Source organism: Agromyces rhizosphaerae (assembly GCF_027925245.1).
Lineage (GTDB): Bacteria > Actinomycetota > Actinomycetes > Actinomycetales > Microbacteriaceae > Agromyces > Agromyces rhizosphaerae.
The window spans coordinates 1,706,813-1,763,734 of record NZ_BSDP01000001.1; the positions used below are offsets into that span (position 1 = coordinate 1,706,813).

Here is a 56,922-nt window from a genome sequence, read left to right on the forward strand (position 1 = left end):
GCTCGCCAACGAGCTCGCCGACCGCGGCCACCACGTCGACGTGTTCAGCCCGTGCGGGCCGGTCGAGGGCGCGCGGTACGGGCACGTGCACGTGCCGCTCGACGGGTCGATGCGCACCTTCCGCTTCGCGTTCGCCATGCGGCGCATGGACCTCTCGTCGTACGACGTGCTGCACGCGCACGGCGAGGACTACTGGATGTGGCGCCGGCGCGTGCCCGCGCACGTGCGCACGCTGCACGGCTCCTGCTTCGAGGAGGCGCTGCGCATCCGCGGGGCCAAGGAGAAGGCGCGCATGGTGCTGCTCGGCTGCACCGAGGTGCTCGCGAGCGTCGTCGCCGACCGCACGGTGCTCATCTCGCCGGCCACGCGCCGGTGGACGCCGTGGGTCGACACCGTGATCCCGAACGGGGTGGACGCGGAGGCGTTCGCGCCCGGCGGGACGAGGCGTGCCGCGCCGACCGTGCTGTTCGTCGGCACCTGGCGCGGACGCAAGCGCGGCGCCGAGCTCGCCCGGATCTTCGCCGACGAGGTGCGACCCCGGGTGCCCGACGCCGAGCTGCGCATGGTCACCCAGGATGCACCCGACGAGCTGCCCGACGGCGTCGTCGCGCTCGGGCGCCTGAGCGACGCGGAGCTCGCGGAGGAGTACCGGAGCGCCTGGGCCTTCTGCCTGCCCTCGACGTACGAGGGGTTCGGCATCCCCTACGCCGAGGCGATGACGGCGGGCCTGCCCGTGATCGCCACCCCCAACGTCGGATCGCGCTACGTGACCGATGAGGGCCGCTTCGGCGTGCTCGCCGAGCTCGACGGGCTCGGTGATGCGCTCGTCGGGGTGCTGACGGATGCCGGGCGGCGGGCCGAGCTCGCCGAGGCGTCGCTCGCGCGCGCCGTCGAGTTCGACCTGCGCGCCGTCGCCGACCACTACGAGCGGGTGTACCGGGCCGAGCAGCACGCCCGCCCCACGAAGGAGCAGACCACGTGACCACCCCCAGCGTCGCGGTCGTGATCGCCACGTACAACCGCCCCGACTACGTGCGGACCTGTCTGGAGCACCTCGACCGCCAGACCGTTCGGCCCGACCGCATCGTCGTCGTCGACGCGTCCCCCGACGAGCGCACGTGGGAGGTCGTCGCCGAGCGCCCCGAGGTGGAGTACCGGCGCAACGAACGCGGCATCGGGACCACGGCGACCTCCCGGGCGATCGGGGTGGAGGGCGTGCGCCAGGACGTGGTCGCGTTCATCGACGACGACGCCTTCGCCGAGCCGGAGTGGCTCGAGGAGCTGCTGAAGCCGTACGCCGACCCCGCCGTCGCCGCGGTCGGCGGTCGCGCGCGCAACGAGCAGCCCGGCGAGGAGGACGAGGGCATCGGGGAGATCGGGCTCCTGCTGCCGGACGGGCGGCTCACCGGCTGGTTCGCCGCCGACCCGGGCAGGGACGTCGACGTCGACCACATGCTCGGCGCCAACATGTCCGTGCGCATGAGCGTGGTGCGCGAGCTCGGGGGCATCCGCGACCTCTACCCGGGGACCTGCCTGCGCGAGGAGACCGACATCGCGCTCCGCATGCGCCGAGCCGGCTGGCGCATCGTGTACGCGCCGCGCTCGGTCGTGCTGCACGTCGCCGGCACCTACGCGCGAGGCCGCCGGTTCGACGCACGCTATCGGTACTACGGCGCGCGCAATCATGTCGTGCTGCTCGCCAGCACGCTCGGCACGTCGGACCCGCACTTCCGCAGGTACCTGCGCACCGCCGCGGCGGAGGCCGGGCACCAGGTGGTCAGCGGCCTCCGCGCGATCCGCGACCCGAAGCGCAGCGGCGCGAAGGCGAAGCTGCGCGGCGTGGTCGGCGGCGGGTGGCGCGCCGCCGTCGATGTCGTCGGGACCGCGGCGGGGCTCGCCGCCAGCGCCGCTCCCGGGGTGCGGGCGAAGCCCGCCGACGGGGCCGCGATATGAGGCTGCACGCGTACGTGCTCGCCGGCGATCCCGCCTGGATCGCGCAGAGCATCGGGTCGTACTACGGCATCGTCGACCGCATCGTCGTCTCCTACGACGCGGGAGGCGGCTCGTGGGGCGGCGCGCCGCTCTCGGTCGACGAGTCGCTGGCGCGGATGCGCGCCGCGGACCCCGACGGAAAGATGGTGTTCGCTCCCGGCGACCACTCGGACGCCTCCCGGCCCGTCATGACCGTCGAGACCGAGCACCGGCAGGCCGCACTCGACGCCGCCTCGGAGGGCGCCGACTGGGTCGTGCAGCTCGACACCGACGAGATCGTCCCGTCGACGGAGGTGCTCCTCGCGCAGCTCCGCGAGACCGAGCGACGCGCCGCCGGCGCGCTCGCGTTCCCGATGCGCAACTTCCACGCGCGCACGCCGTCGGGCGCCTTCCTCGAGCACTGCGGGCGATTCTGGACCACCCAGTCGGGCTACCCCGGCCCGGTGGTCGTGCGGGCGGGCACCCGGCTCACCCTCGCGCGCCAAGCCGCGGACACGCCCGTGCACCGGGTGGACGTCTCGCCGCGCAACACCGACCCCGCCCACCCGTTCGGCACGCCGGTGCACGCCGTGATCCCGCCCTCCGACGCGATCGTGCACATGAGCTGGGTGCGCACCGAGGCGCAGATGGCCGAGAAGCGCGTCGTCTCGGGGTACGCGCCCGAGCGCGACTGGGACCGCGACCTGCGGCGGTGGCGCCGTCGCGCCGCGCACCCGCTCGGCACGGCGCTCGTCGCCCCGTTCGCGAGGAACCCGTTCGGCCGGTTCCGGATCACGCGGCTTCCCGAGTTCGCCGAGGTCGAGCCGTGACGAGCCCGGCGGATGCCCCGGGCGCTGCTCCGCTCGTCGACGTCGTCGTCCCGACCAACCGGGTCAGCCCGTACCTCGGCGCGGCGCTGGCGTCGGTCGCGGCGCAGACCCACGCCCGGTGGGACCTGATCGTCGTCGACGACGGCTCCGGTCGAGGGGACGACCTGGCGCGGATCGTCGCGGGCGTGGCCGGCGCGCGGATCGTCCACCGCGAGAACGGCGGGGCGGCGGCGGCGCGGAACACCGGGATCGCCGCCGGCTCGGGCGAGATCGTCGCCTTCCTCGACGACGACGACGTCTGGCCGCCCGACCGGCTCGAGCGGCTCGTCGCGGCGCTGGGCGCGGATGCGGGTGCCCTCGGTGCGTTCGGCGACGGCATCGACATCGACGCCGAGGGGGTCGCATTCGACTCGTGGCATACGCCGCAGGCGACGAGCGACGAGTACCTGCGGGGCGACACGCCGATCCCGCGCATCACGACCCTCGCCGTGCGGCGCCGCGCGTTCGAGCTCGCGGGCACGTTCGATGAGGACTTCGGGCTCTCCCAGGACACGGAGTTCACGCTGCGGGTGCTGCGGCGCGGTCGCCTGGTGACCTCCGGGGCCGTCGTCGTCGAGTACCGGCGCCACGACCGCAACGCGACCGCCGCCGACTGGCGGCGGCGGCACGCCGCGGGTTCGCGCGCCGTGCGGGCGAACCTCGAGGACGCCGAGCGCCGTGGGGACGCGCACCACGTCGCCGCCCTGCGCCGGAACGCGCGCCTGCTCGACCGCGCCTACGCGTCGTGGTCGGCCGGCAGGGTCATCGGCCTGCTGCGGCAGCGCCGGGCGGGGGACGCGGGGGCGGACCTGTGGGACTCGCTGCGCCTGTCGCCGTGGGGCGTGCTCACGGGGTGGGCCTCGACGCTCGCGTCCAAGCTGGGGGCGCGCTCGCGGCGCTCGGGCGCCTAGGCCGACCGCAGCCGGCCCAGCACCGCGGCCATCGCCTCGACGCGCAGGGCCCACGCGGGCACGGGCCCGCTCGCGCCGTGCGGGAAGGGGCGCGCGGACGCGATCGCGGTGACGACGGCGTCGGCGAACGCCGCTCCGCTCGCGATGGCGATGCGCGGGTCGTCCGCGTCCCGGAACCCGGCCACGGGCGTCGAGACGACCGGGCGGCCCACGGCCTGGTACTCGTAGAGCTTGATCGGGTCGAGGCTGTCGGTGAACTCCGTCACGACGTGCGGCACCACGAGGGCGTCCGCGTGCTGGAGGTAGCCGACGACCTGGTCGGACGGCCGCGCCCCGAGCAGCACCGCGCCGGCCTGCTCGAGGCGCGCGGTCGTCTCCGGCCCGAGGAGGTTCGGGCCGACGAGCACGAGGGTGGCCCGGTCGCCGAGCTCGCGCGCGGTGGCCTCGCAGAGGTCGATGTCGATGCGGTGCGGATGCAGCGTGCCGAGGTACACCGCGGTCGAGCCCTCGGGCAGGTCGGCGGGGCGGTCGGCCGGGCGGCGGTAGGCGGCGACGTCGACCGCGTTCGGGATGAGGGTCACGTCGCGCGCGGCGCCCTTGCGCCTGGCGAGCTCGGGCGAGCACACCACGACCTCCCGGGCCGTGTCGAGCAGCCGCGCCTCGTTCTCCGCGGAGCGTGCGCGCTCGGCCGCCGGGCGGTCGGCGGAGAGCCAGTCGTCGGTGATGTCGTAGACGACGGGCCAGCCCGACGCGTCGGCGACGCCCACCGCGCCCGGGTCGTTGATCCAGAGCAGCGGTCGCTCCATGCCGAGCCTCGCCGCGGCGCGCAGCACGGCGTCGGCCACGCGCGCGTCGGCGCGGGGGTCGACGCGGCGGGGCAGCCACTTGACCGGGCGGTACGTCCAGAGCCGCCCGGGCGCGGGCTCGCCGACCTCGACCGTCCCGTGGCCGAGGTCGGGACGGCGGGCCGATCGCACGTCGTGGGTCGGGTCGGCGGGCGGTTCGACGAACAGCACGCGCAACTCCGGATCGGACCGCAGGAGCCCGGCCACGAGGTGCTGGTTGCGACGCCAGACGTCGTCCCAGCGCTCCAGGGACATCACCACGAGATCGGTCATCGCACGCTCCGGTAGACGGCCTCGGTGGCATCCACCTGGGCCCGCATCGAGAAGTCCCTGCGCTGGCGCTCCCGTTCCGCAGTGCCGAGCGCAGCGCGTCCCTCGGCGTCGCCGGCGAGCGAGCGCAGGGCGGATGCCGCGGCGCCGATGTCGTCCGGTGCGAACAGCGCGCGGGGGTCGAGTCCGTCGAGCATGTCGAGGTGCCCCGCCGCCCCGGCGGCCACGACGGGCAGCCCGCTCGCCATGGACTCGAGCACGGTGAGCCCGAAGTGCTCGAACGGACAGGACGCGACGAGCATGCCCGACCGGTCCATGAGTTCCGGCAGGTCGGTGCGGAAGCCCAGGAACTCGACGGCGTCGGCGATGCCGAGCGACGCGGCGAGCCGCTCGAGCGCGTCGCGTTCGGGGCCGGTGCCGGCCACCTGCATCCGCCACCCCTCGCTCGCGATGCCCGACTCGGCGAAGGCGCGGATGCCGACCTCGGTGTGCTTCTCGGGCTGGAGCCGCTGGGCCATGAGCACGATGCGCTCGCGGTCGGCGGCGTCGACGTCGGGCCGTGGGTCGAGGCCCGGGTGGACGACCGTGCTGTCGCCGTCCACGGCGTCGGCGACGACATCGCTGATCGCGAGCTGCGCGTCGATGACGCGACCGACCAGCGCGGCGATCGGCACCGGGCCGATGCTGCCGCGGGCCTTGGCGAAGTGGCGGGTCGCCACGACGACCGGTCGCCGCGGGCGCAGGACGAGGGCGAGGGCGGCGACCGCGCCGACGTCCGCGGCGGTCATGTGGGTGTTCACCACGTCGGCGCCCCGTGCGTGGCGCAGCAGCGCGCGCGTCACGTCGACCGTGCGCACCGCGGGCACGTGGGCGACGCCGGACCCTGCCAGCGCGCCACGCATGCGCGCGGTGTCGCCGCCGACGACCAGGACCCTGTGGCCGTCCGCCGCCTGGGCGCGGGCGAGGCGCAGCACGAACTGCTCGACGCCCGAGAACCCGTCGGAGCGGATGGCGTGCACGATGCGGAGCGGGCCGCGGGGGTGGGGCTCGGGTGCCGATCGGAGCTCGTCCACCAGCGCGAGGTACTCGCGCGCGATCGCGGGCCACGAGTAGCGCTCCGCGGTGGCGCGCGCCCGCGCGTGCCAGTCGGCCACCGTGCGGGGACCGCGCCAGTCGAGCGCATCGAGTCGCGCGGCGACGGAGGCGGGGTCGCGGTCGACCAGGTAGCCGTTCTCCCCGTCGACCAGGATGTCCGGAGCGAACCCCACGCGCGTCGAGACCACGGGGAGGCCGCAGGCGAGCGCCTCGAGCACCACGAGCGCGTTGGCCTCGTAGGCGCTCGGGAGTACGAGCGCATCGGCGGCCCACAGGAACGGGACCGGGTCGGGGTGCGTGCCGACGAACACGACGCGGTCGGCGACCCCGACGCGGCGGGCCCGCGCACGCGCGCGACGGATCATGTCGTCGGTGCCGCCCACCACGAGCAGCGTCACGCTCGGCGCTCCGCCGAGCGCCTCGATGGCGATCGGCAGGCCCTTGCGGTCGAACTCGTGGCCGACGAAGACCGCGACCGTGCGGTCGTCGGGGATGTCGACGGCGGCCCTGGCGCTCGCCCGCTCCTCGGCGGTCGGCGGACGGAAGCGCTCGACGTCGACCCCGTTCGGGATGACGCGGATGGGCGCCCGGACCCGGCCGTACTCCTCGACCAGCAGCTCCGACTCGCGCGAGGTGAGCGCGACGACGGCCCGGTGCCGTCGGCTCCGGTAGCGGATGCGGTCGCGCAGCGCCGTGTAGAGGTGCACGGGGTTCCGGAGCATCCGCCACGCGAAGTTGCCGCGTGCGCGCATCGCCTCCTGGAGCAGGCCGTGGTTCACGTAGACGTCGCCGGTCATGACGTCGTTGTGGCAGATCGAGATCGCGTCGGGCCTCGCGGCGAGGAAGCTCCGCGCCCGGCGCGTGCCGACCGTGCTGAACCACACGACGTTGCGCGCGCGCTCGAGGTGGGTCACGATCGCGGGCCCGCCACCGGAGCCCCCGAGCGGCCGGCCGGCGTCGGCGGACGTGTACCGCTCGACCTCGACGCCGGCGGCGCGGAACTCGCGCTCGAGATTGAACGCCACGCCCGCGACGCCGCTGCCGGGCTCGATCGTCGGTGCGATCTGCACGATCCGGGTCATCCGCCCGCCCGCCGTTCCGCCGCGAGCTCGTCGGCGAGGGCGAGGTAGCGCTGCGCGACCGCCGACCACGAGTGCCCTGCCACGCTCGCCCGAGCCCGGGTGCGCCACTCGGCCGGGTCCGCCTCGGCGAGCTGCGCGAGACGTGCGCCGATCTCGACCTCGTCGCGCGCGACGAGGAACCCGTTGCTGCCGTCCATGATGATCTCCGGTGCGTATCCGACGCGCGTGGCCACCACCGGAAGGCCGCTGGCGAGGGCCTCGAGCACCACGAGGGCATTGGCCTCGTAGGCGCTCGGTAGCACGAACATATCGGATGCGGCGAGGAACGGACGCGGGTCCAGGCGCGGACCCGTGAAGTGCACGCGCCGGGCGATGCCCGCTGCCTCGGCCTCGGCCTGCGCCTGCGCGATCAGCTCGCCGTTGCCCCCCACAACCAGCAGCAGCACGCCGGGCGCGTGCGGCAGCGCGCGGATCGCGTGCGAGAGGCCCTTGCGGGCGAACTCGTGGCCGATGAACAGCGCGACGCGCTCGTCGGCGCCGAGGCCGAGCGCCTCGCGGGCGGCGCGGCGCTCGTCCGCCGACGGCGGGTGGAAGCGCTCGAGGTCGACGCCGTTGGGGATCACCACCACGCGGGGTCGCACCCGCCGGTAGACCGCCCGGAGCTCGGCGGCGGCGGCGGCCGACAGCGCGACGACCGCCCGATGCGTGCGGCCGCGGTACCGGATGGCGTCGCGCGCGTAGCTGAAGACCTGGAACGGGTTGCGGAACACGCGCCACCCGGAGTGGCCTCGTGCGCGCATGTGGGTGAGCGCGAGGCCGTGGTTCACGTACACGTCGCCCACCATGGCGTTGTTGTGGCAGATCGCGACGGCGTCCGGACGCTCGGCGAGGAACGCGCGCGCCCGGCGCGTGCCGACGGTGCTGAACCACACGATGCGCCACCCGTGGGCGAACCGCCGGGCGAGCCGGCGCTTCGGCCACGGCGCGGCGGGCCGCCGGCGCGCGTCGTCGTAGGTGAACCGCTCGACCGTCGCGCCGAGCGCGCCCAGTTCCTGCTCGAGGTGCCAGGCGACCCCCGGGATTCCCGCCCCGGGGCCGATGCGCGGGACGATCTGGACGATCCGGGTCACGCGGCGTGCTCGCTCTGCGCGTCGCCCGGGTCGTCGCCCGCCGCGTTCCGAGGCGGCGGCGCGGACGGGAAGCGCGCCTCCACCCGCACCGGGCCGAGCCGGTACAGCGCGGCCCGCCTGCGGGCATCGAGGCCGCGCTCGCCGGGGAGGGCGATCGCACGGGCCATCGCTCCGAGCCACTGCCCGGTACGCGCCCACTGCCAGCCGGCCGCGCCGAAGTGCTTGCGCAGGTAGCGCTCCTGCGAGGCGTGGAAATGCGCCTCGCGGCGGGCGGAGTCGCTGCTCGTGCCGGCGCCGACGTGCAGCGCGCGCACCTCGGGCACGGCCGCGTGCCGCCAGCCGAGGCGGTGCGCGCGGAACGCCCAGTCGGTCTCCTCGGCGTAGAGGAAGAAGCGCTCGTCGAGCCCGCCCACCTGGTAGAGCGCCTCGGCGCGCAGCAGCAGCACGGACCCGATCACGAACCGCGGCCCGTCGGCGAGGCGGCCGAGGCCGAGCGCCTCGAGCCAGGTGCGGCCCGGCGACGGGAAGGGCCACTCGACGCGGGCGGCACGGCCGTTCGGGTCGACCTGCACCGGGCCGACGCTGGCGAGGTCCTCGTCCGCGCGCAGCGCGGCCTGCAGGGCGGCCACGTCGGCGGCGGAGACGACCGCGTCGGGGTTCAGCAGGAGCACGTCGGCGCCGGGCACCAACCGGTCGGCGAGTGCGGCGTTCACGCCGGCCGCGAACCCGCCGTTGCGGCCGGGATCGAGGTACCGCACGCCGAGCTCGTCGCAGAGCCGCGCGATCTCGGGCAGCGAGGAGTTGTCGACGACGGTGGCCGGCAGCCCCGCGACGGGTTCGAGCGCGCGCCGCAGCAGTTCGGTCGAGCCGTAGGCGACGACGATCACCTCGACGGGCGGAGCGGGGGCGGCGGATGCCTCGTGCAGGATCGATCGGTACAGGTCGAGGTAGTCGCGCCCGACGGCGTCCCAGCCGCACTCCGCGGCGCGCACGGCGCCCGCGGCGCGGAGCTCGTCGCCGCGTGGCCCCGCGGCCTCGACGAGCGCGTCCGCGAGCGCGGCGGCGTCGCCGGCCGGGACGACGAGGCCCGCCCCGCCGACCACGTCGGGCAGTGCTCCGGCGTCGCTCGACACGACCGGCACCCCGCAGGCCATCGCCTCGACGGCGACACGGCCGAACTGCTCGGTCCAGCTCGGCGTCGGGAGCGACGGCATCGTCACCGCGTCGAGCCCGGCGTAGAAGTCGACCACGTCGTCGGGGTCGACAGGCCCGACGAGTTCCACGCGTTCGGCGAGGTCGCCCGGGCCGGCGCGTTCGGCGAGGTCGGCCGCCATCGGGCCGGAGCCACCGATGCGCAGGTGGAGGCGGGGCTCGCGTGCGGCCGCCTCGAGCAGCACGCCGAGTCCCTTCTCCGGCACGAGCCGGCCGAGGAAGCCGACGATGATGGGGGCGTCGTCTCCGGTCGCCGCGGCGGTGCGCCCAGGGGCATCCGCCTGGCCCTCGGCCCGCCGGAAGCGATCGAGGTCGACGCCCAGCGGGATGACCCGGGCGCGGCCCGCGAAGCCCTTCTCCTGCACGATGCGCGCGGCCTCGGCGTTGCACGCCGAGATGCCCGACGCGGTGCGCAGGGCCCAGCGCTCGAGCCAGCGGAACGGCACGGGGTAGCGCTTGCGCAGGTTCTGCGCGGTGTACAGCACGACGGGCGCGCGCTGCCCGCGGAGCATCCGGAGCAGCAGGACCTCGGCCGTCGCGAGGGCGAACGGCTCCTCGTGCAGGTCGATCACGTCCCACCGCTCGCCGAGCGCGCGCCAGATCGGTCGCGGGTCGTAGGCGAAGAGCGCGGGGTGGCGACCGAGCGTGGCCACGCCGGTCACCGCCTCGCCCGGGTCGGGACGGAGCTCCACCTCGGTGCCGCCCGCGTGCCAGCGGCGGGCGCTGAGGAGGACGACGTCGACGCCGAGGTCCCCGAGGGCCCGCTCGCGCCCGCGCCACTCGTCCACGACGGCGCTGTGAGACACCCTCAGTACGCGCACCGCATCTCCTCGTAGACTCCTTGCGAGCAACCATATCCGCGGGAGGGCGGGGCCCGAACCCCCCCTGTGCAGGTCCGGATCGACGGGGGTGACATGGCCGGAGACACGTTCGACGTGCTCGTCGTCTGCACCGGCAACGTGCACCGGTCGCCGCTCGGAGCGATGCTGCTCGGCAGCTGGGCGAACCGGTACCTCCCCCCGTCGGCCTCGGGGAGCGTGCGGGTCGCCAGTGCGGGCACGCGAGCACCCGAGGGGGCCTCGATGGGACGCCGAGCGCGCGCGATCGCCGTCGCCCTCGGCGGCGACGGACGCGACCACCGCGCGACGCAGGTCACCGAGGCGCACCTGCGCGCGGCCGATCTCGTGCTCGTCGCCTCGTCGCGCCACCGGGAGCGGGTGATCCAACTCGTGCCGGCCACCCTGCGCACCGCGTTCACGATCCGCGAGGCGGGCCGGATCGCCGCGAACTTCCGGCTGCCCGCCGCACCCCGCTCGGTCGCGGAGCTGCGCGCGGTCGTCGCGGGTCTCGCGGCGAACCGCGCACTGGGCTCGGGAGACGACGACATCATCGACCCGCAGGGCGGCGGCGACGAGGACTACCTGCGGATGGCCGCGGAGGAGGTGCCCGCGCTCGCATCGCTGGCGGGACTGCTGCTGGGGATGCCGCAGGCCGAGGTGGCGGCGTACCGGAACGCGTCGTACGGGCCCGACCTGATCGCCGACCGTGGATCCGCCCCGCCCAGGGGCGGGTCGGGCAGGCGCCGCGCGTGAGCGTCGCACCGGCTCGGCCGGACGGCCCTCGGGCGGGGTCCCGACTGCGCGTGCTGCACCTCGACCACACGACGGCCCGAGGCGGTGCCGAGTACGCGCTGGTGCGGATGCTCGCTGCGAACCCGGCATGGACGCCGACGGTGCTGCTGGCGCCGACCGATGACCGGGGGAACGGCGTCTACGACGAGCTGCCCGCCCGCGTACCGGTCCGCGTCGCCGGGGTGCGCCAGCCCGCCGGCGTGAGTGCCGGCGGTGCGCTGCGGCAGGCGACGGCGCTCGCGCGGCTGGTCGCCCAGTCGCTGGCGACGAGACTGCAGCCCGCGTTCCGCACCGCCGACCTGGTCGACGCGAATACGGCGCGCGCCGCCGCTTACGGGGCGCTGGCGGCCCGGACGTCGGGCGTGCCGTTCGTGGTGCACCTGCGGGACATGACGACGCCCGAGGCGATCGGGCGTGCCGGGTACGCCCTGATGACCCGCGAGGTGCTGCCCCGCGCCGACGGGGTGATCGCGAACTCGCGGGCCACGCTCGAGTCGTCGCGGCCGTTCCTCCGCCGCGACGCCCGCACGGCCGTGATCCCGAGCGCCGCGGGCCTGCACCCGGGCTCGGCGTCCACGCCGACGGGCGATGGGCCGCTCACGATCGGGATGCTCGCCCGGATCGACCCCTGGAAGGGACAGGGGCAGCTGCTGCACGCGTTCGCCCGTGCGCTCGGCGACTCCGACGCGAGGCTCGTGCTGCCCGGCGATGCGCCGTTCGGCCACGAGGCGTACGCCCGGTACCTGCGGGCGCTCGCCGCGGACCTCGGCGTCGCCGACCGGGTGGAGTTCCCCGGCCACGTCTCCGACATCGCCGGCACGCTCGCCGGGTGGGACGTCGCCGTGCAGGCGTCGGTGCGCCCCGAGCCGCTCGGCCAGAATGTGCTGCAGTACCTCGCCGCCGGTCGCGCGGTCGTCGTCGCCGGCGAGGGAGGACCCGCGGAGTGGGTGACCGACGGCGTGAACGGGCTCGTCGTCGCCCCGCGCGACATCGACGCGCTCGCCGCCGCGCTCGGCCGGCTCGCGGTCGACGACGCGTTGCGCGCGCGGCTCGCCGCCGGGGCGGCGGCCACGCCCGGCCTGCTCGACGACGAGGCGGTCGCCGCCGCGCACGCGGAGTTCTACGCGGAGGTCGTGGCCGCTCGCGCCGGGACCGCGTCGACGGACGCCGCGGACTGACGGGAGTCGCCGACGAAGCCGAGCATCGCGTCGAGCACGGCATCGTCGCGCAGGATGCGCGTGTGGCCCGCGCCGTCGGCGGACAGGTGACGCGCTCGCGGGTGTGCGGCGAGCAGGCGCTCCGCCTCGCGGGAGGAGACGCGGCGGTCGCCCGGGTCGTGTGCGACCAGCAGGTCGACCGTGTCCGGCAGCGGGTGGTGGATGGCCGAGACGCGCGCGAACGGATCCGCTTCGCCGGCGAAGAGCCGGGCGACGAAGCGCTCGCGCATCGCGTCGAGCGTGCGGGCGTCGAGCCCGAGCGCGCCGCCGAACTCGCTGAACACGGCGTCGGCGTCGGCGGGCGACGAGACGGTCATGACCCGGCGGGTCGTGACGCCCTCCGCGATCGCGGTGAACACGCCCAGCGCGCCGAAGGAGTGCGCGATGATCGCGTCGAAGCGCCCGTAGCGGTGCTGCAGCTCGTGGATCGCGTCGACCCAGTCGATCACGTACGCGCCGCTGCCGTCGGACTCGCCGTGCGCGGGGGCGTCGAACGCGACGACGCGGAAGCCCTCGGCGCGGAGCTCGCGCACCATGGCGCCGAACTGGCTCGCCCGACCCTGCCAGCCGTGCACGAGCAGCACGACGTCGTCGCCCGAGCCCCACTCGTACGCGACCACGTCGGTGCCGCGCCCGTCGATGCCGCGGACGCGCACGGTCGATCGCCGCGCCTGGTCCATGATCGCGCGGTCGCGGTCGGCGAGCGGCATCCGTCGCCCCACGTGCAGGAAGAGGCGCAGGGCGAGAGCGGACCCGGCGGCCGGGGAGACGGCGGCGAGGGAGCGCGTGGCGGTGGCGATGGCGGTGAGGGCGGTCATGGCGACTCCTGAAACAATACGAACGATCGTCCAACTAACTATACGCACGATCGTACGGTAAGATGGGGGCATGACGCAAGGGGTCATCGACGGACGCCGCGCACGCGGCGACGAATCGCGCCGCGCCGCGCTCGCGCACGCGATGGACCTGGCGTCGGTCGAGGGGCTCGACGGGCTCTCGATCGCGCGCATCGCCGACGCGGCCGGCCAGAGCAAGAGCGGGGTGGCGGCGCTGTTCGGCTCGAAGGAGCGGCTGCAGCTCGCCGCGATCGACGCCGCCCAGGCGCTCTTCACCGACGAGGTCATCGCGCCCGCGCGTGCCGCGACCGAACGCGGGCTGGAGCGCGTCGTGGCACTGGTCGACGGATGGATCGCCTACTCGGAACGGCGCGTGTTCAGCGGCGGATGCTTCTTCTCCGCGGCATCCGTCGAGTTCGACTCGAAGCCCGGCGCCGTGCGCGACCGGGTGATGGCCGCGCTCGACGCGTGGGAGGGCTACCTCACCGTGTCGATCGGGTACGCCATGGAGCGCGGCGAGCTGCCCGGGCTCACCGACGCGGGCCAGCTCGCGTTCGAGATCACGGCGCTGCTGGATGCCGCGAACACGCGTTCGCTCCTGCGCGAGACGGACGTGCCCTACCGCCGTGCCGCGGTCGCCGTGGCCGATCGCCTGGTCGCCCTCGGCGCCGCACCCGCGACCGTCGCCCCGCTCCGGCGGTGACGCGCCCGGCCCGGAGACATCGGACCGGGCGCGCGGGGACGCCTACGGAGCCGGGTAGTCGACGATGAACGCCGGCGCGCCGGTGTTCGTGTCGTCCACCTGGCCGCCGACGCCGTTCACGACGTGGTCGATCGTGCCGGCGCTCAGGTTCACCGTCATGATGTGGTGCAGCCGCACGCCGTCGGCCTCGGGCACCGAGAAGCCGTTCTCGGTGACGATCGACGGGGTGTTCTGGTTGAACACGTACACGCCGGCGCCGAACAGCTCGTGGCTCGTGACGTCGTCGCCGACGGTGTACCCGGCGTAGCCGAGCGTGCCGTCGGGCTGCGTCCAGTCCGCCTGCGTCGGCGGGTCGTACGGCAGCTCGTTCTGGTAGAGCACCACGGTGCCGCCGTCGCCGTTCCAGAGCGCGTTGTACCGCTGGAAGTGCTCGACGAAGAGCCCGGTCGCCGTGACGTGGTCGCCCTCGACGACGATGCCGTTCAGGCCCGTGTTCGTGCGCCAGCGATCGGTGTCGCCGTTCACGCCCTCGGTGAAGCCCTCCACGCCGTGGTCGGCCCGCCAGACCCAGGCGTGGTCGATGAGCACGTGATCGCTGTGCACCTCGATGGCGGTGTCGACCCTGCCGATGTGCGGCCCGCCGACGCGCACGTACACGTCGCTGAGCGTCGTCGGGTTCGTCTCGGCCGCCCGCGCCGCGCTGCCCGCGCCGTGCTCGCCGTCCGCCTTGCCGACGCGCAGGAGCGCCGGCGAGAGCTCGGTGCCCGCGTCGAACGTGACGCCCGCGATGACCACGCCCGGCACGTCGGCGACCTGCATCGCGACCGCGCCGCCGGTGGCGGTCAGGGTGGCGTGACCCATGCCGAGCACGACGGTGTCGGCGCGCTTGACCCGGATGGTCTCGCCGATGTCGTACACGCCCGGCGTCAGCAGCAGGTTGCTGCCGCGCGCCAGGGCCGCGTTGATGTCCTGCACCGAGTCGTCAGGCGTCGCGATGAAGAAGTCCGTGATCGGCACGGTGCGGCCGGGGGTCTCGCCCTCGCCCCAGGTGATGCCGCGGGTGTCGCGCTGCGCGGCCGGCACGCGCACGGCGTAGTCGCCGGCCTCGTCGACGAACAGGTACGGCTTCTCGCGGCTGACCGGGGTCTCGTCGAGCGTCGTGTACGGCGGCTCGGGGAAGCCCGCCTCGTCGGGCGCGCCCTCCGTGCCGGCGAACACCTGGTTCCACACGGCGTTGCTCCACCCCGCGGTCACGTCGCTGTTGCGCACGAGCCACTGCTGCTGCGAACCGTTGATGGTGAACGGCAGGCGGGAATCGGCGATGAAGCCGCCCGAGGCGTACTGCGGCCCGTCGGTGCAGTAGTCCATCAGGCTGACGTTCGCGCCCGAGATGTCGAGCCGGCGCATCGACACGGCCTGCGACACCGCCCAGAAGTTCGCGCTCGCGCGGCATCCGTCCTGCCCGGTGCCGTTCACGTCGATCGAGAGGTTCGACAGCGTGCGCCAGAAGTTCACCAGCGCGATGCAGTTGGCGGTGCCGTCGTTCTCGAGGCACCGGTTGTAGACCTCGATCGCCCCGTTGACGGTGACGTCGGTCGGCGCCGCGCCGAGCCCGGCGACCTCGGTGTAGTAGCCGACCTCGAACTGCAGCGGCTGCGCGTCGGTGCCGTACTCGCCGGGGAGGAAGTACACGGCGTGGCGCGCGCTGCTCATCTCGGCGTCGCGCTGTTCGTCGGCGAGCGCGTCGAGCTCCGTGGAGATCTCGGCAAGCGGCATCGACGGGTCGAAGATCGTCACGTTCGGCCCGAAGTCGGGCGCCTGCGGATCGACCTGCTGCGGTGTCGCGGCCTGTGCGGGAGCCGCTGCTGCGGCGCCCGCCACGAGCGCCACGGCGGCGAGGGTGGTCGCCGTGCGACGGCGGAGGGGTGGTGCGTTCCTGCTCATCCGAATCCTCTTCCTTGAGGTGTGGTGGTGGAGACGCGGGCGGATGCCCACTTACTGACAAGACAGTAACCAAATGGGCGCGACGGGCGCAATGGTGCAGGCGGGCGCAGCGGTGCAGCAGGCGAACCACGTGGCGGGTCACACGTGGCGTCGTGCGCACCGCCGGCGCCGGACACGCCGATGGCCGCCCCTCGCGGGACGGCCATCGGCGTGCGGTGCGTGCTCAGATCACAGCGGGAACGGCCCGCCGATCGGTGCCGCGACCGAGATCACCACGGTGTCGGATGCCGTGTTGCCGGCCCCGTCCGTTGCCTCGACCGTCACCGTGTAGGTCGCGCCCATGCGCGCGACGACCTCGACCTGCGCGTCGCCGACGACCCGGATGTCGGCCTTGTGACCGGCGGCCGTGACCTCGACGATCTCCACCGTGGGCTCCTCGCCCGAGTCGTCGGTCGCCTCGATGAGGAGGCCGACCGTCGTCCACTTCGCGTTGGGCGGGAACACCGTGGCCGGGTCGGCCGCGACGCTGAGCTCGGGCGGCGTCGAGTCGAGCACGAGGCCGACGATGACCGGGTCGTGGTCGCTCGAGCGGTACGCGTCCGGCGCGTACAGGGCGTCCTGCGCGTCCTGCTTGAACGACATGTCGTAGTCGATCAGGCTCGGCTCGTCGGCGTTGATCGCCCACGGCGCGGCGCCGGTGACCTCGTCCACGAGGCCGGGGCCGGCCAGCGCGTAGTCGAGGTAGCCGAGCTGGCCGTCGAACACGTACGAGTAGGCGTACTCGCCCTGCTCCTGGAGCAGCAGGTCGGTGTAGCCCCCCGCGACCAGCACGTCGATCGGCTCCTCGTGGTCGTACGAGTTGAGGTCGCCGATGATGAGCGTCCGCTCCTCGGTGCCCTGGTCGGTCGGGTCGGTGTCGATCCAGTCGACCATCGCCTCGGCGGCCGACGTGCGGGTCAGGTTGCAGTTGCCCGCACCGTCCAGCAGGTCGGGGTCGCCGTCGTCCTCGCAGGAGGAGCCCTTCGACTTCAGGTGGTTCACCAGGACCGTGACCTTGCCGCCGGCGGCGTCGGCGAACGTCTGCGCGAGCGCCGGGCGGTTCTTCGAGTCGATGAACCGCGGGTCGACCGACTCGTCGAGCAGCGCGAAGTCGCCCACCGGGGTCGCCGTCGCCGCCTTGTAGACGAACGCCGTGGTGATCACGTCGGTGCCGATCACGCCGGTGTCCACGTAGTCGTACACCTCCGAACCGAGCACGTCGTTCAGGGCGTCGACCAGCGTCGCGACCGCGCTGGCCGCGCCCTCGTCGCCGTTGTTCTCGATCTCGATGAGGCCGAACACGTCGGCGTCGATCTCCGCGAGGGCCGCGACGATCTTCGCCTCCTGGCGCTCGAACTCCTCGGTGGTGTTCGCGCCGCGCGAGTTCAGCGTGGTGAAGTAGTTCAGCACGTTGAAGCTCGCGACGGTGAACTCGCCGCCGACCTCCGGCACGTCCGGCCGCGGGTTGACCGACTCGAAGTCGGCGCCCTGGGTCGGCTGGACCGCCCAGGTGTCGAACCGGTAGTCGAGCACGCCGGTGGCGTTCGTCACCAGGTCGCCGCCGCGGAACAGGTTGTCGAGCGTGAACTCGGCGCCGTTCGGGTGGATCGCCGGGTCGGGGTTCTGCGTGCTGCGGCCGTCGTCGAGCATGATGCGGTTCAGTGCGTTCTCCTCGGCGAGGTCGACCGCCGGCTGGCCCGGCTCGACCACCGCGGTCGGGGTGTACTGCCGCTCGGTGCCGAGCGCGATGAGGCCGTACCGTCCGTAGTTGTAGAACTCGAGGATCGCGAGCTCCTGCGGGAGCGTCACGAGCATGCCCTCGACGGCCTCGCGGTCCGCCTCGGTGAGGGGCAGCTCGAGCTCCGTGGCCGCGGGCGTCGCCGCGCCGGTGGCGCACACGACGACCTCGGTCGGCGTGATCTCCGTGAGGCCGAAGTACTCGCTCACGGCACCGGCGACGATCACCTCGTCGCCCACGTCGACGGATGCTCCGCCCGGCGCGTAGACGAAGATGCCGTCGCTCGTGGCGGCGTCGCCGTCACCGGCGTCCTGGATGTAGTACCCGCCGAAACCGCCGGACTGGAAGTCGCCGACGACCACGCCGGAGACGATCACGTCGCTGCCTGCGACCGGCGAGGCGTCGCCGGATCCCTGCACGGAGCCGATCGTCACGACCTCGTCGGCGCAGCTGAGCGGCGGTGCCACGTAGACGTAGACCTCGTTGGCCGCGCCCGGCGTGTTCCACGCCTCGCCGTCGGCCGGCGTCGCGCCGGGGAAGGCGTCGAGGCCCGCGCCGTTGAACGCGTTGCGCACCCAGTCGGCCGCGGTGTCGGTGTCGGTGCCGTCGGGAATGCGAGACGCACCGCCCACGTCGAACCCGTTGCCGTCGTACCCGCCCGTGAGCACCGTGTCCCCATACGCGAGGTCGCCTGCGTCCCCGTCGGAGACCGCGACCGTGTCGACGATCTCGAAGGCGAACCCGTCGTCGATCATGCCGTCGTTCTCGGCGTCCAGGTCGGCGGTGTCGTCGTACCCGGAGACGAGCACCAGGGTCATGGTGCCGTTCTGGAACTCGTTGCTGAGCGGGCCGACCACGTAGTAGCCGTCGCCGTTCGCGACGCCGAGGCTGGTCGTCCCGACGACCACGCCGCCGAAGTTGCTCGAGCTGGAGTCGCCCTCGAGCTGGAGCAGGTCGTAGTCCGACAGGTCCTCGCCCGGCAGGCCGAGCACCTCGACGTACTCGCTGGTGTCCGACCCGGTGTGGTTCGCCACGAACTCGTTGATCACGGGCCCGGACGGGCCGGTCGAACCGCCGCAGTCCGCCGTATGCGAGCCGAGGCCGTCGAACGTGTTGTTCGCGAAGCCGACCCACTCGACCGCCGGGTCGAAGACGTCGTCGACGACCGTGTCGCCGACGCACACCGACGCCATGCGGCGGAGCGTGTTGTCCTGGGTCGAGGTGAGGTCGGCGCCCCACTGGCTGCCCGGGTCGAACCCGACCTGGCCGATGGAGTCGACCACGGTGCCGGCGTTGCGCAGCAGGATCGCGTCGTCGCCGTTCCAGAGGTTGGCCGAGGTCGTCTGGTCGGCGTACGCGGCGAGGTCCTCGTCGGCGAACACGAACGTCCCGCCCGCCGCGACCGCCCCGATGAGGTCGAACGCGGCCGTCGCGGACCCGCCGTTGAACGAGATCTGGAGGTCGTAGTCGGTGAGGTCGATCTCGCCGTCGGTGGGGTTGTACAGCTCGATCGCCTTGTTGAACGACGATCCCTCGACGTACTCGCTGATGATCAGCTCGGTCGGCACCACCTCCTCCGCCTGCGCTGGGGCGGCGACGCCCACGGCCAGCAGCGATGCTGCGGCCGCGGCGGCGACGGTGGCTCGACGAACGGGATGTCTCATCAGTGCTCCTCCGGATCCGCGTCCGCGGGGCGTCGGTGTCCCCCCGAACGTGGGAGAGACTAGGACGCGGTTCGTGACGCCCGGAAGGCCCTGCCGGTTACGACTGCGTGAATCACGCGGATGCGCAGCTCAGGCGGCATCCGTGCTCATCTGAGCACACGGGGAGCGGATGCCCCTGAGCCGGCCCGACGCCGGCTCAGCGCCGCTGCTGCTCCGACCCCGACAGGCGCTGCGCGATCGCGATCGGGATGATCGAGACGAGCACCAGCACGACCGCGATGACCGCGACGATCGGCGCCTGGTTCGGCCGGAACATGTTGTTCAGGATGAAGATCGGCAGCGTCGTCACCCCCGACCCGGCAGTGAACGTGGTCACGATGATCTCGTCGAACGACAGCGCGAACGCGAGCAGGCCGCCCGCGAGCAGCGCCGAGCGCAGCTGGGGGAAGGTCACCAGCCGGAAGGTGGTCCACACGCCCGCGCCGAGGTCGGCCGAGGCGTCCTCGAGGTTCGTGCCGACCCGCCGCAGCCGCGCGATCACGTTGTTGAACACGGTCACGATGCAGAAGGTCGCGTGCGCGATCACCACCGTCCAGATCGACAGCGGCACGCCCATGATGGTGCGGAAGAAGTTGTTCAGCGCGATGCCCGTGATGATGCCGGGCAGTGCGATCGGCAGGATCACCAGCAGGCTCACCGCGTCGCGCCCGAAGAACGAGAACCGCTGCAGCGCGAGCGAGATGAGCGTGCCGAGCACGAGCGAGACGAGCGTCGCGATCGACGCGACCTGCACGCTCGTCAGCACCGCCTCGAGCGCGCCGGCGCTGGAGAACGCGCGGCGCCACCACTCGAGCGTGAAGCCGGGCGGCGGCCAGCTGAGGCTGGTGCTCGTCGAGAACGAGTTCACGAGCACGACGAACAGCGGCACGTAGACGATCACCAGGATCAGCGCGGTCAGTGCGCCCAGGGTGACGCGGGCGGCGCGGGAGAGTCGCATCCGTCTCGCTCCTAGAGGTTGTCGAGCGCGCCGGTGCGGCGCACGAGGAAGAGGTAGCCGGAGATGATCACGATCGGGATGAGCGCGATCGCCGACGCCAGCGGCAGGTTGTTGGCCGCGCCGACGTTCGTGTAGACGAGGTTGCCGAGCATCTGGCTCGCGCCGCCGACGATGTTCACGGTGATGTAGTCGCCGAGCGAGAGCGAGAAGCTGAAGATCGTGCCGGCGATGATGGCGGGCATGGCCATCGGCAGCACCACGAGCCGCATCGTCTGCCAGGTTGACCCGCCCAGGTCGCCGGATGCCTCGAGCAGCGAGTCGGGCACGCGCTCGAGCCCCGCGTAGATCGGCAGGATCACGTAGGGCAGCCAGAGGTACGAGAGCGTGATGATCGTGGCGGGCAGCCCGTAGCCGGGCGTGTGCAGGCCGAGCGGCGAGATGAGCCACTCCAGGATGCCGTCCTGGGAGAGCACCGAGCGCCAGGCGTAGGCCTTCACGAGGTAGCTCGCCCAGAGCGGCGTGAGCACCGCGACCACGAGGGCGCGCTGCAGGCGCGGCGAGGCGACCTTGGCCATGAAGAACGCGATCGGCAGCGCGAGGGCCACGTCGATGACCGTGACCGCGAGCGCCACGCCGAGGGTGCGCAGGGTCACGGTCTGGTACAGCGAGCCCGTGACGACCGTGATGATGTTGTCGAGCGTGAACTCGGTGGAGATCTGCCCGGTGAAGCTGTCGACGCTCCAGAACGCGGTGATGAGCAGCGCCGCGAGCGCGAAGATGTAGACGAGCCCGAGCCAGAACAGCGGGGCCGACAGCAGCAGCGCCAGGCGCGCACGGGGGTGCGAGCTCAGGTACACGGAGCCGCGGCGGGCGAGCGTGTCGCGCGGCGCGGGCACGGGCGTGCGGCCGGGTGCCGGGGCGGGGGCGTCGGTCGTGGTCATCGCGTTCCTCGGGCGGTTCGGGGGTGAGGGGCGGGGCGGATGCCCCGGGGTGGGGCGGCCCGTCGGGTGACGGGCCGCCCCAGGGGCATCCGTCTAGCCCTTGATCTCCTGCCAGGCCGTCGTCCAGCCCGCGTAGTCGACGCACTCGACGTCGGTGCGGCCGTCGACGCACTCGGCGATCGGCGTGGTCCAGTACCAGATCTGCGCGGCGTACTCGGCGTCACCGGCGTGGAACGCCTCGCACGAGCCCTCCGAGCGGAACTCGCAGGCGGCCTCGTTCGACGGCGCCTCGCCGAAGTACTCGGTCGCTGCGCCGTTCGCCTCGGGGCTGGCGATGTAGTCGAGCCACGCATAGGCGCAGTTCGGGTTCTCGGCCTCCGAGCCGATCATCCAGGTGTCCGACCAGCCGGTCGCGCCCTCCTCGGGCAGCACGACGTCGGTCGTCGCGCCCGACGCGGCGAGCACGTTCTGGATGACCTGCCAGGTCGTGCCGACCACCGAGTCGCCGGTCTCGAACGCCTGGATCTCCTTGAGGTAGTCGCTCCAGTACTCGCCGACGTGCTCGCGCTGGGCCTTGAGCAGGTCGACCGCGGCGGCGAACTGGGTCTCGTCGAGGGCGTACGGGTTCTCGATGCCGAGCTCGGGCTCGTGGGCCATGAGGTACACGGCCGCGTCGGCGATGTAGATCGGCGAGTCGTAGGCGGTGACCTTGCCCGAGTAGTCGCCCGCGGCGTCGAACACGACGTCCCACGAGGTCGGGGCCGGGGTGACCTCGTCCGTGTTGTACATGAGCAGGTTCGCGCCGTAGCCGTGGGGCACGCCGTACGAGACGCCGTCGACCGAGTTCCACTCCTTCTCCTTGAGGAAGTCGTAGATGCCCTCGTAGTTCGGGATGAGGTCGGTGTTGACCGGCGCCACGTCGCCCGCGGCGATGAGGCGCAGGGTCGCGTCGCCCGAGGCGGCGACCACGTCGTACTCGCCCGTCTTCATGAGGTTGAACGCCTCGTCGGAGGTGCCGTAGGTCTTCGAGGTGACCACGCAGCCGGTGGCCTCCTCGAACGGGGTGACCCAGTCGATCGCCGGGTCGTTCGAGCCGTCCTCGACGTAGCCGGGCCACGCGAGCAGCGAGACCTGGCCCTCGTACTCGCCGAGCTCGGTCGCGGCCTCGCCGCCGTCGGTCGACCCGGAGGTCGTGCCGCAGGCGGTGAGCACGGCGACCGAGGCGATCGCCAGTGCGGTGGTGCCGACGCGGGCTGCGCGGCGCGGGATGCGTGTCATGCGTTCTCCTTGGTGTGATGCGGTGGACGGTGCAGGTGGTGCGGGCCGGTGGGGTCAGGGGCGGGCGGATGCCTCGGGTTCGGGCGCGTCCGCGGCCGCGAGCGCCACGACGTCGGCCTCGCGCCAGGCGGCGACCACGCGGTCGCCGCGCGCGTCGGCGTCGCCGCGGTGCTGGTCGTTCTGCTCGAGGACGGTGATGCGCGCGCCCGCGTCGAGGTCGACCACGATGCGGGTCGCGCTGCCGGTGTAGATGAGCTCGGTGATCGTGCCCTCGGCGCGGTGCTCGCCGCTCGGCGGGAGGTCGCCGCGCGCGATCTGCACCTTCTCGGGGCGCACCGAGTGCTCGCCGTCGCGGCCGAGCAGGGCGGCCGACAGCTCGGCGTCGAACAGGTTCGAGGTGCCGACGAAGTCGGCGACGAATCGCGAGGCGGGGCGCTCGTAGAGCTCGGCGGGGGTGCCGAGCTGCTCGATGCGGCCGGCGTTGAACACCGCGATGCGGTCGCTCAGGGTGAGCGCCTCGTCCTGGTCGTGGGTGACGAAGATGAACGTGATGCCGAGCTCGCGCTGGATCTGCTTCAGCTCGACCTGCATCTGCTCGCGCAGCTTCAGGTCGAGCGCGCCGAGCGGCTCGTCGAGCAGGAGCGCCTTCGGCTGCACGACGGTGGCGCGGGCGAGCGCGACGCGCTGCCGCTGGCCGCCGGAGAGCTGGGCCGGTCGGCGGTCGGCGAAGTCCGCGAGCCGCACCGAGGCGAGGGCCTCGCGGGCGCGCCCGAGGCGCTCGCGACGGCCGACCCCGCGCACGCGGAGGCCGTAGGCGACGTTGTCGAGCACCGACATGTGCGGGAAGAGCGCGTAGTCCTGGAACACCGTGTTCACGTCGCGGTCGAACGGGGCGCGGGCGGTCACGTCGGTGCCGAAGAGCTCGATGGTGCCGTCGGTGGGCTGGTCGAAGCCCGCGATGAGCCGCAGCACCGTGGTCTTGCCCGAGCCCGACGGACCGAGCATCGAGAAGAACTCCCCCGGCTGGATCTCGAGGTCGACGTGGTCGACCGCGGTCACGGCACCGAACTCCTTGGTCAGCGCGCGGAGCCGGATTGCGGGCGTGGATGCGTCCACGGTGCCTCCTTCGGATGGGATGAAAAGAATCATATGGATCCAGATGTAAATGCGTGAGGCTTGCGTGTTACGGTCGTGTCACAACTTCCGGATGGGGGTCGGATGCCGCAGCTGACGAGGCTTCCCGACGTGACGCGCGCGGTCGTCTTCGCCCCGCTCGACGCGATCGGACGCGCCGATCGGGTCGAGCAGCGCATCGGCGACGCCATCGTGCTCGGCGTGCTGCGCGACGGGGAGCGGCTGCCGAGCGAGGCCGAGCTCGCACGCCGCCTGGGGGTGGCCGTCGTGACCGCGCGCGAGGCGCTCGAGGCCCTGCGGGCGCGCGGCCTCGTGCAGACCCGGCGCGGGCGCGAGGGCGGCAGCTTCGTGACCTTCGACCCCGCCGCATCCGATCGCGTGGTCGACGAGCGGCTGGCCGCGATCAGCCGCATCGACATCCGCGACCTCGCCGCCCACTACACCGCCATCGCCGGCACCGCGGCGGAGCTCGCGGCCGACCGGGCCACCGACGACGACGTGGCCAGCCTGCGCGCGCTCGCGGCGTCGGTCGACTCGTCGACGGCGGGTGCCGCGCGGCGCGGTCACGGCAGGTTCCGGCTCGACGTGGCCGCGCTCAGCCAGTCCGCCCGCCTCGTGCACGAGGAGCTGCGGCTGCAGGCCGAGTTCGGCCCGCTGCTGTGGATGTGCCTGCGCGACGCCGACTATCGTGAGCGCAGCCGCGTCGTGCGCGACGAGACCGTCGACGCCGTCGAGGCGCTCGACCCCGAGCGCGCCAGGCGCATCACGACGGCCTGGATCGGCGAGGCGACCGGTTGGCTGATCGACGAGAAGACGAGGCGCGAGCGGAGCGGAGGCACCGGGTGACGACGGGAACGACACTGGCGACGGATGCCGCGGCGGCCCGCATCGCCGAGACGGTCGACGGGCTGTTCGCGCTGATCGGCACCTGGCGCGACGACGTGGCCGAGCACGTGGCCGACCGGGTGGCGCCGCTGGCGGCGGGCGTCGACGAGGTCGTCGAGCGCTTCGCCGTGCGGGCGCTCGAGGACCCGGACTCGCTCGTGACGGGCGCCGGGTTCGTGGCCGCGCCCGGGCTCCTCGCCGACGCGCCCTGGCACCTCTCCTGGTGGCTCGGGGACGCGAACACGCTGGGCCTCGACGGCCGCGAGCCCACGATCCGCCGCCTCGAGGCGGTGGTCGACCCCGACGCGGAGAGCTTCCGCGACTACACGACGCTCGAATGGTGGCGGGTGCCGCTCGCGACCGGGCGGCGCCACCTCACCGGGCCGTACGTCGACTACCTGTGCACCGACGCGTACACCGTGACGATCACCGTGCCGGTGCTCGTGGACGGCGAGATGGCGGGCGTGGTCGGCGCCGACGTGTACGTCAGCGAACTCGAGTCGGCGCTCCTCCCGGTGATCGAGGCGACCGGCGGCGCCTGCACGGTCGTGAACGCCCGCGGTCGCGTCGTCGCCTCGACCGACGCCCAGCGCGCGGTCGGCACGGTGCTGCGGATCGACGGGCTGCGGGACGCGCTCGACGGTCCGGCCGACGGGCGGGCGGTCGAGCTCGACGGCGTGGGCCGCGTGCTCGCGTGCGGCGACACCACGCTCGCGCTGGTCGTCGAGGACTGAACGCGGCGCGTCGCGCGGGGTCAGTCCCGGGGCCAGGCCGCGGCGAAGCGCCCGAGGAGTTCCGCGAACCGTTCGCGCTCCTCGTCGCTGAACCCGTCGAGCGCGGCGGCGATCGCCTCGCGGCGCGAGGCGCGTGCGCGTTCGAGCGCCTCGCGCCCGGCATCCGTGATCATGATCGCGCTCCTGCGGGCGTCCACGGGGTCGACCGTGCGGCGCGCGTGCCCTGCCTCCACGAGGGCCTGCACGAGCCGGCTCGCGCGCGGCTGGTCGACGCCCACGAGCTCGCCCACCTCCCCGATGGAGAGCGCGCCGTCGGCCCGGGCGAGCGCGTCGAGCACGCGCCCGCGTGCGATGCCGGCGAGGCGTGCGCGTCGGCCGTGGTGGGGATGCGCGCCCTCGTGACCGCGGTCGTGCGCGTTCGGGGCCCCGTGGCCCGGGCGGCCACCCGGGCCGCCGCGACGCCGCCCGAACGCCCCGATCCGCTCGAGCGCGGACTCGACCGTGCCAACCGGCTCCGCGCCGTCGCCGTCGTGCCCGCCGTCACCGCTGCGCATGATGGATGTCACTGTACATGCACACCCGCGCGGCGGCCACGACGTCCGAGCGAGACGTGCCCGCGGGGCCGCGACCGCGACCCCGCGGAACGTCAGAAGCTCGTGACCAGGTCGCCCAGCACGTCCTCCACCTCGAGCGGGTCGGTCGCGTCGTAGTAGTGCGCGCCGGTCGCGCCCGAGATCGCCTGGAGCGCCTCGACGTCGGCATCGGCGCCGTAGGCGAGCGTGAAGACGAGCAGGGTGTGCGAGACCTCGTCGAGGGTGGAGAGCATCTCCTCCTCGGTCGTGGTCGGGACCGCCGTGTTGTTCGTGCCGTCGCTGAGCAGCACGATCGCGTTGATCCGGTCGGGGTCGTAGGACTGCGACTGCTGCAGCGCGAACTCGTCCACCGCCTCGAAGAGCGGGGTGTACGCGATCGCCTCGAGTCCGTCCAGCGCGGCGAGGAACTCGTCGCGGGAGTCGCCGATGTCCTGCACCGGGCTCACGAGGCCCGGGCGCAGCACGCCGTCGCCGCCCGAGGAGAACGCCGCGAGCCCGACGTCGTCGCCGGCGGCGAAGTGATCGAGCGCCAGGGTGATGGCGTCCTTGGCGCCCTCGAGGCGGGTCTGGCCGCTCTCGAGCACGTCGTCCATCGAACCCGACGCGTCGATGAGGAAGAGCACCTGGGCGCGCTTGCGCACGTCCGGGAACGCCTGGTGCACCGCGACGACGACGTCCTGTTCGGGGAAGTCGAGCACGCCGACGGGTGCGGGATCGAGGTTGCCCGTCTCCGCCACGGCCTCGCTCAGCACGCCGTTGAGGTCGCGGTACCCGTAGTCCCGAACGATCTGCTGACCCTGCTCGGTGCCGGCGTAGCGGATGAAGTCGTCGGCCGCAGCCTGCTGCGCCTCCGAGACCCAGTCCGCGGTGAGCACGACGGCCGGGTTGTCGGCCACGTAGAAGCCGTCGGTCGGGTAGATCGCGACGAGCTTCTCGGCAGGCGGGTCGCTCTCGATGCGCGTGGCGCCGTCGCGGCTCGTGATGCCGCGGTTGTAGTCCCACACCGACTTCTCGTCGACGATCACGGCCGACAGGAACTCGGCCGCCGACCCGCCGCGCTCCTCGGCCTGGCGCGCGTGCCAGAGGAAGTGCTCGGGCGTCGCCATGTAGTGGCTGACGGCGAGTTCGTGGTCGCGGACCGCCTGCGTGACCGCCTCGTCGGCGACATCCGCGGCCGCGAGATCGGCCACCGAGCCCGACGCGCTGCCGTAAGAGACGAACATCGCCGCCTCGCCGGAGCTGGCGATCACCGGGCTCGTCTTCCCGAGCTGGAACCCGCCCCACTCCGGGTGTCCGAGGTCGGCCCAGAGTTGCGTGTCCTCCGATGCGGTGAGCACCTCGTCCCAGGTGGGTGCGTCGTCGTCCCACCCGATCGCGTCGGCGAGCGGCTCGGGCATGGCGAGCACGATGTCGGATGCCCCGAGGCTCGTGCCGGACTCGGGCACGACGTCGCCCGCGCCCGCGTCGCGTGCGACCCCGAGCCACGTCGCCGCGTCGGGGATCCACACGGCGGGGCGCTCGGCCTCGGCGAGGTCCGGGAAGCCCTCGGCGGCGTCCTCCGCGGCGATGCCGGACTTGTCCCGCGTCGCGACGACGTCGACGCACGCGCCGCCCACGTCGCGCGGCTGGGCGTTGTAGCCGTTCGCGAGCTCCTCCACCATCTCGGCGTTCTCGAACGACGAGAGCACGTTGAGCGTCGTGCAGGGGCCGGCGCCGTCCGCTGCGGCCGGCTCGTCCTGCGGGAACACGACGGGTTCCGCGGCGAGCTGCGCCTCGCCGGTCGCCCCGCCGGCGCCCCCGCCCATGAGGGTCACGGCGGCGAACGCGCCGCCGCCGATCAGCAGCAGCGCGGCGATGCTGCCGACGACGACCATGGTGGTGCGCCGCCGACGGCGTCGCTTGAGCTCGCGCTGCGCCCGGCGGTCGCGCCGGGTCGGTGCCGGGCCGCTCACGCGATCGCCTCGGTGCGCAGTCGGGCAGGGGCGACGTGGACGGCGATCGGGTAGGGGGTATCGCCTGCGGGCATCGATCGTCCTCACGAAGGGGGGGTGGGGGCTGAAGGCGAGCATATATGCAGCCCCGGCCATGGCCCAAAGGGAATGGGCCGGTCTCCGCGGATTGTCAGGTGGTGGAGTTCCACATCCCGATGAACACCGCGGTCCACCACGCCAGCTGCGAGGCGATGCCGCTGCCGATGAACCAGGTGCGCAGCCGGAGCGGCATCGAGCCGAACGAGGTCCTCGCGGGCAGGCGCCCGAGCTCCCAGGTCCACCTCGTGAGCGCCACGCCGTTCAGCGACAGCACGAGCACGCAGCCGAGCTTCACGATCGTCAGGGGCGAGTCGAGCTGGGGCTGCAGGAGCGCCCCGCTCGCGAGGAGCCCCGCGAGGCCGACCCAGATCGGGAGGATCAGGGTCTTGTCGGCCTGGACCACCTCGCGCACGGTGCTCCACCCGGTCGCCCAGAGCAGCCCGTGCCACTCGACCATGACGACGGCGCCGAGCCCGATGATGAGCGACCCCAGGTGCACGAACAGCGCCGGGATGCGCACCCACTCGGGCGGCTCGAGCACCACGCCCAGCCCGACGGAGAAGCACCACGCGGCGATCACGCCGAGGTACCCGACCGTGCGGAAGCGGCGGCGCTGCTTTCGCCGGTGCTCGATTTCCGTCACTGAGCTGACCGTGGCCCTCTCACTCGGTGCGGCGGGAGCCGCGGGTGGATCGTGAGTGTTCACAGTACCGAAGGCGGGCGTCGATTCCGTGCCACCTGTGATGACGCCGGAGGTCGGCCCCCGACGCGCCCGATCAGTCGAGCGCGCGCGCCTCCGCCCGCACGGGGATGAGCAGCGCGAGCCCGACCGCGAGCACGAGCACGATGCCGAGGATGCCGAAGTACGGCGCGCCGCCGATCGTGACGAAGAGCGCGAACATCGTGGGCGCGAGGAAGCTGACGGCGCGGCCGGTCGTGGCGTAGAGGCCGAACACCTCGCCCTCGCGGCCGGCGGGGATGAGGCGCGCCAGGAAGGTGCGGCTCGCCGACTGCGCGGGTCCGACGAAGAGGGTGAGCGCGAGCCCGGCCGTCCAGAACACGAGCTGCCCGCCGTCGTGCAGGAAGAACACGATGAGGCCGGATGCCACGAGCCCGGCGAGCGCCGTGATGATCACGGGCTTCGCGCCGAGGCGGTCGTCGAGCACGCCGACCGCGATCGTCGAGGCGCCCGCGGTGACGTTCGCGACGATCGCGAAGATGATCACCTCACCCGCCGAGAACCCGAAGACCGAGGCCGCGAGCACGCCGCCGAACGTGAACACGCCCGCGAGGCCGTCGCGGAAGACCGCGCTGGCGAGCAGGAACCACACGACGTTGCGGCGCTCGCGCCAGAGGCGGGCGATGTCGCGCCCCAGGCGGCTGTACGAGGCGAAGAACCCGATGCGCTCGCGCGCGGCGCCGGCCGGCGGGCGGAACTCGGGCACCCGGAGCAGCACCGGAAGCGCGAACACCGCGAACCACACCGCCGAGACGAGCACCGTGATGCGGATGTCGAGCCCGTTCTCGCCGGTCACGCCGAAGAGGCCGACCTCGGGGGCGATGAAGCCGAAGTACACGATGAGCAGCAGCACGATGCCGCCGACGTACCCCATGCCCCAGCCGAACCCGCTCACGCGGCCGATCGACGCCGGGGTCGACACCTGGTTCAGCATGGCGTTGTAGTTCACGCCCGCGAACTCGAAGAAGACGTTGCCGGCGGCGAGCAGCACGAGGCCCAGCAGCAGGAACTCGGGCGCGGGCTGCACGAAGAACATCGCCGCGGTCAGCGCGACCACGATGTAGGTGTTCACGCCGAGCCAGAGCTTGCGGCGCCCCCGGTTGTCGGAGCGCTGGCCCATCACCGGCGCGAGCACCGCGATGAGCAGGCCGGCCGCGGCCAGCGCCCAGCCGAGCTGCGCCTCGATCGTCCCCGGCTCGCCGAAGCCCGCGCTCGTGATGTAGACCGTGAACACGAACGTCGTGACGACGGCGTTGAACGCGGCCGACCCCCAGTCCCAGAGCGCCCAGGAGAGCGCGCCGCGCGGGCGGTCCCGCTGCTCGGCGCCGGGCTCGGCGGTGGCGACGTCGTTCGGGGGAAGGACCGGGGGCTGGGTCATGGGCGCAAGCCTCGCTGCATCGGGTGAACGGGTGGTGACGCGCGAGCGATGGCACCGGGCATCCGATCGTGCCGTGGGCACCCGCTCGCGGTCATCGCCGACCGTCGTGGGTGCAGGCTAGCGCGGAACCCGCGTCAGCGGCACCAGTTCGACGAGCCGCCCTGCTGGGTCAGCACGAGTTCCGCGGTCACGACGTCGACCACGGTCGTGAGGCGGTCGATCGAGGAGGGCAGGTTGGGGTAGCGGTCGGACTCCGCGTCGGCCTGCGCGGTCTCGACCGCGAGCAGCCGGCCGTTCGGCGAGGCGCAGAACTCGAGCATGCGGCTGGACTCGTCGGTCGAGTACAGCACCGACGTGCCCGCGTCGTCCACCCGGATGACCAGCGCGGTCGCCCTGGTCGACCCGTCCTCGGCGATCGTGGGCAGCAGCACCTGCATGAGGTAGGCGCCCGCTGCGTCGAGCTGCACGACCCGGCCGGGGTACGCGCCGTCGGGCAGGTCGGCGACCGGCAGGTCGTTCGGCGCGCGGTCGCCGGTCTCGAGGTCGATGAGCGTGCCGCCGTCGGGGTCGGCGACGACGAGCGTGCGCGAGCCCGGGAGCACGCCGCGCAGCTCGTCGTGCGCGCCGAGCGCGACCGGGTCGGCGCCCGTGAGCGGGTCGACCAGGAGGAGCGCGCCCTCGAAGTCCTGCACGACGAGCGACGCGGTGCCCGGCACGAACCACCACTCGGTCACCTGCAGCACCTCGCCCGTCGGGCCGGTGACCGGCACCGGCTCGACCGCGCCGCCCGACACGTCGAGTGCGAACAGCGCGCTGCGGTAGTCGTCGTCGGCGTCCTCGGCGGTGCGGGTGCCCGAGTCGAGGGTGAACGCGACGATCGGATGCGTCGTGGAGGCGCCGAGGGTGCGCACCACGCCCGCGGCCGGCAGCGCGACCTGCGCGGGCGTGTCGCCCGCGCCGCCGCCCGCGATCCAGAGGGAGTTCGTGCCGTCGTCCTGCACGGCGGTCGCCGCGATGACCTCGCCGGCGCGGGCGAACTGCTCGAGCACGGGCGCCTCGAGGAGCACCTCGGGGTTCGCGGGGTCGGCGACGCTCGAGCGCACGAGCCGGTCGGGCTCGCCGGCCGGGCTGTTGCGCACCAGCGTGACCACGTCGGCGTCGGCGGTCGTGAACCGGTGCGCGATCGTGCCGGCGTTGGGCTGCGACTCGCCCACCACACCGTTGATCGACAGCTCGACCTCGGTGGCGTACGGGAGCGGCTCGGCGAACTCGACGAACAGCAGGTCGTCCTCGAACGACACGGTCGCGTCGAGCTGCGGATCGACCGCGAGGTCGCCGTCGATCCGCACGATCGGCTGGTTGAGCTCGATGACGACCTGCTGCCCGGCGAGCTCGGTGACCGCGATCGGGTCGACCGACGTCGCGGCGACCTTCGGCCCCTGCAGCGCGCTCGTCACCACGAGGGCGAGGCCGGCCGCGCCGAGCACGACGAGCGTGCCGGTCAGCGCGCGGCGGAAGGCGCCCGGATCAGTAGACATACGGCTCGCTCGGCTGGTCGGTGACGTCGAGCGAGGTCGGCAGCAGCACGAGGCCCTCGCCGCCCGACGGGTCGGCGCCGAAGCGCCCGGTCGCATCCACCCAGTCGTCGGGCGAGAACCGCGCGCGCCAGCCGGGCAGGTGCACCGGCACGCCGATCGGCTGGGCGTCGACGGCGCAGCACGTGATCGTGAACCGCGCGAGCACGAACGTGTCGTCGGGGTCGGCGGGCGCCGGCATGACGAAGCCGACGAGCTCGACGTCGGTCGTGGTCAGCTCGGCCGCGGCGCCACCCTGGCGCACGACCAGCGCCCAGTCCTTGAACGTGAACTCCGACGGGTCGGTGCCGACGAGCAGCGGCGACTCGTTCGCGAGGTCGGAGGTCGTGCGCTCGACGTCGCGCTGCACCGCGGTCGCCGCGCTGAGGGTCGCCGGGGGCAGCGCGAGCAGGGCGATGCCCGCCCCGACGAGGATCGCCACGGTCGCCCACGCGCCCGCGATCGCGCGCCGGCGGCCGCGGGGCCGGCCGCGCCGCTGCGGGGCATCCGTCTCGCCCTCGTGGTCGTGCTCGTGCTCGTGGTCGTCCTCGCGCTCGCCGACGGCCGGCAGCAGCAGGATCGCCACGATCGCGAGCACCCCGCCGATCACCGCCATGATCGTCGTGAACAGGAAGTAGCGCGGGTGGATGTACAGGCCGAGCTGCCCGCTCAGCGCGAGCCACAGCGTCGCGACGACGCCGACGAGCGTGAGGGCGATGCCCTTCCAGCGTTCGAGGAACCTAGGCCACAACGTTGACCGCCAATCCCAGCGCCGCGCTCGCCAGGGCGACGATCGCGGTCAGCTGCACCAGGGTGCGGGTCGTGAAGGTCGTGCGCAGCAGCGCGAGCATCTTGATGTCGATCATCGGCCCGAAGACGAGGAAGGCGACGATCGCGCCCGGCATGAACGTCGAGCCGAGTGCGAGGGCGAAGAACGCGTCGACGTTGGAGCAGATCGAGACGACGAACGCGAGCACCATGAGCGCGAACACCGAGAGCACCGGGTTCTGGCCGAGGGTGACCAGCAGGTCGCGCGAGATCGCGACCTGGATGAAGCCGGCGATCGCCGAGCCGACGACGAGCGCGGGCAGCATCGCAGCGGTCTCCTCGGCGAACATGGTCGCCGCTCGGCGCGACTTCCGGCCGCCCTGGCCGGGCTCGTGCGCGCAGGCCGCCTGGAACTTCGGCGTGAGCAGCGACATCGGCTCGGGGTGGCGGCTGAATACCCAGCCGACGAGGTTCGCGATCACGAAGCCGCCCGCGATGCGCGCCGCGAGGATGCCGTCGTCCCACCCGAACGCCTGGTACGTCGTGATGATGGTGACGGGGTTCAGGATCGGTGCGGCGAGCAGGAACGTCATCGCCTCGCCGACCGAGAGGCCGCGCACGATGAGTCCGCGCGCGAGCGGCACGTTGCCGCACTCGCAGACCGGCAGCAGCACGCCGAGCAGCGACACGACCGCGCGCCGCAGGCCGGGGTTGCGCGGCAGGCGGCGCACCAGGAAGTCGTCGGGCAGCCACAGCCGCACCGCGATCGACAGCCCGATGCCGAGGAAGACGAACGGCAGGCTCTCGATCAGCACGCTCGCCGAGAGCGTGACGAAGTCCTGCGTGGCATCGGGCAGGTCGAACTCGCCCTGCGAGGTGGTCACGCGCACGGCGATGAGCCCGGCGACGATCGCGGCTGCGATGCCCGCGGCGATCGCGCGGCGACCGGTGAGGCCGCGCGCCGGGCCGGGGTCGCCCGTGGCGGGCGCGTGGTGGGTGTGGGACATCGAGAGACCAGCGTAGGTCGTTCGGGTGGCGGATGCCTCGGAGCCGCGTGGCCCCGAGGCATCCGCCCGCCCTCCCTACCCGAACACGACCGCGACCGCGTCGCCGAACAGCAGCTCGGGGTCGGCGTCGTCGAGCCCGCGGCGCTGGAACCAGGAGCACGCGTTCACGCAGTCGCGGTGCAGCAGGTCGAGCCCGTTCGGGTTGCCGACCACGTCGACGATCTGCGGCAGGTCGATCGCGACCACGCGGCCCTCGTGCACGAGCAGGTTGTACGGCGAGAGGTCGCCGTGCGCGTAGCCCGCCTGCGCGAACGCGAGCACGAGCGTGCGCACCTGCTCGAACCAGTCGTCGAGCTCGTGCGGCTCGGCGTGAGCTTGGGCGAGCCGGGGCGCTGCGCGGCCGTCGGTGCCGACGAACTCCATGAGCAGCTCGGTACCCGCGACCTGCACGGGGTAGGGCACGGGCAGGCCGGCCGCCCAGAGCTCCGAGAGCGCGGCGAACTCCGCGCCCGCCCAGCGACCGGCGGCGAGGGCGCGGCCGTAGGCGGAGCCGCGGGCGAGCGCGCGCGTGTCGCGCGTCTTCTTCTCGCGGCGGCCGGCCGTGTAGACGCCCGAGCGGCGGAAGTCGGAACGGTCGGCGGCCTTGTAGCGCTTCGCCGCGAGCACGACGCGCTGCCTGGGGTCGTCAGGCACGGCGCGCTCGACGAGGAACACGTCGGCCTCCTTGCCCGACTTCACGATGCCGAGCTCGGTGTCGACGGCCGAGGCCGAGGTCACGATCCAGTCGGGGCGCGGCTCGGGGCCGCGCTCGGTGGGGGTGGTCGCCGGCCACGTGGACCAGCGTTGCCCGTCGCCGGGTTCGAACTCATCGAACTCGAGCACGGGCCAGGGTGCGCCGGATGGCGCGAGGTCGTCTCCAGACAATTGGGGTCTCCAGGAACGTGGAGGCCGCCGGTGTCTAGCGGGAGGCCTCCGAGGGAAGGTGGTCGGCGAGGCGCACGACTTCGACGGTCTGCATGAGTCCTCTCCTTCCGTTCCGGTGGCGGATGCCGCTGAGCGGGCATCCGAGCGTGATACTACGCCGGTTCCCTGCGTGCGGCCAGTGTGCGCCGTGCCGGCCGGCCGTGCACCGCTGGCCGACGCGGCGCGGGCCGGCCGGCGCGAACGGCGACCGGGCGCTCAGGCGTCGACGGCCTCGACGCGGCCGCTCGCGATCGCGGCGAGCAGCGCGCGGTGGTCCTCCTCGGTGCGGTCCGCGTACGCGGTCGCGAACTCCGCGAGCGCCCGGGCGAGGCTCCTGCCGCGGCCCACGTACCCGGCGATCGTGGCCGCGTCACCGCCGCGGGCGTGTGCGCGTGCGAGCAGCACGCCGCAGTACTGCGCGTAGAGCCGCATCGTCTCCGGCTCCATGATCGACGGGTCGGCCGAGCCCTTCCAGTCGCGGAACTGGCGCATGTAGAAGTCACGGGGCACCCCGTCGAGCCCCTCGGCCGTGAGCCAGCCGAGCAGCACGTCGCTGAGCGCCTGCATGATGCGCTGGCCGCGCACGACGCGTTCGCCCTGGTGCGCGAACCCGCTCGGGCCTGTCGTCGACTCGAGCACCGAGCGCTGCGCCTCCTTGGCCTGCAGCATCAGGAGGTCGCGGCGGCCGTTGCCGCGCAGCAGCACGACCCATGCCCGGGTGCCGACGCTGCCGACGCCGACGACCTTCATCGCCGCGTCGACGAACGCGTAGCCGTCGAGCACCTGGCGCCGGTCGGGGGCGAGCGACTGCCGGTACCGCTCGAGGACCGCGGAGAGGTACTCCCGCGCCTCGACCTCGTCGAGGTCGCCGTGCTCGGCGATCTCGCGCAGCGGGGTGAGCAGCGGCGGCTGCGAGCGGAAGCGGGGCTCGCCGTCGACGACCTCCATCAGCTTGCGGGCGGCCTGTCGGCTGTCGCGCCGCTGCGCCTTCGCGAGCACCTTCGCCACGCGGTCGGCGGCCGTGGCGTCGAGCGCCTGCCCGGTGGCCTCGATCAGCGTCGACGCGCTGACCGTGGCGGTCGCGAGGCGCAGCCGTGCGGCGCCGGCCAGGCCGTCCATCGCCCCCGCGTAGGCGTGCACCACCTCAGCGACGATGTCGCCGCGCTCGTCGTCGTCGAAGCCCCGCGCGCGGGCAGCGAGTTCGAAGCTCGCCGCCATCCGCTTCAGGTCCCATTCGAAGGGACCGGGCGCGGTTTCGTCGAAGTCGTTGACGTCCATGACGAGTTCGCGCTCGGGCGACGCGTAGAGCCCGACGTTCGACAGGTGCGCGTCGCCGCAGAGCCAGGTGACGATGCCCGAGTCGGGCTCGCGCCGGAGGTCGTGGGCCATGAGCGCCGCCGCGCCGCGGTAGAACGCGAACGGCGACGCGGCCATGCGCCCGTGCCGGATCGCGATGAGGGACGTCACGCGCGACTCGGCCTGCCGTTCGAGCGTCGCGACCGGGTCGCGGTCGGATGCCGCGAGGCGGGCCTGTTCCGAGATCGGCACGTCGTCGCGGGCCGCCCGGCCCGCCTTCCGCCGCGCGCCGCGTCCGTACCGGGCCGCGGACTCCGCGGCCTGCTCGGGGCTGGCGGGGATCGTCATCCCGGTCAGATCACCGGCTTCTCCGGGGTGTACAGCCAGGTCTCGAAGAAGGCGTCGAGGTCGAGCCCGGACACCTCTTCGTAGACCGCCTGGAAGTCGTCGCTCGTCGCGGTGCCGTCGTCGTAGCGCTCCAGCCAGAGCTGGGCGGCGGCGAAGAAGTCGTCGTCGCCGACCTCGAGGCGGAGCGCGTGCAACGTCGCGGCGCCGCGGTCGTAGACGGGGCCCGCGAAGAGCCCGGTCGGCCCGGGGTCTCCGATCACGACGTCCCAGAACGAGCTCGTGTCGGGGATCGACATCACGCCCTCGAACGCGTCCTGGGCGGTCTCGCCGCCCTGCTCCTCGGCCCAGAGCCACTCCGCGTAGCTCGCCCACCCCTCGTTGAGCCAGATGTACTGCCACAGCTCGGGACTCACCGCATTGCCGAACCACTGGTGGGCGAGTTCGTGCGCGACGGTGCTCTCGCGGGCGACGCGCGAGTAGACGGGCCGCGTCTGCGTCTCGAGCGCGTAGCCGACCGAGTCGTCCTCGACGATCGAGCCGTACGCGACGAACGGGTAGTCGCCGAAGACCGACTCGAAGAAGTCGATCATGGCGGGCTGGAGCGCGAGGCTCGCATTCGTCGTCGCGAGGTTGCCGCTCATGAGGTCGGCGTCGACCGCGTCGATGATCGGCACGCCGCTCGACGACGTGTAGGCGTCGCGGAGGTCGTAGTCGCCGACCGACGCGGTGGTGAGGTAGCTCGCCTGCGCGTCGGGCGCGTCCCAGAACCAGGTCGTCCAGCCGTTCGCCGTCTCCTCCGGCTTCGGCTGGGTGCCGTTCGCCACGGCGACCTTGCCCTCGGGCACGGTGATCTCGAACGAGTAGGTCGCCTTGTCGGTGGGCTGGTCGTTCTGCGGGTACCAGGTCATCGAGCCCTCGGGCTCGCTCACGACCATCGCGCCGTCGCGCGTGGTCACCCAACCGTAGAGGAATCCCTCGATGTCGCGCGGTCGCGTCGTGGTGCCTCCGTACTCGACGACGACCTCGACCTCCGAGCCCGCCTTGAGCTTCGGCCGGGGCTGGATCGTCAGCTCCCAGACCCGGGCGGTGTCGTCCTGCACCTGCCAGAAGGCCGCACCGTCGACCTCGTCACCGGCGGCCGGCGGCGCGCTCGAGGTCGCCGGCTTGCCGTTCACCGTCACGGCAGTCACGTCGAGCCCGCGCAGGTCGAGGTTGAAGCGGTCGAGGTCCTGCGTCGGCACCAGGTCGATCGTCGCGACCGCGTCGAGGTCGCCCTCGATCGGAGCGGGCGAGGCCGCCGGCGGCGTGTACGTGAGGTCGAGGTCGTAGTGCAGCACGTCGTAGCCGCCGTTGCCCGAGTACGGGAAGTACGGATCCCCGCCGCCCTCGTCCCCGGCCGTGTACTTCGGCTGTCCCGGGTTCCCCGGAGCGGCCACCGCTCCCGCGGCCCCGAACCCCGCCAGTGCCAGCGATGCGACGGCGATGCCGCCCACCAGTCTCGTGCTCGACCTCATGGTGCGATCCCCCTCGCTCGCGCGCCAGCGCGTAGTCCGCACTCTAGGCCTTCGACAGGTGTTGCGGAAGGGGTCGACGGCCGACGTCGGACGGCGGGGTTAGGCTGCCCGGGTGCAGGGGGAACGATCGGGCTCGGATGCCACGGAGCCGACGGACGACGGCGCGGAAGCGCGCGCCGCGGCAGCGGGCGCCAGGGCGGAGCATCCGGAACCGCCGCCCGGCGGCATGCGCGTGTTCATGCAGGTGCTCGCGAACACGCTCGTGGCGAACGTCACGACGAGCTTCCTCTGGTTCGCACTGACGTTCTGGGTGTACCTCGAGACGCGCTCGGTGCTCGCGACGGGCATCATCGGCGGCGTCTACATGCTCCTCGTCGCCGTGTTCTCGATGGTGTTCGGCACCATCGTCGACCGGCACCGCAAGCACGCGGTCATGGTCTTCTCGAGCATCGTGACGCTCACGGCGTTCGCCGTGTCGGGTGTGCTGTACCTGCTCCAGCCGGAGGCGTCGCTGGTCGACCTCGGCGGGCCGTGGTTCTGGCTGTTCTCGGGCATCATCCTGTTCGGCTCCGTCATCGAGAACATGCGCAACATCGCGCTCTCGACCACCGTGACGCTGCTGGTGCCGGTCGAACGTCACGCGAACGCCAACGGCCTGGTCGGCACGGTGCAGGGCATCGCGTTCATGGTGACGAGCGTGTTCTCGGGGCTCTCCGTGGGCCTGCTCGGCATGGGCTGGACGCTGCTGCTCGCGATCGTCGCGACGGCGGCCGCCCTGGTGCACCTGCTGTTCCTGAAGATTCCGGAGGAGCAGCCGGTCGCGGAAGACGGCCGGGCGCCGGCGATCGACATCCGCGGCAGCATCGCCGCCATCCGCGGCGTGCCCGGCCTGTTCGCGCTCATCATCTTCACCACCTTCAACAACCTCATCGGCGGTGCGTACATCGCCCTCATGGACCCGTACGGCCTGACCCTGTTCCCGGTCGAGGTCTGGGGCATCGTGCTCGGCGTGACCTCCACCGGCTTCATCATCGGCGGGGCGCTGGTGGCGAAGTTCGGGCTGGGGCGCAACCCGATCCGCACCATGTTGCTGGTCGTCGTCGGCATGGGCGTGCTCGGCGCGGCCTTCACGCTGCGCGAGTGGTGGTGGCTGTACGCGGCCGGCATCTGGGTGTACATGGCGATCGTCCCGGTGGTCGAGGCGGCGGAGCAGACCGTCATCCAGAAGGTCGTGACGTTCCGGCGCCAGGGCCGCGTCTTCGGGTTCGCGCAGGCGCTCGAGTCGGCGGCTGCGCCCGTGACCGCGTTCCTGGTCGCGCCGATCGCCGAGTTCTGGGTGATCCCGTACATGGAGGGCTCGGCGGGGCGTGCGACCTGGGGCTGGCTCCTCGGCGAGGGTGACGCGCGCGGCATCGCACTGGTGTTCCTGTTCGCGGGGCTCATCCTCGTCTCCGTCGCGCTGGTCGCGTTCACGACCCGGTCGTACCGGCTGCTGTCGGCGCAGTTCGCGGGCACGACCGGGTCGGTGCCGGCGGCCGAGCCCGCGGAGGAACCCGCGCCGGGGGCGCGGCCCGGTGCCTGAACGCCCGGCCCGTCGCATCCGTTCCTGTGCGTGCGCCGTGAGTTGAGCCGGATCGACTCAACTTTGGCCCGGAAGATTTGACACCCGATTCGGCCGGTGTGAAACTTGATTCGTCGGGGCTCAAGTCTTCCCCGACGCCACGACTTCGACCCGGGCGGACGCCCGGATCACGTCCGAGCGCGGCGGTCACGGGGCATCCGTGCCGTGCGGGTTCGGACACGATAGGAGATGCAACACATGTCACGTGCAGTCGGTATCGACCTCGGCACCACGAACTCCGTGGTCAGCGTCCTCGAGGGTGGCGAGCCCACCGTCATCGCGAACGCCGAGGGCCTGCGCACCACCCCCTCGGTGGTCGCGTTCACCAAGGACGGGGAGGTGCTCGTCGGCGAGACCGCGAAGCGCCAGGCCGTCACCAACGTCGATCGCACCATCTCGTCGGTCAAGCGCCACATGGGCACCGACTGGAACACCGAGATCGACGGCAAGAAGTACACGCCGCAGGAGATCTCGGCCCGCATCCTCCAGAAGCTCAAGCGCGACGCCGAGCAGTACCTGGGCGACACCGTCACCGACGCCGTCATCACGGTGCCGGCGTACTTCAACGACGCCGAGCGCCAGGCCACCAAGGAGGCCGGAGAGATCTCGGGCCTGAACGTGCTGCGCATCATCAACGAGCCGACCGCGGCCGCGCTCGCGTACGGACTCGACAAGGGCAAGGAGGACGAGCTCATCCTCGTCTTCGACCTCGGCGGCGGCACGTTCGACGTCTCCCTCCTCGAGGTGGGCAAGGACGACGACTTCTCGACCATCCAGGTCCGCGCGACCGCAGGTGACAATCGCCTCGGCGGCGACGACTGGGACCAGCGGGTCGTCGAGCACCTCATCAAGCAGTTCAAGTCGTCGACCGGCGTCGATGTCTCGAAGGACAAGATCGCGCTCCAGCGCCTCAAGGAGGCCGCGGAGCAGGCGAAGAAGGAGCTCTCGTCGAGCATGTCGACGAGCATCCAGCTCCCGTACCTGTCGCTCACCGAGAACGGCCCGGCCAACCTCGACGAGACGCTCACCCGCGCCCAGTTCGAGAACATGACCTCCGACCTGCTCGACCGCACGAAGAAGCCGTTCGACGACGTGATCCGCGAAGCCGGCATCAAGGTCGGCGACATCGCGCACGTGGTGCTCGTCGGCGGCTCGACCCGCATGCCCGCCGTCTCGGAGCTCGTGAAGCAGGAGACCGGCGGCAAGGAGCCCAACAAGGGCGTGAACCCCGACGAGGTCGTCGCCGTGGGCGCCGCCCTCCAGGCGGGCGTCCTCAAGGGCGAGCGCAAGGACGTGCTGCTCATCGACGTCACCCCCCTGAGCCTCGGCATCGAGACCAAGGGCGGCATCATGACCAAGCTCATCGAGCGCAACACGGCCATCCCGACCAAGCGCAGCGAGACCTTCACGACCGCCGACGACAACCAGCCGTCGGTCGCGATCCAGGTCTTCCAGGGCGAGCGCGAGTTCACCCGCGACAACAAGCCCCTGGGCACCTTCGAGCTCACCGGCATCGCCCCGGCGCCGCGCGGCATCCCGCAGGTCGAGGTCACCTTCGACATCGACGCCAACGGCATCGTGCACGTGTCCGCCAAGGACAAGGGCACCGGCAAGGAGCAGTCGATGACCATCACCGGCGGCTCGAGCCTGCCGAAGGACGACATCGACCGCATGGTGCGCGAGGCCGAGGAGCACGCTGCCGAGGACAAGCAGCGCCGCGAGTCGGCCGAGACCCGCAACTCGGCCGAGCAGCTCGCCTACTCGACCGACAAGCTCATCAAGGACAACGAGGACAAGCTGCCCTCCGACGTCAAGGACGAGGTGCAGGGCGACGTCGACGCGCTGAAGACCGCGCTCGCGGGCGAGGACGACGAGGCCGTGAAGACGGCGTTCGAGAAGCTCTCGCAGTCGCAGCAGAAGCTCGGCGAGGCGATCTACGCTGGTGCACAGGCGGATGCGGCGGCGGGCGCCGCCGGCGAGCCCGGCGAGGACGCCAACGCGACCGGCGCACAGGCCGACGAGTCCGACGAGGACGTCGTCGACGCCGAGGTCGTCGACGACGAGGACGAGAACGAGAAGAAGTAGGACATGGCTGACGAGAACCACGAACGCGAAGAGCCGATCATCCGCGACAAGCGGCGGATCGACCCCGAGACGGGCGAGGTTCGGCAGCCCGCGGGCTCGTCGGCGTCGGACGCCGGCGCCGACGAGTCCGGCTCCCACTTCGAGCCGCTCGAGGGTCCCGACGTCGAGACGTCGATGCCGCCGGCCGACGACGAGTCGGATGCCGCAGAGGGTCCCGACGACGCATCCGAGGAGCCCGCTGAGGGCGAGGCGGATGCCGCCGGCGACGACGAGCCGCTGACGGTCGACGACATCCTGAACGCCGCGCAGGCGGAGGTCGACGAGCCGAGCAGCGAGCACCTCGCCGACCTGAAGCGCGTCACGGCCGAGTACGCGAACTACCGCAAGCGCACCGAGGCGAACCGCGAGGTCGAGCGCGAGCGCGCGGTCGGCAAGGCCGTTGCCGTGCTGCTGCCGGTGCTCGACGACCTCGACCGGGCCGAGAAGCACGGAGACCTCGAGGGCGACGCGCCCTTCGCGACGATCGCCGCGAAGCTCCGCGGCGCGGTGGAGAAGCTCGGCCTCTCGCCCTTCGGCGAGGCGGGCGAGGCGTTCGACCCGCAGCGCCACGAGGCGATCTTCCAGCAGCCGAGCGACGAGGTCGAGGTCGACACGGTGGCCGACGTCGTCGAGACCGGCTACTACCTGGGCTCCACGCTGCTGCGTGCGGCCAAGGTGGTCGTGAAGACCCCGCAGTAGCCCGAACGGCCGATGGCCCGGGAATCTGACGGACGGCGGGGGCCGCGCGAGTCGCGCGGCCCCCGCTTCCGCATGTTCGCGGTCGCCATGTTCGCGGTCGTCGTGGGCGCGGCGCTCGCCGGGGTGCCGCTGCTCGCCCCCGCGACGCCCGCGTGGGCGCACGCGTACCTGATCGGCACCACGCCCGCCGACGGTGCGACCGTCGACCGGGTCGCCGAGGTCGTGCTCGACTTCGACGAGGAGCTGATCGACTTCGGCCCCGACGTCGACCCGTCGTCGGTGCTCGTGACCGACGAGTCGGGACTGCACTACGAGACCGGCTGCGCCGTGACCGTCGGCCCGCGGATCTCGGTGCCGGTCGCGCTCGGGGAGCCGGGCGAGTACACGGCGTCGTGGCGCTCGGTGACGATCGAGGGCCACGTGATCCGCGGCGACGTCGAGTTCAGCTACGCGCCGCCGGAGTTCGAGATCGCGACCGCCGGCGCCGCCGAGCCGCGGTGCGATGCGGCCGGGGCGGTCGGGGGCGCCGGCGGTGCGGCGGGCACGCTCGGGATCGTCGCGCTCGGGGCATCCGCCCTCATCGCCGTCGGCGTCGCGTCGACGATGTTCGTGGTCCGCACCAGGCCCCCGCGACCGTCATGGCGACGCCGTCGGCGCGGCGCGCTGCCGCCGCCCGGATCCCGCCGGGCCGCACGCCTCGAGCGCGAGCGGGCTCGTGGTAAACTTGAGCGGACTTAACTCAGGTTTGACTGGAGTGCCGACGGCCTCCGCACACAGGGAAGGGAGGCGCCGTTGGCAAGCCAGGACTGGTTCGACAAGGACTTCTACAAGGTGCTGGGCGTCTCGAAGAACGTCAGCGACGCCGACCTGAAGAAGGCGTATCGCAAGCTGGCCCGCAAGTACCACCCCGATTCGAACCCGGGTGACGCGAAGGCCGAGGCGAAGTTCAAGGAGATCAGCGAGGCGAACTCGGTGCTCTCCGACCCGGAGCAGCGCAAGGAGTACGACGCGATCCGCGCGATGGGCGGCGGCGCGCGCTTCACCGCGCCGGGCGCGAGCGGCAACGCCGGCGGCTTCGAGGACGTCTTCGGCGGCATGTTCGGCGGTGGCGGCCGCGGCCAGCAGTACACGTACACGCAGGGCGCACCGGGCGGCGGCGGCTTCGAGGACATCCTGGGCGGCATGTTCGGCAGCGGTCGGTTCGGCCAGCCCTCGGGCGGCTACCGCGGGTACGGTGGGCCGAGCCGCGGCGCCGACATCACCGCGACGACGACGCTCGACTTCGTGACCGCGACGCGCGGCGACCAGGTCACGCTGCACGCCGACGGCGGCAAGCCGATCACCGTGCGCATCCCGGCGGGCGTCGCCGACGGGCAGAAGATCAAGGTGCGCGGCAAGGGCCGGCCCTCGCCCGACGGCGGCGAGCCCGGCGACATCGTACTGACCGTCGAGGTGCGCAAGCACCCGGTGTTCGAGCGCGACGGGCTGAACCTGCGCGTGAACGTGCCGGTCACGTTCGCGGAGGCCGCGCTCGGCGCGACCATCGAGGTGCCCACGCTCGGTGGCGACCCCGTGAAGCTGCGCGTGGCGCCGGGCACGCCGAGCGGACGCGTGCTGCGCGTCAAGGGCCGCGGCGTCGAGACCAAGAAGGGCACGGGCGACCTGCTCGCGGTCGTGCAGGTCGCGGTGCCGTCGCACCTGTCGGGCGAGGCCGAGGCCGCGCTCAAGGAGTTCCGCGACCTGGTGCCCGACGAGAACCCGCGCGCCGACCTGCTGGCGCGCGCCAGGCAGTAGGCTGCCGAGCCACGGGAGGAGCGCGTGATGGACGAGAAGAGCCCCATGTTCGTGATCTCCGTCGCGGCCGAGCTCGCGGGCATGCACCCGCAGACGCTGCGCCAGTACGACCGGCTCGGGCTCGTCTCGCCGTCGCGCACGCCCGGCAAGTCCCGCCGCTACTCGATGCGCGATGTTGTGCAGCTGCGCGAGATCGCGGCGTTGTCGGGCGAGGGCGTGAGCCTCGAGGGCATCCGCCGCGTGCTGCAGCTCGAGAACCGCGTCGCGCACCTCGAGGAGCGCGTGCGCGAGCTCGAGGGGGCGCTCGCCGACGAGATGCTGAACCGTCCGGGCTCCCGCGTGTTCGCGTCGAGCTCGGAGGGCGAGGTCATCTCGCTCAAGACCGGCACGCGCGTGCGCCGGCAGAACCAGGTGGTCGTCTGGCGCCCGCTCGACCAGCGCAGCTGACGCGCCCGGGTAGCCTGCAGGCGTGGACTTCGATGCGCTGCGGCGCGCGCCCGACACCGAGGGCGAGGGGCTGCGGGCGTGGGACGCGGCCGACCGGCTGATCCTCGACGAGGCGGACGCGCTGCTCGCGACCGTGGGCGACGGCGAGGTCGTCGTCATCGGCGACACGCACGGCGCACTCGCCCTGGGAGCCGTCGATCGCGGAGCGCGCGGCGTGCGCGTGCACCAGGACGCGCTGCTCGGGGAGCGCGCCATCGCGGCCAACGCCGCGCGTGCGGGCCTCGCCGACGCGGTGCGGATCGTGGCGCTCGACGCGCGCCTCGTGGCATCCGCCCGCCTGGTGCTGCTGCGGCTGCCCCGCTCGCTCGACGCGCTCGACGAGATCGCCGGCGTCGTCGCCGGGCACGCGGCCGACGACGTCGTGGTCGTCGCCGGCGGACGCATCAAGCACATGGCCCTCGCCATGAACGACGTGCTGCGCCGGCACTTCAACAGGCTGGACGTCAGCCACGCCCGGCAGAAGTCGCGCGTGCTCATCGCCCGCGGGCCGATCCGGCCGGCCGGGCCGTCGCCGTGGCCCGCGCACGCCCGCGATGCCGAGCTCGGCCTGACCGTCGTCGCACACGGCGGCGTCTTCGCGGGCAGCGGCGTCGACATCGGCACGCGCGCGCTGCTCGCGCACCTCGGCGAGGTGGTCGACGCCTCGGCCGCCGAGGAGGCGATCGACCTGGCCTGCGGTAGCGGGGTGATCGCGGCCTGGCTGGCCGAGCGGATGCCACGGGCCCGCGTGCGCGCCCTCGACCAGTCGGCCGCCGCCGTCGCCTCGGCCCGCGAGACCGCGGCGGCGAACGGCGTCGCCGACCGCGTCACGGCGGAGCGCGCCGACGGACTGGAGACCGTGCCCGACGCGAGCGCCCGGCTGGTCGTGCTGAACCCGCCCTTCCACTCCGGGGCCGCGGTCACGACCGCGCTCGCCGAGCGCCTCTTCGCAGACGCGGGCCGCGCCCTCGCGCCCGGGGGCACGCTCGTCGCCGTCTGGAACTCGCACCTGCGCTACCGCCACGCCCTCGAGCGGCTCGTCGGCCCGACGCGCCAGCTCGCCCGCACGCCGAAGTTCACCGTCACGGCATCGACCCGACCCTGAGCACCCCTACCCGGACGGGGCCGGGCGTGCCTAAGGTGAGGCATGACCGTGACGCTTCGGGGGTTGCAGACGGCGGTCCCTCCCACTGTGCTCATCCAGAACGAGGTGCGCGACGTGTTCGCCGCGCAGCCCGGCCTCAACCGGCTCGCCCAGCGCATCGTCGGCACCTCGTTCGACGTGTCGGGCATCGAGACCCGGCACACCGCGATCGCGGAGCTGACGAACGAGTTCCGCCCCGACGTGCCCGAGTTCTTCGACAACGCCTCCGGCGAGCTGCTGCTGCCCGGCACGAAGACCCGCAACGAGCTCTACGCCGAGCAGGCGACGCTGCTCTACGTCGAGGCGGCGAGGCGCGCGATCGCGGCGACGCCCGGCCTCGAGGCATCCGACATCACCCACATCGTGACCGTCTCGTGCACCGGGTTCTACCAGCCCGGCCCCGACTACATGATCGTGCGCGAGCTCGGCCTGCCCACGTCGGTGCAGCGCGTGCACCTCGGGTTCATGGGGTGCTACGCGTCGATGCCCGCCCTGCGGACCGCGAAGCAGTTCTGCGAGGCCGATCCCGACGCGGTCGTGCTGGTCGTGAGCGTCGAGCTGTGCACGCTGCACCTGCGCTCGTCGACCGACCCCGACACGATCGTCGCGTGCTCGCTCTTCGCCGACGGTGCCGGGGCGGGCCTCGTGACGCAGCGCCCGCTCGAGCCGGGCGAGCGCGGGCTCGACCTCGACCGGTTCGAGACCGTGATCACTCCGGTGGGCGAGGGCGACATGGCCTGGAAGATCGGCGACCACGGGTTCGAGATGGTGCTGTCGACGTACGTGCCGAACATCATCGACGACCACATCGTCGGCGCGCTCGAGCCGCTGTTCGCCCACGACGACGCGCTCGCCTCTGCACTCGCCTCCGACACCGCCGGCGACGCGGTCGAGCACTGGGCGATCCACCCCGGGGGCCGCGCCATCCTCGACAAGGTCGGGGCGAAGCTCGAGCTCGCCGAGGCGCAGCTCGTGCCCGCCCGCGAGACGCTGCGCGACTTCGGCAACATGTCCAGCGCGACCGTGCTGTTCGTGCTGCGGAACATCCTCGACGCCGCATCCGCCGGCAATGGCGACCGCGTGGCGGCCATGGCGTTCGGGCCGGGCCTCACCGTCGAGACGGCCCTGATGACGGTGCGCGAGGGGTGACCGGACTGCCCGACCTCCGGGCGAGGGCGACGGATGCCACGGAGCGCATGGAGGCCCCGGACTGCGACACCGAGGCCCTGGAACGCACCTACGGGCGCTTCCGGCTGGTCAACGCGATCGTCTCGGGCTGGCGCACGATCTACCGGCGGCGGGTGCGGCCGCGGCTTCGCACGGACCGCGTGACGACGCTGCTCGACATCGGCACCGGTGGCGGCGACGTGCCGCGCGCACTGCTGCGCTGGGCGCGGCGCGACGGGCTGGGGCTCGCCGTGACCGCGATCGACCCCGACGTGCGCGCGATCCGGTGGGGACTCCGGCAACCCGCGCCGGCCGGGCTCGTGCTGCGCCGGGCGCACAGTTCCGACCTCGTGCGCGTCGGGGAGCGCTACGACCTCGTGGTCTCGAACCACCTGCTGCACCACCTCGACGGTGAGGAGCTGGGCGCGCTGCTCGCCGACTCGGAGCGGCTGCTGCGGCCCGGCGGGCTCGCGCTGCACGCCGACATCGCGCGGTCGCGGTGGGGATATGCCGGATTCGGCATCTGCACGGCGCCGTTCCAGCCGAACCTGCTCGCGGGCTCGTACATCCGGGAGGACGGGCTCACCTCGATCCGCCGCAGCCACACGGTCGCCGAGCTCGCCGCGGCGCTGCCCGGCGACTGGCGCGTGCGCGCGGCGGTGCCGTCGCGCCTGGAGGTGTGGTGGGAGCGGCGCTGACGCCGGAGGACGCGGCGCGCACGCTCGACGTGGCGATCGTGGGCGGCGGTCCGGTCGGGCTGCTGCTCGCGTGCCTGCTCGCGCAGCGCGGGCTGCCGGTCGAGGTGTTCGAGCAGCGCGCGGCGCCGGCGCCGCTGTCGCGGGCGATCGGCGTGCACCCGCCGGGGCTCCGCGCGCTCGACGCCGTCGGGGTGGGCGAGGCGGCGAGGCGGGCCGGTGTCGCGATCCACGACGGGCGGGTCACGTGCCGGGGCAGGGTGCTCGGGGCGCTCGACTTCGCCGAGGCCGACCCCGGCCTGCCGTACGTGCTCGCGCTCCCGCAGGCGGAGACCGAGCGGCTGCTGGTCGAACGGCTCGCGGAACTGCGGCCGGGTGCGCTGCACCCCGGGGCGCGGGTATCGGCGATCCGGCAGCACGACGAGCTCGTGGAGTTCGCGGTCGGGCGCGGCGGGTCGGATGCGGCGGCGACCACGCGCACCGCGCGATACGTGGTCGGTGCCGACGGGGTGCGCAGCGGCGTGCGGGCCGAGGCCGGCATCGCGTGGCGCTCGCGCCGGGGGCGCGCCGAGTACGTGATGGGTGACGTGCCCGACCGCACGGATGCCCCGGGCTCGGCCCTGCTGCACTTCGAGCCGGACGGCGTGGTCGAGTCGTTCCCGCTCCCGGGCGGGATGCGCCGGTGGGTGGCGATAACGGCGTGGGGCGCGAGCGGCGCCGGCCCGCGGGGCGGGCGCTCGCCGGAGGCATCCGCTGCCCTCATCGGCACCGTCGCCGCGCGCACCGGTGCGCGTATCGGGGATCACGTGCCCGACGCCCGCGCCTTCACCGCGCGCCAGCACCTGGCCGAGCGGCTCGTCGCGGGACGCGTCGTGCTCGTGGGCGACGCCGCGCACGAGGTCAGCCCGATCGGCGGACAGGGCATGAACCTCGGCTGGCTCGACGCGCTGCACCTCGACCGGGCGCTCGCCGCGGCCCTCGCGAGCGGCTCGCGCGACGGCGCCGCGCTCGACGGATACGAACGGGCGCGCCGTCGGTCCGCCCGCCGTGCCATCCGGCAGGCCGGGTTCAACATGACGATGGGCGCCCCCGCGCACGGCGTCCGCCTCGCCGCCCGCAACGCCGCCGTTCGCCTGCTCGCCGCCGGCCCGTTCCGTCGTCGCCTCGCCCGCGCGTTCACGATGCGCGGCCTCTGACCCGCCTCCCGAGTTCCGAATTCCGTTGCGTGCGCATCGGGCCGTGACCGGCACGGCCGATTCGTGCGACGCTGGGAGCATGGCGCAGACGATCGAACGACCCGACGTGCGGGAGGAGACGGACGAGGCATCCGTCACCGCATCGCCGTGGGTCACGATCGTCTGGGACGACCCGGTCAACCTCATGACCTACGTGAGCTACGTCTTCCGCAGCTACTTCGGTTTCCCGCGGCACGAGGCCGAGAAGCTCATGCTGCGGGTGCACAACGAGGGGCGCGCGGTCGTCGCGACCGGCGACCGCGAGACGATGGAGCGCCACGTCGCCGCCATGCACGGCTACGGCCTGCAGGCAACGCTGCGGAGGGCCGACGAGTGATCGTCTCGGCGGCGCAGGGGCTCGGCGGGGTGCGCATCGTGCTCGAGAGCGAGGAGGCGATGCTGCTCGCGGAGTTCGCCGGGCAGGTCGTGACCGTGCTCGAGCAGGAGGCGCACACCGACCCCGCGCTCGACCGGCTGTTCCCCGACGCGTACGTCGACGACGACCGGGCCTCCGAGGAGTTCCGCCGCTACACCCGCGAGGACCTCGCGCAGTCCAAGCGCGACGCGGCGGCAGCCGTGCGCGACGCGACGCAGACCGAGGAGGACCGCGGCATCGTCGACATCGAGCTCGACCAGGCCGCGTCGTGGGGCTGGCTGACCTTCCTCACCGACCTGCGGCTGATCCTCGCCGAGCGCACCGGCATCATCGCCGACGAGCCCGACGACGCCGAGCCCGTGACCGAGCCGATCACCGAGCGCGACGGGTACATGCGCGCCGCGTACGAGTGGGTCGGCTTCGTGCAGGGGTCGATGCTCGAGGTGCTCGACCCGACGAACGAGCGCTGAACCCGGGGGCCGAGCGGATGCCTCGGGGCAGCGCCGCAGCCGGCGCCCGCCCCGGTCAGCCCTGCGGACGGAACCCGCGCAGGCGCAGGCTGTTGCCCACGACGAACACGCTCGACGCGGCCATCGCCGCGCCCGCGACGAGCGGGTTGAGCAGCCCGAGCATCGCGATCGGGATCGCCGTGGCGTTGTAGGCGAAGGCCCAGAACAGGTTGCCGCGGATGATGCCGAGCGTGCGGCGCGACAGCCGCACGGCGTCGGCGACGACGCGCAGGTCGCCCGACACGACCGTGAGGTCGGACGCCGCCCTGGCCGCATCCGTGCCCTGGCCCATGGCGATGCCGAGGTCGGATGCCGCGAGCGCGGCCTGGTCGTTGACGCCGTCGCCGACCATCGCGACCGTGCGGCCGGCCGCCTGCAGCTCGCGCACGACCGCGAGCTTGCCCTCGGGGGTCACGCCCGCGTGCACGTCGTCGATGTCGAGGGCCCGCGCGATCGCGCCGGCCGCGCCCGCGTTGTCGCCGGTGAGCAGCACGGGCTCGAGGCCGAGGTCGCGGAACCGGCGCACTGCCTCGGGCGAGCTGGGCTTCAGCGTGTCGGCGACCGCGATGATGCCGCGCGCCGCGCCGTCCCACGCCACCGCCACGACGGTCGCACCGTCGGTCTCGGCGCGCCGCGCCTGCTCGGCGAGGGACTCGGGCAGCTCGATCGCCCACGCGTCGGCGAGCCACGCGGCGCGGCCCACGGTCGTGAGGCGTCCGCCGACGACCGCCTGCACGCCGAGGCCCGCGTGGGCGAGGAACTGCTCGGCCGGTGCGGTGCGCGGGGCGGCCTCGACGACGGCGCGGGCGATCGGATGCTCCGAGCCCGCCTCCGCCGCGGCGGCGACCGCGAGCACGTCGTCGGCCCCGACGCCCTCGACGGGGACGACCTGCTGCACCCGCATCCGACCCGTGGTCACCGTGCCCGTCTTGTCGAGCACGATCGTGTCGACCGCGCGGGTCTGCTCGAGCACCTGCGGCCCGCTGATGAGGATGCCGAGCTGCGCGCCGCGCCCGGTGCCGACGAGCAGCGCGGTGGGGGTGGCGAGTCCGAGCGCGCACGGGCAGGCGATGATGAGCGTCGCGACGGCAGCGCCGAACGCCTGCTCGGGGGTGCCGCCGACGAGCAGCCAGCCGGCGAGGGCGACGAGCGCGAGGCCGATCACGACCGGCACGAAGACGGTCGAGATGCGATCGGCGAGGCGCTGCACCGGCGCCTTGCCGGTCTGCGCCTGCTCGAGGAGGCGCCCGAGGCGTGCCAGCTCGGTGTCGGCGCCGACACGCGTGATCTCGACCACGAGCACGCCGCCGACGTTGAGCGTGGCGCCGGTGACGCGATCGCCGGGGCCGACCTCCACGGGCACGGACTCGCCCGTCAGCATGCTGCGGTCGACGGCGGATGCCCCCTCGACGACGAGGCCGTCGGAGGCGACCTTCTCGCCGGGGCGGACGACGACCCGGTCGCCCGGAACGAGGTCGCGCACGGGCACGCGTCGCTCGGCGCCGTCGACGAGCAGCGCGGCATCCGTCGCCCCCAGCTCGAGCAGCGCACGGAGGGCGGCGCCCGACGCGCGCTTCGCGCGGGCCTCGACGTACCGGCCCGCGAGCAGGAACACCGTGACGGCCGCCGCGACCTCGAGGTAGAGCTCGTCGTGGCCGCCGGGCGCCGGCCCGATCAGGCGGAAGGTCATGTGCATGCCGGGCTCGCCCGCGTCGCCGAGGAACAGCGCGTAGAGCGACCAGCCGAACGCGGCGGCGACGCCCATGCTGATGAGCGTGTCCATCGTGACGGCGCCGTGCCGTGCGTTGACGGCGGCGGCGCGGTGGAACGGCCAGGCGCCCCAGGTCGCCACCGGGATCGTGAGGGCGAGCGCAACCCACTGCCAGTAGGTGAACTGCAGGGCCGGCACCATCGAGAGCACGACCACGGGCGCGGCGAGGGCGGCGCTCGCGATCAGACGCCGTCGCAGCGGGCGGAGTTCCTCGTCGGCATCGGCGGGTTCCGGCTCGGGTTCGGGCACGGTCGCGCCGTAGCCGGCCGCGGCGACCACCTGGAGCAGGTCGTCCGTCGCGACCGTCGCCGGGGCGCGCACGTGCGCCTTCTCGGTCGCGTAGTTGACGGACGCCTCGACGCCCGGGAGCTTGCCGAGCTTGCGCTCGATGCGCATCGCGCACGACGCGCAGGTCATGCCCGTGATGTCGAGTTCGACGTCGACGAGGGCCGGGCCGGGGCCCGGGTTCGAGGCGGTGGTGCTCATGCGCGGGGTCGCCCGGCGGGTGCTGGCGGCGCGGCGCTCAGGCGCCGGTCGAGAGGCGGTAGCCGGCATCCTCGACGGCGGCGCGCACGTCCTGCGCGGCGAGCGGAGCCGAGGACGCGACGGTCACGCGCGAGGCGCCGTCGGGGCGCAGGTCGACCGACACCTGCTCGACGCCCGCGATCTCGGAGAGCTCCTCGGTGACGCTCGAGACGCAGTGCCCGCAGGTCATGCCGTCGACGAGGAACTCGGCCGTGGCCGCCCCGGACGCCGTGCTCGTCGCGGCGGACGCGCCGTGACCGCATCCGCAGCTGCCGCCGCCGCAGCAGCCGCCGGCTGCCGCGCCCGACTGGACGAGGGGGAGTTCGGTGCGGGTGGTCTCGGTCATGGCTGCCTTCCGGATCGCGGTGCGGACGTCGTCCACTATACCCCCATAGGGTATCCGGGAGGCGCCGGACGGCACGCGGAGCGGTCAGCCCTCGCCGAGCGTGCGGGCCTTCAGCTCCTCGTACTCCTCGGGCGTGAGGGTGCCCGCATCGACCATCGACTTCGCCCGCGCGATCTGGTCCGACGGCGACGGCGGCGCGTTCACGTGCGGCGAGTACTCCGCGCGCGGGGGTGCGGTCGCCCGCCGCGATGCCGCCCGCCGCTCGGCCATGCCGTGCCCGCGCGCGATCACGTAGACCAGCCCCGCGACGAACGGCACGAGCACGAGGAAGAGCATCCAGGCGGCCTTCCACCAGCCGTTCAGCGAGTGGTCGCTGAACAGGTCTCCCAGCACCGCCACCAGCACGAACAGGTAGGCCACGAACACGAGGCCCGCCAGCAGGAAGCTGATCAGCGCCCAGAAACCGTAGTCGTCCATCGCGAACACCCCCATCGGTCGCCGTGGCCTCAACCTATCGCCGCCCGGCCGCGCAGGGAAGGCATCCGGTCGGAGCGCCGCGTCGGCGGGGCGCTCGACACGGTGCGGCCGCCGGGCCACGATGGAACCGGGCCGGCACCCGTCGGCGCCTGGACGAAGGGTCGCACCGTGGGTGCAGTGATCGGCTCCATCCTCCCGCTCGCGGTCGGCATCGCGATCAGCCCGATCCCGATCGTCGCCGCCATCCTCATGCTGCTCTCGCCGAGGGCGAAGGGCACGAGCATCGGCTTCCTCGCCGGCTGGATCGTGGGCATCTCACTGGCCACGACGGTCTTCACGCTGCTCTCGGCCGCGCTGCCGGAGCGCGACGAGGATGCCTCGCGCCCGGTCACCGCCGTCGTGCAGCTCGTGCTCGGGCTCGGCCTCCTCGTCGTCGCGCTGCGCCAGTGGCGGGGCAGGCCCGCGGACGGGGAGGAGCCCGACCTGCCGAAGTGGATGGGCGCGATCGACACGATGACCGCCGTGCGGGGTCTCGGGCTCGGCGTGCTGCTCTCGGCGGTGAACCCGAAGAACCTGCTGCTCGCGGCGGGTGGCGGCGTCGAGATCGGCGGGGCGGGCCTCGACGTCGGGGCGGTCGTGGTGTGCGTGGTCGTGTTCACCGCGCTGGCCGCGAGCACGGTGGCGGTGCCGGTGGTGGGCTACCTCGTGGCATCCGCCGCCATGACCGAGCCGCTCGGACGGCTGCGCGAGTGGCTGGTGCAGCACAACGCGTCGATCATGGCGGTGCTGCTGCTCGTGCTCGGCGTCGTGCTGATCGGCAAGGGCGTCGCGAACTTCTAGTCGATCGCGCACCGCCCGCGTTCGCTATCGTCGAGCCATGGATGCCGCTGCGGGGAGCGCCCGATCCGAGCCCGGACCGTCGCGACGGACCAGCCCGATCCTCGTGGCGGCCGCCGCCGTCGTCGTGCTGGCGGGCGTCTCGTTCGCGCGCGAGGTCGCGGCGCCGCTCGCGCTCGCCGCGGTGATCGTCATCATCGTGCATCCGGTGCGTCGCCCGCTCGAGCGCCGGGGGTGGCCGCGCTGGGCCGCCACGACGGTGGTCATCGTGGTCGCCTACCTGATCCTGGCTGTGCTGGCGGCGATGCTCGCCTTCGCGGGCGTCCGCTTCGGCGTGCTCGTCGTCGACTACTTCTCCGAGCTGAACGACACGACCCAGCAGATCATCGCCTGGCTCTCGTCGCTCGGGCTCCAGGACCAGGCGGCCGACGCGCTGGCATCGGTGCTCGACCCGGGGTTCCTGTTCGGCGTCGCCGAGACCGTGTCGGGGTGGGTGCTCGGCATCCTCACGGCGTTCTTCTTCGTGCTCGCCTACGTGATCTTCATGGCCGCGGATGCCGCACGCCTGAGCGACGCGCACGCGGCGTTCCGCGGGATGCGCGACGCCACGCTCGAGCGGTTCGAGCGCTACGCGTCGAACGTGCGCCGGTACTTCGTGGTCAACGCGAGCTTCGGCGCCGTCGTCGCGATCATCGACGGCATCGCGCTGTGGGCCGTGGGCGTGCCGGCGCCGACGGTGTGGGCGATCCTCGCGTTCGTGACGAACTTCATCCCGAACATCGGGTTCGTGCTGGGGCTCGTGCCGCCCGCCATCCTCGCCCTCGTGGTCGGCGGCTGGCCGCTGATGCTCGTCGTCATCGCGATCTACAGCGTCGTGAACGTCGTGCTGCAGGTGCTCGTGCAGCCGAAGTTCGTCGCCGACGCGGTGAGCCTGTCGCTCACGCTGAGCTTCTTCTCGGTCATCTTCTGGACCTTCGTGATCGGGCCGCTCGGCGCGATCCTCGCGATCCCGCTCACGCTGCTCGCACGTGCGCTCCTGCTGGAGGGCGATCCGCGGCTCACCTGGGCGAGGTGGCTGTCGGGCGATCGCGACGTGGCGCCCGCCGGCGACGTCGCCGGATCCGGGGCTGCGGACGACGGGGACGGGACGGATGCCGCGGACGAGCCGCCGCCGACGCCGCGCGCCGGGGCCGGAGCCGAGCCCGAGCCCGCGACCGCGACCGTCGCCGACGGCGACCCGGACGACGAGGAGGCGCGATGAGCGAGCACGAACGAATTCCCCGCGGCCCGCGACGGGGGCGGCCCGACCGGCAGGCGATGGAGGAGCTCGACGCCGACGAGCGGCGCGCGATCACCGCGTACCTGAAGGAGCGCGTCTACGCGACGTTCACGGGCCTCGCCATCACCCTGGTGCTGCTCGGCGAGGCCGAGCACATCGAGCCCGGCCGCGCGTTCGGCAGCCTTGCGCTCGGCGTGCTGGGCATCACGGTCGCCGGCCTGCTCGCCGATATCGTCGCGCACGTCTCGGTGCACGGCGAGCTGCCCGGCCGCCTCGAGTTCCGGCTGCTGCTGCGCATCGCCCTCGGCGCGCTCGGCACCGCCGTGCTCCCGCTGCTGCTCATCGCCGCCGCCTGGATGGACCTGCTCGACCTGCACGACGCGCTGCGCATCGACTCGTTCATCTACCTCGCGACGCTCGGCCTCATCGGCTACCTCGCCGTGCGCCGCTCCAGGCTGAAGCTCTGGGCGAAGCTGGTCGCGCTCTCGGTGTTCGTGCTCTTCGGCGGCGTCGTGATCGGCATCCAGATCCTCGCCCACGGCGGCTGACGCCGGGCGCTACTCGACCGGCGTGAGCACGAAGACCGGGATCTGCCGGTCGGTACGGGTCTGGTACGCGTCGTAGTCGGGCCACACCTCGGCGGCCCGGGCCCACCACGTCTCGCGCTCGTCGTCGGTGACCTCGCGGGCCGTGTAATCGCGCTTGACCGCGCCGTCCTGCAGCTCGACCAGCGGGTGCGCCTTGAGGTTCCAGTACCAGACCGGATGCTTCGGGTCGCCGCCCTTCGAGGCGACGACCGCGTACTCGCCGGCGTGCTCGACGCGCATGAGGGCGGTCTTGCGGAGCTTGCCGCTCTTCGCGCCCTTCGAGGTGAGCACGATCACGGGCACCCCGCGCAGGGTCCCGGCCTCCTGGCCGTCGGTGGCCTCGTAGGTCTCGGCCTGTGTGCGGGCCCACTCGGCGGTGCTGGGTGCGTACTCTCCGGTCAACGGCATCGAGGCATCCTCCTGAAGTCGGTTCCCATGGGCCAACCGCCGCGCGGGCGGGCGCATTCCCTCAGGCGGTCGCCTCGGCGAGCGCGCGGTCGAGGATCTCCAGGCCGAGTGCGAGTTCCGCCTCGGTGCTCGTGAGCGGCGGCGCGATGCGGAAGGTGCCGCCCATGCCGGGCAGCTGCACGACGTTCATGTGCAGGCCGAGCGCGAAGCAGCGGCGCGTGACCTCGGCGCCGAGGGCGTCGGCCCCCTGCTTCGTCTCGCGGTCGGTCACCAGTTCGAGTCCCTGCAGCAGTCCGCGGCCGCGCACGTCGCCGACCACCTCGTGGCGGCGCTGCAGCTCGAGCAGGCCCTCGCGCAGCACCCCGCCGAGGTGGGTCGCCCGCTCGTCCATGCGGTCGCGCTCGAGCACGTCGAACACCGTGTTGCCCACCGCGGCGACGAGCGGGTCGTTCACGTGCGTGGTGAAGAACAGGTAGCCGCGCTCGTGCGCGGTGCGCTCGATCTCGTCGCTCGTCACGACCGCGGCGAGCGGCAGTCCCGCGCCGAGCGTCTTCGACAGGGTGAGGATGTCGGGCACGACGCCGTCGCGCTCGAACGCGTACCAGGTGCCGGTGCGGCAGAGCCCGGTCTGCGCCTCGTCGAGGATGAGCAGCATGCCGCGCTCGCGGCACTTCTGCGCCAGCGCGGCGAAGTACCCGGGCGGCGGCTCGATCACGCCGCCGGAACTCAGGATCGGCTCGACCAGGCACGCCGCGAGCGCACCGGTCGACTGCGCGTCGACGAGGTCGAACGCGAGGTCGAGCTGCCGGCGCCAGTCGAGCCCGCCGCCGGGGCCGACGATGTCGGGTCGGTACGAGTCGGGCGTCGGGATCGCGATGTTGCCGGGCGCGACGGGGCCGTAGCCCTTCCGGCCGGAGCTGTAGGTGGCCGCGGCCGCGGCGCCGGTCATGCCGTGCCAGGAGCGCGCGAACGACACGATCTCGTGCTTGCCGGTCACCAGCTTCGCCATGCGCACGGCCGCCTCGTTCGACTCGGCGCCGGTGGTGAGCAGCAGCACGCGCTCGAGCGGGTCCGGCAGCGAGGCGGCGATGCGCTCGGAGAGCTCGATCACCGGGCGCGAGAGCATGCCGCTGAACAGGTGGTCGAGCGTCGCGACCTGGCGCTGCACGGTCGCGACGATCTCGGGGTGCGAGTGCCCGAGGATCGCGCTCATCTGGCCGGAGGTGAAGTCGAGCACGCGGCGGCCCGACTCGGTGAACACGAAGCTGCCCTCGGCGCGCGCGATGAGCTCCGGGGTGAAGCTGCCGCCGAAGCGGACGAGGTGGCGCTGCAGGTCGTCGGCGAGGAGCGCCTGCGACGGTGCGTCCGTTGCGGTGTGGGTCATGGCACGACGATACGACCCGGCACGTTTCGGAGTCGTGTCGCCGGCTCAGGGGCATCCGCTCGCCTGCAGTGCATTCACAGCTTCTGGAGATGCACGCCGCCACAAAGTTGAGTAGACTCGAC

At 73.1% G+C, this 56,922-nt stretch carries 50 protein-coding genes (1 of these 50 running past the window's edge); 24 read left to right on the forward strand and 26 right to left on the reverse strand.

Annotated features, from left to right (window positions below; genetic code table 11):
* The 4 genes in view from QMG39_RS08035 to QMG39_RS08050 are tightly spaced (each overlapping or abutting the next) and all read left to right on the forward strand, a layout consistent with a single transcriptional unit that may run on beyond the window.
* Window positions 1-982: the 3' portion of a glycosyltransferase family 4 protein gene (locus QMG39_RS08035; protein WP_281883845.1), read on the forward strand. Its footprint begins 116 nt before the window's first position; only the last 982 of its 1,098 coding nucleotides appear in the window; its start codon lies off the left edge, out of view; the stop codon is at window positions 980-982.
* Window positions 979-1,953 (forward strand): glycosyltransferase family 2 protein, encoded by a 975-nt coding sequence (locus tag QMG39_RS08040; RefSeq protein WP_281883846.1) that lies wholly within the window; start codon window positions 979-981, stop codon window positions 1,951-1,953. Before QMG39_RS08035 ends, QMG39_RS08040 begins: the two co-directional genes overlap by 4 nt.
* The gene (locus tag QMG39_RS08045; protein ID WP_281883847.1) at window positions 1,950-2,801 is read left to right on the forward strand and encodes a hypothetical protein; all 852 of its coding nucleotides are present in this window, start codon (window positions 1,950-1,952) and stop codon (window positions 2,799-2,801) included. Before QMG39_RS08040 ends, QMG39_RS08045 begins: the two co-directional genes overlap by 4 nt.
* Window positions 2,798-3,751, forward strand: coding sequence for a glycosyltransferase family 2 protein (locus tag QMG39_RS08050; protein ID WP_281883848.1), 954 nt, complete (start codon window positions 2,798-2,800; stop codon window positions 3,749-3,751). Before QMG39_RS08045 ends, QMG39_RS08050 begins: the two co-directional genes overlap by 4 nt.
* Here the strand turns inward: QMG39_RS08050 and QMG39_RS08055 are convergent.
* From QMG39_RS08055 to QMG39_RS08070, 4 genes are read right to left on the reverse strand one after another with little or no spacing between them, the layout of a single operon-like run.
* Window positions 3,748-4,869, reverse strand: a complete 1,122-nt coding sequence (locus QMG39_RS08055; RefSeq protein WP_281883849.1) for a glycosyltransferase — start codon at window positions 4,867-4,869, stop codon at window positions 3,748-3,750. The two genes, QMG39_RS08050 and QMG39_RS08055, sit on opposite strands and share 4 nt — an antisense overlap.
* Complete coding sequence (locus QMG39_RS08060; RefSeq protein WP_281883850.1) at window positions 4,866-7,031, reverse strand: glycosyltransferase family 4 protein; 2,166 nt, start codon at window positions 7,029-7,031, stop codon at window positions 4,866-4,868. Before QMG39_RS08060 ends, QMG39_RS08055 begins: the two co-directional genes overlap by 4 nt.
* An 8-nt stretch (window positions 7,032-7,039) precedes the next feature.
* Window positions 7,040-8,173, reverse strand: a complete 1,134-nt coding sequence (locus QMG39_RS08065) for a glycosyltransferase family 4 protein (RefSeq protein WP_281883851.1) — start codon at window positions 8,171-8,173, stop codon at window positions 7,040-7,042.
* Entirely contained in the window at window positions 8,170-10,173 is a 2,004-nt protein-coding gene (locus QMG39_RS08070; protein ID WP_281883852.1) for a glycosyltransferase, read from the reverse strand. The genes QMG39_RS08065 and QMG39_RS08070 overlap by 4 nt, the downstream gene beginning before the upstream one ends.
* 126 nt (window positions 10,174-10,299) lie before the next feature.
* Here QMG39_RS08070 and QMG39_RS08075 point away from each other — a divergent pair, with 126 nt between their 5' ends.
* Complete coding sequence (locus QMG39_RS08075; protein ID WP_281883853.1) at window positions 10,300-10,977, forward strand: arsenate reductase/protein-tyrosine-phosphatase family protein; 678 nt, start codon at window positions 10,300-10,302, stop codon at window positions 10,975-10,977.
* Entirely contained in the window at window positions 10,974-12,194 is a 1,221-nt protein-coding gene (locus QMG39_RS08080; RefSeq protein WP_281883854.1) for a glycosyltransferase, read from the forward strand. Before QMG39_RS08075 ends, QMG39_RS08080 begins: the two co-directional genes overlap by 4 nt.
* On the opposite strand, the gene QMG39_RS08085 is transcribed toward QMG39_RS08080, so the two are convergent.
* Window positions 12,137-13,051: an alpha/beta hydrolase family protein gene (locus QMG39_RS08085; RefSeq protein ID WP_281883855.1), complete on the reverse strand. Its 915-nt coding sequence runs from the start codon at window positions 13,049-13,051 to the stop codon at window positions 12,137-12,139. The two genes, QMG39_RS08080 and QMG39_RS08085, sit on opposite strands and share 58 nt — an antisense overlap.
* Before the next feature lie 70 nt (window positions 13,052-13,121).
* On the opposite strand from QMG39_RS08085, the gene QMG39_RS08090 reads away from it, so the two are divergent.
* On the forward strand, window positions 13,122-13,772 hold the full coding sequence (locus tag QMG39_RS08090) for a TetR/AcrR family transcriptional regulator (RefSeq protein WP_281883857.1): 651 nt from the start codon (window positions 13,122-13,124) through the stop codon (window positions 13,770-13,772).
* 42 nt (window positions 13,773-13,814) lie between these two features.
* On the opposite strand, the gene QMG39_RS08095 is transcribed toward QMG39_RS08090, so the two are convergent.
* The 6 genes from QMG39_RS08095 to QMG39_RS08120 all read right to left on the reverse strand — a co-directional run bounded on the left by QMG39_RS08095 (window position 13,815) and on the right by QMG39_RS08120 (window position 23,522).
* Window positions 13,815-15,716, reverse strand: a complete 1,902-nt coding sequence (locus QMG39_RS08095; RefSeq protein ID WP_281883859.1) for a pectate lyase-like domain-containing protein — start codon at window positions 15,714-15,716, stop codon at window positions 13,815-13,817.
* Between the two features lie 228 nt (window positions 15,717-15,944).
* Window positions 15,945-19,157 carry an ExeM/NucH family extracellular endonuclease gene (locus tag QMG39_RS08100; protein ID WP_281883861.1) on the reverse strand — a complete coding sequence of 1,071 codons (3,213 nt, stop codon included), beginning with the start codon at window positions 19,155-19,157 and terminating at the stop codon, window positions 15,945-15,947.
* A gap of 196 nt (window positions 19,158-19,353) precedes the next feature.
* Window positions 19,354-20,154 (reverse strand): ABC transporter permease, encoded by an 801-nt coding sequence (locus QMG39_RS08105; protein ID WP_281883863.1) that lies wholly within the window; start codon window positions 20,152-20,154, stop codon window positions 19,354-19,356.
* Window positions 20,155-20,165: 11 nt separating this feature from the next.
* Window positions 20,166-21,095, reverse strand: coding sequence for an ABC transporter permease (locus QMG39_RS08110; RefSeq protein ID WP_281883865.1), 930 nt, complete (start codon window positions 21,093-21,095; stop codon window positions 20,166-20,168).
* 93 nt (window positions 21,096-21,188) lie between these two features.
* Window positions 21,189-22,373: an ABC transporter substrate-binding protein gene (locus tag QMG39_RS08115; protein WP_281883867.1), complete on the reverse strand. Its 1,185-nt coding sequence runs from the start codon at window positions 22,371-22,373 to the stop codon at window positions 21,189-21,191.
* Between the two features lie 54 nt (window positions 22,374-22,427).
* Window positions 22,428-23,522, reverse strand: coding sequence for an ABC transporter ATP-binding protein (locus tag QMG39_RS08120; protein WP_309298777.1), 1,095 nt, complete (start codon window positions 23,520-23,522; stop codon window positions 22,428-22,430).
* 69 nt (window positions 23,523-23,591) lie between these two features.
* Between QMG39_RS08120 and QMG39_RS08125 the strand changes: the two genes are divergently transcribed.
* Window positions 23,592-24,353 carry a FadR/GntR family transcriptional regulator gene (locus QMG39_RS08125; RefSeq protein ID WP_281883871.1) on the forward strand — a complete coding sequence of 254 codons (762 nt, stop codon included), beginning with the start codon at window positions 23,592-23,594 and terminating at the stop codon, window positions 24,351-24,353.
* The gene (locus tag QMG39_RS08130) at window positions 24,350-25,126 is read left to right on the forward strand and encodes a PDC sensor domain-containing protein (protein WP_281883873.1); all 777 of its coding nucleotides are present in this window, start codon (window positions 24,350-24,352) and stop codon (window positions 25,124-25,126) included. Before QMG39_RS08125 ends, QMG39_RS08130 begins: the two co-directional genes overlap by 4 nt.
* A 20-nt stretch (window positions 25,127-25,146) precedes the next feature.
* Here the strand turns inward: QMG39_RS08130 and QMG39_RS08135 are convergent, their stop codons facing one another.
* The 10 genes from QMG39_RS08135 to QMG39_RS08180 all read right to left on the reverse strand — a co-directional run bounded on the left by QMG39_RS08135 (window position 25,147) and on the right by QMG39_RS08180 (window position 37,336).
* Window positions 25,147-25,680, reverse strand: coding sequence for a MarR family winged helix-turn-helix transcriptional regulator (locus QMG39_RS08135; RefSeq protein ID WP_281883874.1), 534 nt, complete (start codon window positions 25,678-25,680; stop codon window positions 25,147-25,149).
* A 92-nt stretch (window positions 25,681-25,772) separates the two neighbouring features.
* On the reverse strand, window positions 25,773-27,671 hold the full coding sequence (locus tag QMG39_RS08140; protein WP_281883875.1) for a vWA domain-containing protein: 1,899 nt from the start codon (window positions 27,669-27,671) through the stop codon (window positions 25,773-25,775).
* Window positions 27,672-27,840: 169 nt separating this feature from the next.
* Window positions 27,841-28,392 (reverse strand): hypothetical protein, encoded by a 552-nt coding sequence (locus tag QMG39_RS08145; protein ID WP_281883876.1) that lies wholly within the window; start codon window positions 28,390-28,392, stop codon window positions 27,841-27,843.
* Window positions 28,393-28,525: 133 nt separating this feature from the next.
* Entirely contained in the window at window positions 28,526-29,866 is a 1,341-nt protein-coding gene (locus QMG39_RS08150; protein WP_281883878.1) for an MFS transporter, read from the reverse strand.
* Window positions 29,867-30,000: 134 nt separating this feature from the next.
* Window positions 30,001-31,404, reverse strand: a complete 1,404-nt coding sequence (locus QMG39_RS08155; RefSeq protein WP_281883881.1) for a hypothetical protein — start codon at window positions 31,402-31,404, stop codon at window positions 30,001-30,003.
* Window positions 31,394-32,191 (reverse strand): TIGR03943 family putative permease subunit, encoded by a 798-nt coding sequence (locus tag QMG39_RS08160; protein WP_281883883.1) that lies wholly within the window; start codon window positions 32,189-32,191, stop codon window positions 31,394-31,396. The genes QMG39_RS08155 and QMG39_RS08160 overlap by 11 nt, the downstream gene beginning before the upstream one ends.
* A complete protein-coding gene (locus tag QMG39_RS08165) occupies window positions 32,181-33,215 on the reverse strand; it encodes a permease (protein ID WP_281883885.1) in 1,035 nt (344 codons plus the stop codon). The genes QMG39_RS08160 and QMG39_RS08165 overlap by 11 nt, the downstream gene beginning before the upstream one ends.
* Window positions 33,216-33,290: 75 nt before the next feature.
* Window positions 33,291-34,097 carry a serine protein kinase RIO gene (locus QMG39_RS08170; RefSeq protein WP_281883887.1) on the reverse strand — a complete coding sequence of 269 codons (807 nt, stop codon included), beginning with the start codon at window positions 34,095-34,097 and terminating at the stop codon, window positions 33,291-33,293.
* 297 nt (window positions 34,098-34,394) lie between these two features.
* Window positions 34,395-35,822, reverse strand: a complete 1,428-nt coding sequence (locus tag QMG39_RS08175) for a DUF2252 domain-containing protein (protein WP_281883889.1) — start codon at window positions 35,820-35,822, stop codon at window positions 34,395-34,397.
* Between the two features lie 5 nt (window positions 35,823-35,827).
* Window positions 35,828-37,336, reverse strand: coding sequence for a M1 family metallopeptidase (locus QMG39_RS08180; protein ID WP_281883891.1), 1,509 nt, complete (start codon window positions 37,334-37,336; stop codon window positions 35,828-35,830).
* Window positions 37,337-37,562: 226 nt separating this feature from the next.
* Here QMG39_RS08180 and QMG39_RS08185 point away from each other — a divergent pair, with 226 nt between their 5' ends.
* The 12 genes from QMG39_RS08185 to QMG39_RS08240 all read left to right on the forward strand — a co-directional run bounded on the left by QMG39_RS08185 (window position 37,563) and on the right by QMG39_RS08240 (window position 49,147).
* On the forward strand, window positions 37,563-38,918 hold the full coding sequence (locus tag QMG39_RS08185; RefSeq protein WP_281887213.1) for an MFS transporter: 1,356 nt from the start codon (window positions 37,563-37,565) through the stop codon (window positions 38,916-38,918).
* A 237-nt stretch (window positions 38,919-39,155) separates the two neighbouring features.
* On the forward strand, window positions 39,156-41,042 hold the full coding sequence (dnaK, locus tag QMG39_RS08190; RefSeq protein ID WP_281883893.1) for a molecular chaperone DnaK: 1,887 nt from the start codon (window positions 39,156-39,158) through the stop codon (window positions 41,040-41,042).
* 3 nt (window positions 41,043-41,045) lie between these two features.
* Window positions 41,046-41,780, forward strand: coding sequence for a nucleotide exchange factor GrpE (locus tag QMG39_RS08195; protein WP_281883895.1), 735 nt, complete (start codon window positions 41,046-41,048; stop codon window positions 41,778-41,780).
* A gap of 12 nt (window positions 41,781-41,792) precedes the next feature.
* The gene (locus QMG39_RS08200; RefSeq protein ID WP_281883897.1) at window positions 41,793-42,518 is read left to right on the forward strand and encodes a copper resistance CopC family protein; all 726 of its coding nucleotides are present in this window, start codon (window positions 41,793-41,795) and stop codon (window positions 42,516-42,518) included.
* Between the two features lie 54 nt (window positions 42,519-42,572).
* Window positions 42,573-43,574: a DnaJ C-terminal domain-containing protein gene (locus QMG39_RS08205; protein ID WP_281883899.1), complete on the forward strand. Its 1,002-nt coding sequence runs from the start codon at window positions 42,573-42,575 to the stop codon at window positions 43,572-43,574.
* A gap of 27 nt (window positions 43,575-43,601) precedes the next feature.
* Window positions 43,602-44,021, forward strand: coding sequence for a heat shock protein transcriptional repressor HspR (locus QMG39_RS08210; protein WP_281883901.1), 420 nt, complete (start codon window positions 43,602-43,604; stop codon window positions 44,019-44,021).
* A gap of 22 nt (window positions 44,022-44,043) precedes the next feature.
* Window positions 44,044-45,165, forward strand: a complete 1,122-nt coding sequence (locus tag QMG39_RS08215) for a class I SAM-dependent methyltransferase (RefSeq protein ID WP_281883903.1) — start codon at window positions 44,044-44,046, stop codon at window positions 45,163-45,165.
* A gap of 42 nt (window positions 45,166-45,207) precedes the next feature.
* Window positions 45,208-46,353: a type III polyketide synthase gene (locus QMG39_RS08220; RefSeq protein WP_281883905.1), complete on the forward strand. Its 1,146-nt coding sequence runs from the start codon at window positions 45,208-45,210 to the stop codon at window positions 46,351-46,353.
* Complete coding sequence (locus tag QMG39_RS08225; protein ID WP_281883907.1) at window positions 46,350-47,069, forward strand: methyltransferase domain-containing protein; 720 nt, start codon at window positions 46,350-46,352, stop codon at window positions 47,067-47,069. Before QMG39_RS08220 ends, QMG39_RS08225 begins: the two co-directional genes overlap by 4 nt.
* Complete coding sequence (locus QMG39_RS08230; protein ID WP_281883909.1) at window positions 47,054-48,262, forward strand: FAD-dependent oxidoreductase; 1,209 nt, start codon at window positions 47,054-47,056, stop codon at window positions 48,260-48,262. Before QMG39_RS08225 ends, QMG39_RS08230 begins: the two co-directional genes overlap by 16 nt.
* 79 nt (window positions 48,263-48,341) lie before the next feature.
* On the forward strand, window positions 48,342-48,638 hold the full coding sequence (gene clpS, locus QMG39_RS08235) for an ATP-dependent Clp protease adapter ClpS (protein ID WP_281883911.1): 297 nt from the start codon (window positions 48,342-48,344) through the stop codon (window positions 48,636-48,638).
* Window positions 48,635-49,147, forward strand: coding sequence for a DUF2017 family protein (locus tag QMG39_RS08240; protein ID WP_281883913.1), 513 nt, complete (start codon window positions 48,635-48,637; stop codon window positions 49,145-49,147). Before clpS ends, QMG39_RS08240 begins: the two co-directional genes overlap by 4 nt.
* A 55-nt stretch (window positions 49,148-49,202) precedes the next feature.
* On the opposite strand, the gene QMG39_RS08245 is transcribed toward QMG39_RS08240, so the two are convergent.
* The 3 genes from QMG39_RS08245 to QMG39_RS08255 form a co-directional block, all read right to left on the reverse strand.
* Window positions 49,203-51,443 carry a heavy metal translocating P-type ATPase gene (locus QMG39_RS08245; RefSeq protein ID WP_281883915.1) on the reverse strand — a complete coding sequence of 747 codons (2,241 nt, stop codon included), beginning with the start codon at window positions 51,441-51,443 and terminating at the stop codon, window positions 49,203-49,205.
* A 37-nt stretch (window positions 51,444-51,480) separates the two neighbouring features.
* Entirely contained in the window at window positions 51,481-51,828 is a 348-nt protein-coding gene (locus QMG39_RS08250) for a heavy-metal-associated domain-containing protein (RefSeq protein ID WP_281883917.1), read from the reverse strand.
* Between the two features lie 84 nt (window positions 51,829-51,912).
* Complete coding sequence (locus QMG39_RS08255; RefSeq protein ID WP_281883919.1) at window positions 51,913-52,305, reverse strand: SHOCT domain-containing protein; 393 nt, start codon at window positions 52,303-52,305, stop codon at window positions 51,913-51,915.
* A gap of 168 nt (window positions 52,306-52,473) precedes the next feature.
* Between QMG39_RS08255 and QMG39_RS08260 the strand changes: the two genes are divergently transcribed.
* The 3 genes from QMG39_RS08260 to QMG39_RS08270 are packed head-to-tail and all read left to right on the forward strand — an operon-like array spanning window position 52,474 to window position 54,969.
* Window positions 52,474-53,145, forward strand: coding sequence for a GAP family protein (locus QMG39_RS08260; protein WP_281883921.1), 672 nt, complete (start codon window positions 52,474-52,476; stop codon window positions 53,143-53,145).
* A 37-nt stretch (window positions 53,146-53,182) separates the two neighbouring features.
* Window positions 53,183-54,403, forward strand: a complete 1,221-nt coding sequence (locus QMG39_RS08265; protein ID WP_281883923.1) for an AI-2E family transporter — start codon at window positions 53,183-53,185, stop codon at window positions 54,401-54,403.
* Complete coding sequence (locus QMG39_RS08270; RefSeq protein WP_281883925.1) at window positions 54,400-54,969, forward strand: hypothetical protein; 570 nt, start codon at window positions 54,400-54,402, stop codon at window positions 54,967-54,969. Before QMG39_RS08265 ends, QMG39_RS08270 begins: the two co-directional genes overlap by 4 nt.
* A 9-nt stretch (window positions 54,970-54,978) precedes the next feature.
* Here QMG39_RS08270 and QMG39_RS08275 read toward each other — a convergent pair whose 3' ends face one another.
* Entirely contained in the window at window positions 54,979-55,416 is a 438-nt protein-coding gene (locus QMG39_RS08275) for a nitroreductase family deazaflavin-dependent oxidoreductase (protein WP_281883927.1), read from the reverse strand.
* A gap of 61 nt (window positions 55,417-55,477) precedes the next feature.
* Window positions 55,478-56,800 (reverse strand): aspartate aminotransferase family protein, encoded by a 1,323-nt coding sequence (locus QMG39_RS08280; protein WP_281883929.1) that lies wholly within the window; start codon window positions 56,798-56,800, stop codon window positions 55,478-55,480.
* Window positions 56,801-56,922 lie beyond the last annotated feature (122 nt).

Coding starts and splice junctions, on each gene's coding strand:
- QMG39_RS08100 (WP_281883861.1), bottom strand. CDS start 19,157: ATGAGACATCCCGTTCGTCGAGCCACCGTCGCCGCCGCGGCCGCAGCA.
- QMG39_RS08075 (WP_281883853.1), top strand. CDS start 10,300: ATGGCCGGAGACACGTTCGACGTGCTCGTCGTCTGCACCGGCAACGTG.
- QMG39_RS08125 (WP_281883871.1), top strand. CDS start 23,592: ATGCCGCAGCTGACGAGGCTTCCCGACGTGACGCGCGCGGTCGTCTTC.
- QMG39_RS08250 (WP_281883917.1), bottom strand. CDS start 51,828: ATGACCGAGACCACCCGCACCGAACTCCCCCTCGTCCAGTCGGGCGCG.
- QMG39_RS08085 (WP_281883855.1), bottom strand. CDS start 13,051: ATGACCGCCCTCACCGCCATCGCCACCGCCACGCGCTCCCTCGCCGCC.
- QMG39_RS08195 (WP_281883895.1), top strand. CDS start 41,046: ATGGCTGACGAGAACCACGAACGCGAAGAGCCGATCATCCGCGACAAG.
- QMG39_RS08175 (WP_281883889.1), bottom strand. CDS start 35,822: ATGACGATCCCCGCCAGCCCCGAGCAGGCCGCGGAGTCCGCGGCCCGG.
- QMG39_RS08055 (WP_281883849.1), bottom strand. CDS start 4,869: ATGACCGATCTCGTGGTGATGTCCCTGGAGCGCTGGGACGACGTCTGG.
- QMG39_RS08105 (WP_281883863.1), bottom strand. CDS start 20,154: ATGCGACTCTCCCGCGCCGCCCGCGTCACCCTGGGCGCACTGACCGCG.
- clpS (WP_281883911.1), top strand. CDS start 48,342: ATGGCGCAGACGATCGAACGACCCGACGTGCGGGAGGAGACGGACGAG.
- QMG39_RS08200 (WP_281883897.1), top strand. CDS start 41,793: ATGGCCCGGGAATCTGACGGACGGCGGGGGCCGCGCGAGTCGCGCGGC.
- QMG39_RS08245 (WP_281883915.1), bottom strand. CDS start 51,443: ATGAGCACCACCGCCTCGAACCCGGGCCCCGGCCCGGCCCTCGTCGAC.
- QMG39_RS08185 (WP_281887213.1), top strand. CDS start 37,563: ATGCGCGTGTTCATGCAGGTGCTCGCGAACACGCTCGTGGCGAACGTC.
- QMG39_RS08265 (WP_281883923.1), top strand. CDS start 53,183: ATGGATGCCGCTGCGGGGAGCGCCCGATCCGAGCCCGGACCGTCGCGA.
- dnaK (WP_281883893.1), top strand. CDS start 39,156: ATGTCACGTGCAGTCGGTATCGACCTCGGCACCACGAACTCCGTGGTC.
- QMG39_RS08255 (WP_281883919.1), bottom strand. CDS start 52,305: ATGGACGACTACGGTTTCTGGGCGCTGATCAGCTTCCTGCTGGCGGGC.
- QMG39_RS08110 (WP_281883865.1), bottom strand. CDS start 21,095: ATGACCACGACCGACGCCCCCGCCCCGGCACCCGGCCGCACGCCCGTG.
- QMG39_RS08115 (WP_281883867.1), bottom strand. CDS start 22,373: ATGACACGCATCCCGCGCCGCGCAGCCCGCGTCGGCACCACCGCACTG.
- QMG39_RS08270 (WP_281883925.1), top strand. CDS start 54,400: ATGAGCGAGCACGAACGAATTCCCCGCGGCCCGCGACGGGGGCGGCCC.
- QMG39_RS08090 (WP_281883857.1), top strand. CDS start 13,122: ATGACGCAAGGGGTCATCGACGGACGCCGCGCACGCGGCGACGAATCG.
- QMG39_RS08210 (WP_281883901.1), top strand. CDS start 43,602: ATGGACGAGAAGAGCCCCATGTTCGTGATCTCCGTCGCGGCCGAGCTC.
- QMG39_RS08275 (WP_281883927.1), bottom strand. CDS start 55,416: ATGCCGTTGACCGGAGAGTACGCACCCAGCACCGCCGAGTGGGCCCGC.
- QMG39_RS08150 (WP_281883878.1), bottom strand. CDS start 29,866: ATGACCCAGCCCCCGGTCCTTCCCCCGAACGACGTCGCCACCGCCGAG.
- QMG39_RS08135 (WP_281883874.1), bottom strand. CDS start 25,680: ATGCGCAGCGGTGACGGCGGGCACGACGGCGACGGCGCGGAGCCGGTT.
- QMG39_RS08180 (WP_281883891.1), bottom strand. CDS start 37,336: ATGAGGTCGAGCACGAGACTGGTGGGCGGCATCGCCGTCGCATCGCTG.
- QMG39_RS08045 (WP_281883847.1), top strand. CDS start 1,950: ATGAGGCTGCACGCGTACGTGCTCGCCGGCGATCCCGCCTGGATCGCG.
- QMG39_RS08165 (WP_281883885.1), bottom strand. CDS start 33,215: ATGTCCCACACCCACCACGCGCCCGCCACGGGCGACCCCGGCCCGGCG.
- QMG39_RS08220 (WP_281883905.1), top strand. CDS start 45,208: ATGACCGTGACGCTTCGGGGGTTGCAGACGGCGGTCCCTCCCACTGTG.
- QMG39_RS08155 (WP_281883881.1), bottom strand. CDS start 31,404: ATGTCTACTGATCCGGGCGCCTTCCGCCGCGCGCTGACCGGCACGCTC.
- QMG39_RS08120 (WP_309298777.1), bottom strand. CDS start 23,522: ATGATTCTTTTCATCCCATCCGAAGGAGGCACCGTGGACGCATCCACG.
- QMG39_RS08280 (WP_281883929.1), bottom strand. CDS start 56,800: ATGACCCACACCGCAACGGACGCACCGTCGCAGGCGCTCCTCGCCGAC.
- QMG39_RS08095 (WP_281883859.1), bottom strand. CDS start 15,716: ATGAGCAGGAACGCACCACCCCTCCGCCGTCGCACGGCGACCACCCTC.